Source organism: Saprospiraceae bacterium, assembly GCA_016713025.1.
Taxonomy (GTDB): domain Bacteria; phylum Bacteroidota; class Bacteroidia; order Chitinophagales; family Saprospiraceae; genus OLB9.
Genome location: JADJPZ010000004.1, coordinates 2,422,200 through 2,479,870 on the forward strand (window position 1 = coordinate 2,422,200; position 57,671 = coordinate 2,479,870).

Annotated in this window: 49 protein-coding genes and 1 pseudogene (2 of these 50 cut by a window edge); 15 read left to right on the forward strand and 35 right to left on the reverse strand. The window is 37.6% G+C overall.

Annotation, left to right across the window (positions count from 1 at the left end):
* A protein-coding gene (locus IPK35_16570) for a response regulator transcription factor (GenBank protein ID MBK8054831.1) crosses the window boundary here: on the forward strand, positions 1–326 show its 3' portion. 322 nt of this gene lie to the left of the window's left edge; the window shows 326 of its 648 coding nt (coding positions 323–648); its start codon lies off the left edge, out of view; the stop codon is at positions 324–326.
* A gap of 149 nt (positions 327–475) precedes the next feature.
* On the opposite strand, the gene IPK35_16575 is transcribed toward IPK35_16570, so the two are convergent.
* The 3 genes and pseudogenes from IPK35_16575 to IPK35_16585 all read right to left on the reverse strand — a co-directional run bounded on the left by IPK35_16575 (position 476) and on the right by IPK35_16585 (position 2,992).
* Entirely contained in the window at positions 476–736 is a 261-nt protein-coding gene (locus IPK35_16575; GenBank protein ID MBK8054832.1) for an SHOCT domain-containing protein, read from the reverse strand.
* 29 nt (positions 737–765) lie between these two features.
* Complete coding sequence (locus tag IPK35_16580; protein ID MBK8054833.1) at positions 766–1,083, reverse strand: hypothetical protein; 318 nt, start codon at positions 1,081–1,083, stop codon at positions 766–768.
* 388 nt (positions 1,084–1,471) lie between these two features.
* A pseudogene (locus tag IPK35_16585) lies at positions 1,472–2,992 on the reverse strand (arylsulfatase).
* A 610-nt stretch (positions 2,993–3,602) separates the two neighbouring features.
* On the opposite strand from IPK35_16585, the gene IPK35_16590 reads away from it, so the two are divergent.
* Both IPK35_16590 and IPK35_16595 read left to right on the forward strand, forming a co-directional pair.
* Positions 3,603–4,304, forward strand: a complete 702-nt coding sequence (locus IPK35_16590) for a transposase (protein MBK8054834.1) — start codon at positions 3,603–3,605, stop codon at positions 4,302–4,304.
* Positions 4,305–4,356: 52 nt separating this feature from the next.
* Positions 4,357–5,055 carry a hypothetical protein gene (locus tag IPK35_16595; protein ID MBK8054835.1) on the forward strand — a complete coding sequence of 233 codons (699 nt, stop codon included), beginning with the start codon at positions 4,357–4,359 and terminating at the stop codon, positions 5,053–5,055.
* Between the two features lie 423 nt (positions 5,056–5,478).
* Here the strand turns inward: IPK35_16595 and IPK35_16600 are convergent, their stop codons facing one another.
* Together IPK35_16600 and IPK35_16605 are read right to left on the reverse strand one after the other, a co-directional pair.
* Complete coding sequence (locus IPK35_16600) at positions 5,479–6,186, reverse strand: DUF4375 domain-containing protein (GenBank protein MBK8054836.1); 708 nt, start codon at positions 6,184–6,186, stop codon at positions 5,479–5,481.
* A gap of 116 nt (positions 6,187–6,302) precedes the next feature.
* A complete protein-coding gene (locus tag IPK35_16605) occupies positions 6,303–7,259 on the reverse strand; it encodes a peptidylprolyl isomerase (GenBank protein MBK8054837.1) in 957 nt (318 codons plus the stop codon).
* A 533-nt stretch (positions 7,260–7,792) separates the two neighbouring features.
* Between IPK35_16605 and IPK35_16610 the strand changes: the two genes are divergently transcribed.
* Both IPK35_16610 and IPK35_16615 read left to right on the forward strand, forming a co-directional pair.
* On the forward strand, positions 7,793–10,552 hold the full coding sequence (locus tag IPK35_16610; protein ID MBK8054838.1) for a TonB-dependent receptor: 2,760 nt from the start codon (positions 7,793–7,795) through the stop codon (positions 10,550–10,552).
* 88 nt (positions 10,553–10,640) lie between these two features.
* The gene (locus IPK35_16615) at positions 10,641–11,960 is read left to right on the forward strand and encodes a T9SS C-terminal target domain-containing protein (GenBank protein ID MBK8054839.1); all 1,320 of its coding nucleotides are present in this window, start codon (positions 10,641–10,643) and stop codon (positions 11,958–11,960) included.
* A gap of 122 nt (positions 11,961–12,082) precedes the next feature.
* On the opposite strand, the gene IPK35_16620 is transcribed toward IPK35_16615, so the two are convergent.
* From IPK35_16620 to leuC, 8 genes are all read right to left on the reverse strand, one after another.
* Entirely contained in the window at positions 12,083–13,396 is a 1,314-nt protein-coding gene (locus IPK35_16620; protein ID MBK8054840.1) for a Gfo/Idh/MocA family oxidoreductase, read from the reverse strand.
* 6 nt (positions 13,397–13,402) lie between these two features.
* Positions 13,403–14,332 carry an SUMF1/EgtB/PvdO family nonheme iron enzyme gene (locus IPK35_16625; protein ID MBK8054841.1) on the reverse strand — a complete coding sequence of 310 codons (930 nt, stop codon included), beginning with the start codon at positions 14,330–14,332 and terminating at the stop codon, positions 13,403–13,405.
* Between the two features lie 73 nt (positions 14,333–14,405).
* Positions 14,406–15,311, reverse strand: a complete 906-nt coding sequence (locus IPK35_16630; protein ID MBK8054842.1) for an FAD:protein FMN transferase — start codon at positions 15,309–15,311, stop codon at positions 14,406–14,408.
* A gap of 107 nt (positions 15,312–15,418) precedes the next feature.
* On the reverse strand, positions 15,419–15,883 hold the full coding sequence (locus IPK35_16635) for a hypothetical protein (protein ID MBK8054843.1): 465 nt from the start codon (positions 15,881–15,883) through the stop codon (positions 15,419–15,421).
* 323 nt (positions 15,884–16,206) lie between these two features.
* On the reverse strand, positions 16,207–17,280 hold the full coding sequence (leuB, locus tag IPK35_16640) for a 3-isopropylmalate dehydrogenase (protein MBK8054844.1): 1,074 nt from the start codon (positions 17,278–17,280) through the stop codon (positions 16,207–16,209).
* A gap of 96 nt (positions 17,281–17,376) precedes the next feature.
* A complete protein-coding gene (locus tag IPK35_16645; GenBank protein MBK8054845.1) occupies positions 17,377–18,870 on the reverse strand; it encodes a 2-isopropylmalate synthase in 1,494 nt (497 codons plus the stop codon).
* A gap of 57 nt (positions 18,871–18,927) precedes the next feature.
* The gene (gene leuD / locus IPK35_16650; protein MBK8054846.1) at positions 18,928–19,527 is read right to left on the reverse strand and encodes a 3-isopropylmalate dehydratase small subunit; all 600 of its coding nucleotides are present in this window, start codon (positions 19,525–19,527) and stop codon (positions 18,928–18,930) included.
* A 55-nt stretch (positions 19,528–19,582) separates the two neighbouring features.
* Positions 19,583–20,986 carry a 3-isopropylmalate dehydratase large subunit gene (gene leuC, locus IPK35_16655; protein ID MBK8054847.1) on the reverse strand — a complete coding sequence of 468 codons (1,404 nt, stop codon included), beginning with the start codon at positions 20,984–20,986 and terminating at the stop codon, positions 19,583–19,585.
* A gap of 699 nt (positions 20,987–21,685) precedes the next feature.
* Between leuC and IPK35_16660 the strand changes: the two genes are divergently transcribed.
* The 3 genes from IPK35_16660 (at position 21,686) to IPK35_16670 (ending at position 24,957) form a co-directional block, all read left to right on the forward strand.
* The gene (locus IPK35_16660; protein MBK8054848.1) at positions 21,686–22,135 is read left to right on the forward strand and encodes a MarR family transcriptional regulator; all 450 of its coding nucleotides are present in this window, start codon (positions 21,686–21,688) and stop codon (positions 22,133–22,135) included.
* Between the two features lie 528 nt (positions 22,136–22,663).
* Positions 22,664–23,677 carry a type I glyceraldehyde-3-phosphate dehydrogenase gene (gene gap / locus IPK35_16665; GenBank protein MBK8054849.1) on the forward strand — a complete coding sequence of 338 codons (1,014 nt, stop codon included), beginning with the start codon at positions 22,664–22,666 and terminating at the stop codon, positions 23,675–23,677.
* Between the two features lie 83 nt (positions 23,678–23,760).
* Complete coding sequence (locus IPK35_16670) at positions 23,761–24,957, forward strand: phosphoglycerate kinase (protein ID MBK8054850.1); 1,197 nt, start codon at positions 23,761–23,763, stop codon at positions 24,955–24,957.
* A gap of 838 nt (positions 24,958–25,795) precedes the next feature.
* On the opposite strand, the gene IPK35_16675 is transcribed toward IPK35_16670, so the two are convergent.
* From IPK35_16675 to IPK35_16755, 17 genes are all read right to left on the reverse strand, one after another.
* Positions 25,796–26,047, reverse strand: coding sequence for a hypothetical protein (locus IPK35_16675; GenBank protein ID MBK8054851.1), 252 nt, complete (start codon positions 26,045–26,047; stop codon positions 25,796–25,798).
* A gap of 6 nt (positions 26,048–26,053) precedes the next feature.
* On the reverse strand, positions 26,054–26,365 hold the full coding sequence (locus tag IPK35_16680; GenBank protein ID MBK8054852.1) for a hypothetical protein: 312 nt from the start codon (positions 26,363–26,365) through the stop codon (positions 26,054–26,056).
* A 33-nt stretch (positions 26,366–26,398) separates the two neighbouring features.
* On the reverse strand, positions 26,399–27,121 hold the full coding sequence (locus IPK35_16685; protein ID MBK8054853.1) for a transposase: 723 nt from the start codon (positions 27,119–27,121) through the stop codon (positions 26,399–26,401).
* 235 nt (positions 27,122–27,356) lie between these two features.
* On the reverse strand, positions 27,357–27,803 hold the full coding sequence (locus IPK35_16690) for a DUF1572 family protein (GenBank protein MBK8054854.1): 447 nt from the start codon (positions 27,801–27,803) through the stop codon (positions 27,357–27,359).
* Between the two features lie 3 nt (positions 27,804–27,806).
* Positions 27,807–28,253, reverse strand: coding sequence for a DinB family protein (locus tag IPK35_16695; GenBank protein ID MBK8054855.1), 447 nt, complete (start codon positions 28,251–28,253; stop codon positions 27,807–27,809).
* 8 nt (positions 28,254–28,261) lie between these two features.
* Positions 28,262–28,723, reverse strand: coding sequence for a hypothetical protein (locus IPK35_16700; protein ID MBK8054856.1), 462 nt, complete (start codon positions 28,721–28,723; stop codon positions 28,262–28,264).
* Positions 28,723–29,970, reverse strand: a complete 1,248-nt coding sequence (locus IPK35_16705) for a M20/M25/M40 family metallo-hydrolase (GenBank protein MBK8054857.1) — start codon at positions 29,968–29,970, stop codon at positions 28,723–28,725. Before IPK35_16705 ends, IPK35_16700 begins: the two co-directional genes overlap by 1 nt.
* A 343-nt stretch (positions 29,971–30,313) precedes the next feature.
* The gene (locus IPK35_16710; GenBank protein ID MBK8054858.1) at positions 30,314–30,652 is read right to left on the reverse strand and encodes a nucleotidyltransferase domain-containing protein; all 339 of its coding nucleotides are present in this window, start codon (positions 30,650–30,652) and stop codon (positions 30,314–30,316) included.
* Positions 30,631–31,020: a HEPN domain-containing protein gene (locus IPK35_16715; protein ID MBK8054859.1), complete on the reverse strand. Its 390-nt coding sequence runs from the start codon at positions 31,018–31,020 to the stop codon at positions 30,631–30,633. Before IPK35_16715 ends, IPK35_16710 begins: the two co-directional genes overlap by 22 nt.
* A gap of 117 nt (positions 31,021–31,137) precedes the next feature.
* Positions 31,138–32,370, reverse strand: coding sequence for a metal-dependent hydrolase (locus tag IPK35_16720; protein MBK8054860.1), 1,233 nt, complete (start codon positions 32,368–32,370; stop codon positions 31,138–31,140).
* Between the two features lie 127 nt (positions 32,371–32,497).
* A complete protein-coding gene (gene rnc / locus IPK35_16725; GenBank protein ID MBK8054861.1) occupies positions 32,498–33,223 on the reverse strand; it encodes a ribonuclease III in 726 nt (241 codons plus the stop codon).
* 5 nt (positions 33,224–33,228) lie between these two features.
* Positions 33,229–34,476: a beta-ketoacyl-ACP synthase II gene (gene fabF / locus IPK35_16730; protein ID MBK8054862.1), complete on the reverse strand. Its 1,248-nt coding sequence runs from the start codon at positions 34,474–34,476 to the stop codon at positions 33,229–33,231.
* A 124-nt stretch (positions 34,477–34,600) separates the two neighbouring features.
* Positions 34,601–34,837, reverse strand: a complete 237-nt coding sequence (locus IPK35_16735; GenBank protein MBK8054863.1) for an acyl carrier protein — start codon at positions 34,835–34,837, stop codon at positions 34,601–34,603.
* Between the two features lie 848 nt (positions 34,838–35,685).
* Positions 35,686–35,937, reverse strand: coding sequence for a hypothetical protein (locus IPK35_16740; GenBank protein MBK8054864.1), 252 nt, complete (start codon positions 35,935–35,937; stop codon positions 35,686–35,688).
* Between the two features lie 296 nt (positions 35,938–36,233).
* A complete protein-coding gene (locus IPK35_16745) occupies positions 36,234–36,368 on the reverse strand; it encodes a four helix bundle protein (protein ID MBK8054865.1) in 135 nt (44 codons plus the stop codon).
* Between the two features lie 77 nt (positions 36,369–36,445).
* Positions 36,446–41,095 carry a hypothetical protein gene (locus IPK35_16750; protein MBK8054866.1) on the reverse strand — a complete coding sequence of 1,550 codons (4,650 nt, stop codon included), beginning with the start codon at positions 41,093–41,095 and terminating at the stop codon, positions 36,446–36,448.
* Between the two features lie 762 nt (positions 41,096–41,857).
* Positions 41,858–42,067 (reverse strand): hypothetical protein, encoded by a 210-nt coding sequence (locus IPK35_16755; protein ID MBK8054867.1) that lies wholly within the window; start codon positions 42,065–42,067, stop codon positions 41,858–41,860.
* Positions 42,068–43,196: 1,129 nt separating this feature from the next.
* On the opposite strand from IPK35_16755, the gene IPK35_16760 reads away from it, so the two are divergent.
* Together IPK35_16760 and IPK35_16765 are read left to right on the forward strand one after the other, a co-directional pair.
* Entirely contained in the window at positions 43,197–43,430 is a 234-nt protein-coding gene (locus IPK35_16760; GenBank protein ID MBK8054868.1) for a DUF433 domain-containing protein, read from the forward strand.
* The gene (locus IPK35_16765) at positions 43,427–43,768 is read left to right on the forward strand and encodes a DUF5615 family PIN-like protein (protein ID MBK8054869.1); all 342 of its coding nucleotides are present in this window, start codon (positions 43,427–43,429) and stop codon (positions 43,766–43,768) included. Before IPK35_16760 ends, IPK35_16765 begins: the two co-directional genes overlap by 4 nt.
* Positions 43,769–44,031: 263 nt before the next feature.
* Here the strand turns inward: IPK35_16765 and IPK35_16770 are convergent, their stop codons facing one another.
* The 5 genes from IPK35_16770 to IPK35_16790 all read right to left on the reverse strand — a co-directional run bounded on the left by IPK35_16770 (position 44,032) and on the right by IPK35_16790 (position 54,442).
* Positions 44,032–44,166: a four helix bundle protein gene (locus tag IPK35_16770; GenBank protein ID MBK8054870.1), complete on the reverse strand. Its 135-nt coding sequence runs from the start codon at positions 44,164–44,166 to the stop codon at positions 44,032–44,034.
* 77 nt (positions 44,167–44,243) lie between these two features.
* Complete coding sequence (locus tag IPK35_16775) at positions 44,244–48,686, reverse strand: hypothetical protein (protein MBK8054871.1); 4,443 nt, start codon at positions 48,684–48,686, stop codon at positions 44,244–44,246.
* Positions 48,687–49,207: 521 nt separating this feature from the next.
* Positions 49,208–50,749, reverse strand: a complete 1,542-nt coding sequence (locus tag IPK35_16780; protein MBK8054872.1) for an ATP-binding protein — start codon at positions 50,747–50,749, stop codon at positions 49,208–49,210.
* Positions 50,750–50,992: 243 nt separating this feature from the next.
* The gene (locus IPK35_16785) at positions 50,993–51,883 is read right to left on the reverse strand and encodes a M50 family metallopeptidase (GenBank protein ID MBK8054873.1); all 891 of its coding nucleotides are present in this window, start codon (positions 51,881–51,883) and stop codon (positions 50,993–50,995) included.
* Positions 51,884–51,997: 114 nt separating this feature from the next.
* Positions 51,998–54,442, reverse strand: a complete 2,445-nt coding sequence (locus tag IPK35_16790) for a TonB-dependent receptor family protein (protein MBK8054874.1) — start codon at positions 54,440–54,442, stop codon at positions 51,998–52,000.
* A 592-nt stretch (positions 54,443–55,034) separates the two neighbouring features.
* On the opposite strand from IPK35_16790, the gene IPK35_16795 reads away from it, so the two are divergent.
* The 5 genes from IPK35_16795 to IPK35_16815 all read left to right on the forward strand — a co-directional run.
* Complete coding sequence (locus IPK35_16795; protein ID MBK8054875.1) at positions 55,035–55,418, forward strand: hypothetical protein; 384 nt, start codon at positions 55,035–55,037, stop codon at positions 55,416–55,418.
* 269 nt (positions 55,419–55,687) lie between these two features.
* Positions 55,688–55,846, forward strand: coding sequence for a hypothetical protein (locus IPK35_16800; protein MBK8054876.1), 159 nt, complete (start codon positions 55,688–55,690; stop codon positions 55,844–55,846).
* A gap of 27 nt (positions 55,847–55,873) precedes the next feature.
* Entirely contained in the window at positions 55,874–56,263 is a 390-nt protein-coding gene (locus IPK35_16805; protein ID MBK8054877.1) for a hypothetical protein, read from the forward strand.
* Between the two features lie 86 nt (positions 56,264–56,349).
* Positions 56,350–57,081 carry a PepSY domain-containing protein gene (locus tag IPK35_16810; protein MBK8054878.1) on the forward strand — a complete coding sequence of 244 codons (732 nt, stop codon included), beginning with the start codon at positions 56,350–56,352 and terminating at the stop codon, positions 57,079–57,081.
* Positions 57,078–57,671, forward strand: the 5' portion of a protein-coding gene (locus tag IPK35_16815) for a DJ-1/PfpI family protein (protein ID MBK8054879.1). It continues 288 nt past the right edge of the window; 594 of the gene's 882 nt are visible here — the first part of the coding sequence; the start codon lies at positions 57,078–57,080; the stop codon falls past the right edge of the window. Before IPK35_16810 ends, IPK35_16815 begins: the two co-directional genes overlap by 4 nt.

Below are 57,671 nucleotides of genomic sequence, written 5' to 3' on the forward strand. Positions count from 1 at the left end.
GAGAAGAATTACTAAAAGCAATCAGGACGGTATCCAAAGGAGAATCTTACTTTTCCAATGAAGTGACTGAAACCATCATGAAAGGCCTCATGAATCAGAGAAAGGCTTCATCAAAAAATAATGTTTTTTTCCCTAAACTATCCCGAAGAGAAAAAGAAGTACTTAAACTTATTGCACAGGAATTTACGACACAGGAAATAGCTGACAATTTATACATCAGTCTGAAGACCGTAGAATCACATCGCAGCTCACTACTTTCTAAACTTAATGCAAGAAATAGTGTGGGATTAGTCCGAATTGCTATGGAAAATAGCTTGCTGGATTGATTACTAAAATAGAGAGCGTCGCTGACCTTCGTCGACTTATTAGTTTTCGCATGAATTTACTAGCAAAACTGAAGCATTAAGAACAATACTTACGACTTTTTATTCTGCAGACAATGGATAGTGAGTAGTCTGATGCTTAAGACTCTAGATTATCTTTCCATTGAAAGAATTTTTTTCTTTTCATTTTCAAATTCGTCTTTAGTCAAAATACCTTTTTCAAATAATTCACTAAATTTTTCAAGTTCCTCAATTCTACTTAAGGGATTCATCACTTCTGTTTGGTTTGTCAGTATTTTGTAACCATTATCTACAAAATGTTTAAAAACAGTTGTGTTTCTTAAATATGAGAGCTCGCTGTCGTGGTTAATTATATCAAACTTTTTATATCCTTGTTGTATTGCTTTGGCCAAATGCTTTAAAGATTTATTAGCTTCCTTCTTTAAGGAAAAAAGTTTTGCAAGTTTAAAGTGAGTAATGGGGCTCTGTCTGTATAAGTCAAAGCAGTATTATACTTTTCAATGGCTTCTTCGAGTTTTTGAGACTTTACTAGTTTATCCCCTTCTGCTATTAATTTTAACATAACTGGACTTGCCCTAATAACGACAACTTTTTTATCAGAATTGTAAGCTATGATGAGTCCAACCAATGGGGATAAAAATAATGAAAGAAAAAAGGCTCCTCCAAAACCAATTTTTCTATCATCACCAACAGCACCTACAACGAAGCAGGAGATTATCCAAATTATTAATATTACCATAATATTAAAGTCTAAATAGCTTTATTTGATGCATATTCATTTCGGCTTTCAGTTTCACTATTTTTGGGTGGATGTTAAGTCAAATACGTCGGTTGGTCCAATATATTAAATTGAATTTCTAAACTTCCAGCCAACGCACACGAAAATCTACATCCTGACGTACAAAAGTAAAACAAAAATTTGACATTTTAATATGGCTTGTAGATAATTTAGCTGAACGAACCGCATAAATGGGGTTTGCTTTGAGGTAGAAACATCTACCCAAAGTAAGCTCGAAAACGAAAAAAGAGAAATGGTACTTGTGATGACAATCAATGACCTTAAACACTCACCGACCATGTAGACTTATCTGATTTTATGGCAGTATAAAAACCATCTAAATTCAGATTCAGTTTGACCGCTTTACAGAATAACTTTTAGTACGATATTCCTGAAGCAAACTATCCATTTCTAAATTTTTATCCGGATACTTTTCATATAGATTGACACGTTGTTCAGAATCATCTACCATGTTAAAAAGAAGACCTTTTGTATCAAAATCTTTGTATCCGGTTAGTTCTTTGAAAGATATTGGTAATTCTCTGTGCCCTCCGGTTGAATGGTTAATGTATAGCCAATCTCCTTTCCTTATAGCCCATATAGAGCTATAAGTGTTATGGATAGTTGCTTCACGAAGAGGAGACTTATAGTTCATTCCTTTTATAACAGGTGTAAGATCATAGCTATCCGGAGCTGCATCTTCTGACAATTTTATTCCTGTTATGCTTGCCAATGTTGCCATGATATCAACTTGAGAAATCACCTCATTAGTAGTAGAGTTTGCTTTAACATAATCAGGCCATTTGATAATAAAAGGCACTCGGTGGCCTCCTTCCCAGACATCGCGCTTTAAACCTCTGAAATTACCCATACTGTAATGTCCATGCTTTTGAGCACGCTCCCAGGCATAAGATTCTGTTCCGTTGTCTGAACTAAAAATGACAATGGTATTATCTTCAAATCCCTTTTCTTTCAGAGTGTTTAATACCTGCCCTACTACCCAATCGGTCTGAAAAACAAAATCGCCATAGCCACCAGCCTGTGACTTTCCATCGAATTCATCATTAGGTATGATAGGTGCATGCGGTGAAGGAAGTGCCAGATATAGAAAAAAGGGCTTTTCTTTTTTTTGTTTATTTATCCATTGTAAGGTTTTCCGGGTAATCGTGGGTAAAACTTCATACGGATTCCAGTTTTTTACTTTTGGACCCGGACGAAACTCCCAATCTCCCTCTTTAGTCTTATAACCAATATTATTCATATCCATCTCCTCTGTTGGAGCTTCCAGTATCCGGTCATTTTCAATCCATGCATAAGGAGGAAAATTGATAGTTCCGTCTCCAAAATAATAATCAAATCCACGTGCCAACGGACCTCCTTTTATTGGTTTCTACCAATCAATATCGGTATGAAGATATCTTTTCGCGGTGCTGCCCTTTTGATTTTCTGCTTCTGAAAGAAACTCCCAATCCCATCCTAAATGCCACTTGCCAATACAAGCTGTAGTATATCCTTTGGTTTTTAATACCTGAGGTAGGGTGATATCAGTATCCTTGAAAAAAGGGGGACCAAAGGACTCTACGATTTCATGTTGTCTTCGCCAGTGATAGGTTCCGGTAAGCAATGCATACCTACTCGGAGAACAAATCCCAGACGAACTGTGAGCATCGGTAAATCGCATCCCTTGAGAAGCTAATTTGTCGAGATTTGGGGTAGGGATTTTCGAGTTTGGATTCTGACAGTTTAGATCACCATATCCCATATCATCTGCATAAATGATTATAATATTGGGCTGAGTGGATTTTTCCTTGGTCCAGCATACAAATATAAAAACTAATAATAAAAAAAGTAAAGTTATTAAATGCCGCATACTTCTTTTTATAAATCTAAATCAATGTCGTTTGGTTAAGGAAAAACAACTTTATTACCATATTTATCATGGAGTATTTCCTAACAAAAGTACAACATTTTTTTTACTCTTATTCAAATCGGCAGCCTGTCTACATTTTTTGGGTGTATTTCATTTTTTCGCTTCACATTAAAAATCATCATTTTTTTTTGCGATTCAGGCAAGATGCCCTAATATATTGCATTGAAGCTAAAAGCTACAACGAACAAAGGATGCTTTAGAGACATGATCCTGAAGATAAATTACTCCCGCCTATCGGGGCAGGAGCGTAGCCCTGTCATCTTTGTAGAAAACATTAGCATCTGAAACATAAGGGGCGTAGACCTGATATCTTATATTTACCACATCTTTTAAGATCACAGGGCTACGCCCCTACGTGATGGTGTGAGGATATTTATGCTACAAAGATCTCAGGACTACGTCCCTATATTTATCTCGGACATAAAGATTAGAGATAATAGAAGGGTGTATTTTATTTTTTCGCATCACATTAATTCTACTTTGTTAAATTTAATGTACAGATAACCAACATATTGTAAAAATTTCGTATATTTGTACTGTCGTTTTTTGAGTGCAAAAACTTCTTACCTTTAGGAACAGCAGTAACAAAAACGACTTTTTTAAGAACACAAAACAAAGCCTTTATGAAATTTTTCAGGTCGTCAAGGATGGCGACCTTTGCTCAAATGTCATTGATTATCAATCAGTTTTAAAATTAAAGACATCAGACCTTTGCGAAAATGCTATTAAATATATCGAAGGTTTGTTCTGCGCCGAACGCTCCAAGCGCAATATAGAACGAATGGTAGAAAAGTCAAAAGCCGATTATCAATCTCAACAGCACTTCATTTCAGATTCACCCTGGAGTGCTTCGGATCTCATGATGGAAGTGGCTAAAAAAGTCAATAAAGATTTAGGGGATCGAAAGCTACAAGCGCTCAATATTGATGAAAATAGTAACAAAAAATCAGGTAAGCACTCCGTTGGAGTCTCCAGACAATATAATGGCAATGAAGGAAAGATCGAAAATTCACAAACAGGCGTATTTGCGTCGTTAGGAAGTGGTGAGAAAGTGTGTTTGGTTAACGCACGTTTATATCTTCCAAAGGAGTGGACAGATGATGAAAAGAGATGTATTAAAGCAGGTATCCCAAAGAAAGCTATTAAATACGCTACTAAAATGCAACTTGCCATGGAGATGATAGATGAGCTAGACAAACAAGGGATAGAATATGGATGGATAGGCGGATTCACTGTATGGACAAGGATATGAATTTGCAAACGCTCTAGATAAAAAGGGTAAAAAGTTTGTACTGGATATAAAGGTGAATCAACATATTTATCTTACAGAACTAGAAGTATTGGTTGAAAATCGAGTGACAAAAAAGGGGAAAGAGATCATTAAGTTAACGAATGAATTAAAATCAGTAAAAGTAGAGGATTACTACAAAACGTTGACTAAGAATGATTTCAGCAAAATAGAATGGCATAAAGGGTCAAAAGGATGGCTCAAAGCCCTATTTCACATCCAAACAGTTTGGGTCTGGGACCCTAAGACACAAAAAGCTCAAAAAAGAACACTGATCATAAGAAAGGATCAAAATAAAATAAAATATTCGTTGAGCAACTTTACAGTAGAAGAAGAGAGCATTGAAGAATTTGCTTATATGCAAGGCCAAAGATATTGGATAGAACGATCGTTTCAAGACAATATAGGAGAGCTTGGAATGGCCGACTACCAAGTAAGAAAATACAATGCATGGTACCACCACATGGCATTAGTAATGATGGCAATGCATTATATACTCAAGAAGCGGCAAGAAAAGAAAGAACAAATCCCACTTTTATCAGCTAGAGATGTTAGACTACAAACTATTGCCATCCTATTATCACAAGGTGTGAATATTGAAGAAGAAATAAAGCAGATGCTTTATAGGCACATACTGCGAGAAAAAGACATAAATCGCCGAATCAAAAACGATAAACCTGACAACCTATTTGAGACTTTTGATGATAATTCCTAATTTAACAAAGTAGAATTAATTGCCTCATTCGAATAAGAATTATAATGTGTTTGTGCTGTGAAGCTAGGTGATATATTTGTAATGTAAAGTATCTGAGCGCATAGCCATGTCAATATTGAGATGGTCCAGCAACTATTCAAGAATGTTCCGTTACTTTTCATTGTATTAATGTTGTCAAAACTATAGTATCGGCGCGGCTCATAAATACTGTTTGTGTTTACCACTAGTATAAGAAAAAAGATAGAAATCAGTGATATAATTGTCATCAAAATATAGATATTGGCTAAGGTATGGGAATATATGATTTTACTTGTAGCCAAACCCAATAGCCAGTGAATACCAAATATAATTGAAAACAAAAACGAAAAATGCCAAAGTGACAGTACGAAGTATGTATCATGAAGTTGTATATCTATGGCTTTATCAAAAAACATAAAAATGATACTGGCCAAAATAAATAACAAGGCCACCCAAAGAAATAATTTGTTGGTGGTATTGATTTTTGAGAAAGACATTTCTCTGAAGGTCATTGGAGGCTGTAAAATCAGTAAGGTTTTGCCTTACAAATTTAGTTAATAATTCCAATAAATTTTCCTTTTCATAAAGTTTATAAAACTCAGTATCTAATTCATTTAGCGGATTATCTTCGTATGATTTACAAAACCCTTCGACTGTACCATCCTGATACTTAAAAATTTCTTTATAGTTTTCTTCAAGTGTTTTGTTAGCTTTGTGAACCAGTTCAGACATTCTTTGGGCACCAATGTGATTCAATAGGTTGGGTAATAGATCCATAAACTGCATTCGACTATTTGTGTAATACTGATTAAAACCTCCATTGTGTACTTCTCCATCCAAGTTATTTATCAGAAAAACCGCTTGTTGAGATTTATTTGCTGATAACACTTTATCCAATTTCAGATTGCCATTTACTAAAAATTTATTAAACAGATTCATACTGATATCAAAAACTAGGACATTATCATTTTTATTCTCTAATTCATTCAGAGAAAAGGGAGTATATTCTTTTTTGGCTTTGTTGTTACTCACAAGTAAATCATACTTTCTAATTTTTTCATTCAGTGATTTTTCGGATTGGCCATATTTAATGATAAATGTAATTATCACCATCAAAATTATTGATATCGCCAAGAAAGAAAAAAACACAAGATAAGTTGTTTATACTAAAAAGCTCTTTTCCAATATTAAATCAGAAAAGAGCTTTTCACAAATTTATAGATTAAATTTTACTGATTTATTTTGATCAGCTCTACTTCAAATATAAGATCGGCTTTAGCAGGAATTGCTCCAGCGTATCCTCTTTCTCCATAAGCGAGTTGGTAAGGAATGTAAAATTTATATTTTCCACCTTCTCTCATGAGTTGAACACCTTCTGTCCATCCGGGTATCACCTGATTCAGACCAAAGTCTATCGGCTGACCGCGCTGGACGCTGCTGTCAAATACTTTTCCATCCAGAAATGCTCCGGTGTAGTGCACCTTTACGTTGCTGGTAGCTACCGGTTTTTGCCCTGTACCTTCCTGGATGACAATATATCTCAGTCCGCTTGCTGTGACATTAGGGTATTCTGCTTTGATTTTTTCAGCTGCTGCGGCTCTTTCAGCATCAAGCGCTTTTTGCTTGGCTTCCATGTTGACTTTTTCAGCTTCAAATACTTTAGCACCATCAAATGCCATCGCTTCAGCACCTTTTCTGAAGATAGTCAGGCTCAATAGGGTATCATTCTGAGCGATGGTGTCCACTATATTTTGTCCTTTGATGACATGTCCGAAAACCGTGTGTTTACCATCCAACCATGGTGTAGCCACATGAGTGATAAAAAACTGTGATCCGTTTGTCGCCGGACCAGAATTGGCCATACTCAGGATACCTGGTCCTTCGTGCTTAAGCGTGGCATCAAATTCATCAGCAAACTTGTATCCAGGATCTCCCGTACCAGTACCAAAAGGGCAGCCACCCTGAATCATAAAATCCTTGATGACTCTGTGAAACTTAAGACCATTGTAATATGGTGTACCCTCTGATTTTGAGTTATTTTTGATTTTGCCTTCTGCCAAACCAACGAAGTTGGCAACTGTAAGTGGCGTTTTTTTATGTTCGAGGATAGCATAGATTACGCCTTTGTTGGTTTCAAATTTAGCATATACGCCATCTCCCTGAGAATTTAAAAAATCTTCGTTCATTGTTTTAGTTTGAGTATTTTGTTTAATATTTGTTGGGGCAGTCCTTTGAGTAGTTGGTTTTTTTACAGTTGTTGAAGTAGCAGGTTTTCCGGTAGATTTGGTGGATTTTTTCTGCTGACCAAAAGCAGCTACACACAAAAGGGCAAAACAAAAAGATAAAATTAACTTATTCATTTTTAGATATTAATTTTTGAAGGCACAAAAGTATTAAAATATTTTATTATACATAACCAATGTAAACAATTTTAAATTTCCCTTAACTAAGAATTATTGCTAAACGCCAAAAAACAGTTTCTGTTATCGCAATCAGGCATGAATCTGTTATTAATTGAAATATTATTTAATAATTGATCAAATTACAGAATAATATTTTGAAATGAATCATTATTTTTATCCTTTTCAAAATAAAATAAAAGTTTGCAAGCATTGTCATATGTAAGTTTATATAAACTTAACCATGGCTTAATATTGGCTTAACATTGGCCCTTTACCTTTGCAGCATCTAATTCATACAAACATAAAAATTCAAAATTATGAACCTAAGAAAAGTATTTTTACTGCTGTGTATTTCAGCATTGACATTTACGGTTTACTCACAAACAGGCACCATCAAAGGAAATGTCAAAGATGGTAAAACCAATGACTATATGATCGGAGCTACCGTAATGATTCAGGGCACATCCAAAGGAACTACGACAGATCTGGATGGTAATTTTGAAATTCCAGAAGTTCAGGCAGGGATCTACAATTTAATGATTACCAGTGTGGGATATACTGATCTCATCATTGAAAAAGTAAGAGTTGAAACGGGCAAAGAATCCATCGTAAACACTTCCATGACCGAACAATCTCTGGTATTGGATGCAGTGGAAGTCAAAGCCAAAAGAAAGACAGATACTGAAGTCTCAGTGGTGTCAGAAATCAGACAGCTTGCCAATATCGCTGTAGGTGTATCATCACAACAAATCACTAAAACTCAGGATAGAGATGCATCTCAAGTTGTAAGGAGAGTGCCTGGTGTTTCGATTTTTGACGACAGATTTATTGTAGTCAGAGGGCTAAACGAAAGATACAACACTGTCTTACTTAATGATATCATCACGCCATCCACAGAGGTAGATGTTAAGTCATTTTCATTTGATCTCATTCCGAGCTCTGCTATTGACAGGATGATGGTATTTAAGTCACCATCTGCTGACCTTCCCGGTGATATTGCTGGTGGTGCTATCAAGATATATACCAAAACAGTACCGGATGCTGACAATGTATCAATAGGTTTTACTGTTGGCTACAGAGGCAATGCTACAGGTGCCAATGTACTGGATTATCAGGGAAGTAATTTGGATGCATTTGGATTTGGTGGAGCATACAGAAGCTTGCCTTCAAACTTTCCAAGTACAAGAAAGGTCATCACTGAAGCAAGCACTGAGGCTGTTATTGATAAATTCCGAAATCTCAATCCATACTACAGTGCTACAAATAAAACGGTGATTCCTGATTTTAGGGGCAACATCAACCTCAGCAAGAGATTTTTTATCGGAAATAAAGAGTTGACTACGATCTCTTATATCAACTATTCCAATACAAATACCTATCAACAAATGTTACAAAACAGGTTTTTGTTTGATGAATCATTGCAGAGTACATTTAACGACGACAACTATACCAACAATGTCCGTTTGGGAGCTATGTCCAACTGGGCCTTGATCCTCAATCCGAGAAATAAAATTGAATTCAGAAGCATTTTCAATCAGCTCTCATCCAAAGAAACGGTCATCAGAAAAGGCACATTGTTTGAAAATAACCTTGAGACTTCCAACCAGTCTTTCAGATATGAGCAAAGAAGTATCTTGTCCAGTCAACTGAACGGTACACACGAACTGAGTGATAAAACAAGGTTCAAATGGATAGGTGGTTTCGGATATACACAAAGGACAGAGCCTGACTTCAGAAGATACACTTCATCCAGAGAATTGGGATCAGAAGGAGCTTATAAGATAGACTTACAACAGTTTGAATCCCCGACACTGCAACAAGCTGCAAGATTCTGGTCCAACATGGATGAATTTGTGGTCACAAGTACAGCCACTCTGGATAAAGTACTGGGAACAAAACATAGTGATAATGAAAAAAATAAGGTTCTCAAGATGGGTGTGTACTCAGAGTATAAGGACCGATATTTCAAGGCAAGATGGTTTGGTGTAGTCAATCCCAACAGAGTTGATGCATCGATCACGACACAAAAGCCTGAAGACTTCTTCAGCAATGATAACTTGAGAGCGTCAAGAGTATTCTACTCTGAAGGCACCAACTTTGATGACAAATATACAGCCCAGAATATGCTCAATGCCGGATATGTAAGTTTTTACATGCCTTTGACGAGCAAATTGAATGCAACTATAGGTTTCAGAGGAGAATACAATCAGCAGTCTCTTCAGAGCCGTGAAAGGGGTGGTGGACAAAAAGTAGATGTAGATAACAGGATTTTTAGCCCTATGCCATCACTCAACGCCAACTACAAACTCAATGACAAACATATGCTCAGATTGGGTTATGGTTCTACAGTCAACAGACCTGAATTCAGAGAATTGGCGCCATTTACATACTATGACTTTATATTTGATGTCTCAAGAAGAGGCAATAAAGATATCAAAGTCGCCAATATCCACAATTTTGACCTGAGATACGACTTTTATCCATCTCCGGGTGAGTTGATCACCATAGGGGCTTTCTACAAAAAATTTATCAATCCTATAGAAGCGGCTATATTCTACAATGGTAGTACCGTTGCTTTCACAGTTGCAAATTCAGAATCTGCCACGTCATCCGGTATTGAGCTTGAAGTAAGAAAAAATCTTACCAAAAACTTCATGGTACTTTTTAATGCCTCAGTCATCAATAGCAACGTGGTAGTGAGCGGACTGAGTGACTTTAACAGATACCTTCAAGGTCAATCTCCATATTTGATCAATGCAGGTTTATTTTACAATCTTCCAGAAACTGGTATTCAGGCGAATATACTTTACAATATCATCGGACCCAGAATATATGTGATTGGGGACAATGTATTGAGCTCCAATGTATTTGAGATGCCGAGAAATGTGCTTGATTTCAATTTATCGAAGACTTTTGGAAAAATAGAATTGAAAGCCGGAGTTCAGGACTTACTCAATCAACCATTCCAACTCAGACAGGATACCAACAGAGATAACAAGATTACTGATTCGGATGGTGTATTCCAGGAATTCAAACGAGGTTCTACCTATTACTTTAGTGTAAATTTCAAATTTTAAGTTTTTCAGCTTTATCAGTCCTTGCGATTTAATAGAAGTCAATTTTTTAAATAAATATAATTCATAAACATTTAAAACATTTTGTAACATGAAATTCAGTTTAAAATTATTCGTATTTCTTTTAGTTGCATCGGGACTGATGCTGGCTTCTTGTGGTCGTGAGGATGATGAAGATGATATAGTAGATGTGGGCGCAAATTTTACAATCAAGGGATCTATTACTTCCAATACCGTTTGGGCTGCAAAAAACAAGTATCTCTTGGAAGGATTTGTGTATGTAGAGTCAGGTGCAACATTGACCATTGAGCCAGGTACCATCATCAAAGGTGACAAATCCACTAAAGCTACTTTGATCATCAAACCAGGAGCAAAAATCATCGCTGAAGGTACTAAAACTAAACCTATCGTATTTACATCCAATCAACCAAAAGGTAGCAGAAATCTGGGTGATTGGGGAGGACTGATCATACTTGGTAAGGCAAAAGTGAACAAAACACCTGCTACCATAGAAGGAGAAAATATCAGCACCTTTGGTGGAACCGACGATAATGACAATTCCGGTATTCTAAAGTACGTAAGATTGGAATTTGGTGGTATAGCTTTTGAGACTGACAAAGAAATCAATGGTTTGACACTCGGTGGCGTTGGGAAAGGTACTGTGCTGGAGTATATTCAGGTTTCACACAATGGTGATGATGCATATGAATGGTTTGGTGGCAATGTAAATGCTAAATATCTGGTATCTTACAAAAATCTGGACGACGATTTTGATACAGACTGGGGATATTCCGGCAATGTACAATATGGATTTGTTTACAGAGATCCAAAAATTGCAGATCAGTGTACCTGCTCTGATTCCAATGGATTTGAATCTGACAATGATGCATCCGGTTCTGAAGCTGCACCACAAACTAATGCTAAATTTGCCAATATTTCACTGATCATTGCTGATGGCACACCTGATGCCAAGTATCGCGCTACCTTCAGACTGAGAAGGAATACAGCGGTATCTATTTACAATACGCTTGCAGTCGGTGGTTGGAGTAAAGGTGGTCTTGAATTGGAAGGTACAGCTACACAGAAAAATTTTGTCGACAACAAGTGTGATTTCAGAGGTTTGGTTTTAGCTGGTATGACCAAAGGATTGGTGACAGGAGATGAGACAAAGCTCAAGGAAGCTATAAGAAAAAACATCTTTGGTGCTGATATTGCTACTTTAGGTTTGAGTGACAACTACAAAGTTGCAACTGGTAAGCCAGGCTTACTTCCAAAAGTTGGCTCAAGCCTCCTTACCGGTGGTGTGACTTTGCCATCAGGTTTTGATCCAACTTCATTTGTTGGTGCTTTCGGAACTACAGACTGGACAGATGGATGGACCAACTGGGATCCTCAAAATACAGACTATTAATAGATTAACAAGGCTTGAAAGAAACTCTTTAAAAGGTTTTATTTTGTATAATTAGATAGGAGAGCCGGTGGAAACATCGGCTCTCTTTTTTTTTCTGAGTTTATTTACTTCTAAACAATTGATCAAACATACTTGGTTTTACCCGGAATAGCTGCAGCATATTCTCCATTGACATCTGGTTTAACGGGCATATCGGCATCCCATGACAGTGTAGAAGGCATGATGTTCAGATTACTGGCAAGTGCCTGATCCACGGTGATGATCTGACCGCTATATGTAGCCATCCTGCCCAGGATAGATATCATCGTCGAGTGCGCACCATTGGTGGCATCTTCAAACCTGTACACGCCTTTGCTTACAGCATCAAAAAGTTCATCATGCTCTACCTGATATGGATTGGGATCATTTTCGCTATTATGTTGATACAGTACTTTTCCTTTGTGATCTGAGATAATACCTTGACCGAACTTTATACTACCTTTAGTACCGATCGCAAGCTCATCCACTTTTGCCCACGTACCTGGTATATGTCTGCATTGGGAATTCATAATGGTGCCATCTGCGTATTCAAATTCCACAATATGATGGTCAAAGATCTCACCATTATCTTTCCCTTTCCTGACCTCACGTCCACCGGTACCTCTGGCTTTGACCGGATAAGCATTTTTTGCCCAGTTGATGACATCTATATTATGAATATGCTGCTCACAGATGTGATCACCGCACAGCCAGTTGAAATAGTACCAGTTGCGCATCTGGTATTCCATTTCAGTCATTCCCGGCTTTCGGGGATTGACCCAGACACCATCGTTGTTCCACCATGCAGAAGCTGAAACGATCTCACCGATGATTCCATCCTGATGTCGCTTCATCAATTCTCTGTACACCGTTTGGTAATGCCTTTGAAGGCCCACTACCACATTGAGTTTTTTTGCTTTAGCTTTTTCTGCAGCCGCAAGGACGATTTTAATACCTGCAGGATCTACTGCTACCGGTTTTTCCATAAATACATGCTTACCGGCATTGACAGCTTCTTCAAAATGCGCTGGTCGAAATCCAGTTGGTGTAGCCAAAATGACAACATCGCACAGCGCAATGGCTTTTTTGTAAGCATCAAAACCCACAAATCGTCTTTCTGCAGGTACATCTACTTTATCACGAATATGTCCGTTGTCAGTGGCATCATCAGATGTAATGTGCTTATAACTATCATCGATCCTGTTTTGAAAGGCATCAGCCATAGCTACAAGCTTAACATTTTTACCGCTGGATAAAGCCTGTATAGCAGCACCGGTACCTCTACCGCCGCAGCCTACTACAGCCACTTTGATAGTGTCATTGACGCTGCTGTGAAAAAAATAATCAGGGCTGATGGCCAATCCACTACCTAAAAGTGTAGATTTTTTTATAAAGTCGCGTCTGTCTGTTGTATTCATGATCTTTTATTTTAATACTGATTCAAAAAATGATTCTACTTCTTCCGCTGTTTTGGATTTGCGAGGTCTTACTAACCTGAATCCAATAAATGGAGCATCGGCGTTCCACCATTTTGATTTTGGTATTTGAGGGTCTCGTCTGTTCCAAATGGATTCGGATTTGGTTCTGTTTGCAGGTCTTAAATCGGTGATAGGTGATTTATAGTTTCCTCCTCTGACGGTCACAGGATATCTTTTAGTTTTGGATGAGACAGGGTCTTTGCTTCCTTGGCTGATTGTTGTATAAATGCTCGCATCATATTCGTCGATGGTCCACTCTGCTACATTGCCGAGCAAGTCATAAAATCCCAACTTATTGGGTTTTTTACTTGCCACTTTGTGGTATTTATTCTCAGAATTTTCGGCAAACCATTCAAATTCTGAAAGTGATTGAGCATTATTTAAAGTTTTGTTTTCATAGCTTTTTTTGGCAACATATTCCCATTCAGCTTCTGTGGGTAACCTATAAAACACACCTGTTTTTTTGTACAACCACTTACAAAACATCAATGCTGAGTACTGTTGCATACTATTGGCAGGAAAATTTCCCACCTTACCCATTCCAAGGGTAAAATCGATATACGGTTTGCTGGGACGCGTGATGCCATCGACTTCTGGCGCAGGATCTTTTGTCTCATCAAGGAATAATTGGAAAAGATCGTAGGTGACTTCTGTCTCACCCATCCAAAAATCAGAAATTTCAACAGTCTTTTCCGGAGTTTCGTCAATATCTGCCTCCTTATCAGAAGCAGCACTTCCTAATGTATATTTTCCTCCGGGTACTGAAATCATCCTGAAAGCAATATCACTACCTTTTATCTTTTGGTTAAAAGAAGTAAACTTATCCTGAGAAATAAGGGTGAAAGGTAGTACTAATGACAAAATCCATTTACACATTTTCTAAACTGACTTTAAATGAAAGCCAAATGTAGTGATTGTTTAAATGAAATAGAAAAAAACAATCTGGTTTCTATTCATGAAATTTGATTTTTTTACCTGCTATTCTATGATTCATCTTTTTAGCCTTTGTCAAAGTTACAATCAATGTGGATGAGGGAGATTGTTTTATGAGTTTTTTTGATTTTTGCCATGATAGCACAGAACAAGCTGTTGCCAACCAATCAGCATCAGTTCCGGATGGTGCTATCACTGTAACATTGTCAGAATTTGAAATACCTAATCCGCTTTTGGGCTGAATGATGTGCGAATAGGCTTCATTGTTTGCAATATAATACTGATATGTAGACCCAGAAGTGGCAACTGCCTGATTTTTGATACATAATATTCTTTGTAAAACTTCATTTTTATTTGGCAACTCCAATGCAATTTTCCAGCCACAACTTCCCATAGGTGGATCTCCTGCCACTATGTCTCCGCCAGCATCAACAAGGTGACTTTTCCATCCGGTAGAGATTAAAAACTTACTCACTTTATCAGCTATATATCCTTTGGCGATACCACCCAAATCAAAATCAAATTGATTGTTTATTTTTATTAAAGTATTATCAGCAGGATGTATATTAAATTGATGACATCCTGTATGCAATTTGTACCACGATATCGAATCAGGATGGATATTGATTCCTGATGTTTTAGTATTTCGCCATGCTTTGGTCAGTTTGCCCAAAGTAATATCAAAGGCACCATCGGATTTGCGAAAAGCATCTTTTGATGTAGATAATAAGATCATCATCTCACTACTTATTTTTATGGGTTTGTATGCAGGAGCCAGATTTATTTTATTTAGCTCTGAATCAGGGTCGTAGTCCGAAAATATTTTCACTAGGTCATCGGTCAATTGATATGCTTCAAAGATACTTTTTGAAAGACCGGTTGTATCACTTGCATCAATAGTAATAATCATCTCTGATCCCATTTTAGCTTTTGAAAAGCTATATTTTTGGGCATGAACTTGAACACAGATAATCATAAACACACTGATGAGCAGAAAAGAATGGTGAGGGCCAATTTCCAAAGCATTCTTTATTTTAGTGTTTTACCAAACCAGTAATCAATGGAATGTTCTCCTCCTGAAACATTGGCAAAGAGGGAATCTCCTTTCATTTGGTACAAAATTTTTTTGGGGAATTCATTGAACATATTTTCACAAATAAATGAGGCATCTGACATTTGAGTTATAACAAAAGAAACCCCTTCATCGGCATCTGACAACAATACATTGTATGACCATTGGTTTCCTGTCCTCACAAGCTGTACATTTTCTTTAAAGACTGTATCGGCTCCCTGCAGTGTGTAACTCATTCCGATGTACAACGAATCATTGGTTTTGTCCCAATTTTCGAAGGTGGCTTGTCCTGCTTTGTCATTGGATCGCTGCCATTGGTTTAGCAGCCAATCAAAGTTGGTTACATTTTCAAAATTAGATAGGTTTTGTTTTTTGTTGCATGAGAAAATCAGGCAAAGGCTTAAAATAATTAATACTCTCATGGTTAAATCCTTTTATAAATTGTTGGATCGACAAGATAACCACAATGTACCATAAAGCCAAACAACTGATTAAATATAATGTACTGCTTACATTCCAATATTGAAATATTAAGAGTATGTTTAAATATTTATTGCCTTAAAATCAATATATTTTGAACCTGACTTCAAAATAATCGCCTTATTTAGTTCACTAAATGCGTTGATTATTTTATCGCCAGAACCATAATCTATTGATTTACAACTAAGAAAAATTTTAAACATACTCTAAACATAAACACAACGAAAAAATCCCGATAGGACTAATTGTAGAAAAATGAAGCTATTTAAATAAATTTTAAAACTTCATTTCCCATAGCTTCTGTACCCAGTATCATAGCGGCAGGTGTATTTGCATCAGCAATATCTCTGGTTCGATATCCTTGCTTCAGCACCTGATCTACTGCGTGGATGACAAGTTCGGATTCTTCCTTCATGCCAAACGATATGTCAAGTAATAGTGCTGCTGATAGCACAGATGCCAATGGATTGGCTACTCCTTTGCCTGTGATGTCATGGGCTGATCCATGGATTGGTTCATATACACCTGTACCATCGCCTATAGAAGCTGATGCGAGCATTCCCATCGATCCTGCAATCTGTGATGCCTCATCCGTCAGTATGTCTCCAAAAAGATTGGCTGTCACCACTACATCAAATCTTTTGGGATCTTTGATCAACATCATGGCGAGAGCATCCACAAACTGGTGTTCTACCTGGACATCCGGATATTCTTTCTCCAATTTTTGGATTTCTTCCCTCCATAAGCGACTCGTTTCCAGTACATTGGCTTTGTCTACAGAACAAAGTTTTTTCTTTCTTGTACGGGCAGCTTCAAATGCTTTGCGACCGATACGTTCTACCTCATGCCTGCTATATTCGGCCACGTCATAGGCTGTATCACCATCATTTTTTCTCCCTTTATCTCCAAAATATATGTCTCCGGTAAGCTCTCTGAAAAATAGGATGTCAGCACCTTTTAGTATTTCAGGTTTTATGCTCGATGCGCTAAGCAATTCATCAAATAGTTTTATAGGGCGAAGATTAGCATAGAGACCCAACTCCTTTCTCATTCTTAACAGACCTTGTTCAGGTCGCACTTTGGCAGATGGGTCATTGTCATATTTGGGGTGACCTACTGCTCCAAATAGAATAGCATCCGAATTTTTCATCTTTTGCAATGTTGCTTCCGGTAGTGGGTTTCCGGTAGCTTCGATGGCTACATGACCGATTAATGCTTCATCATAAGTAAACTCATGCCCGAATTTGGCAGCTATCGCATCGAGTACTCTTTTTCCTACTTCAGTAACTTCCTGTCCGATACCATCTCCGGGTACGATCAATATTTTTTTTTGTGCCATCTCATTTGTTTTTATAAATGTTGTAAAAGTAAAACGCTACTTCTTTCAAATTGATCATCATAGAACCATTTGAAAATGTTAAAAAATCAAAATTTATCAGATCATATTCAGCATCTTTTCTGTAGCTTTGATTGCAGCCACGGTTTGATCGCTGTCAAGTCCACGGGTTTTGAATTCCCGTTCCTGATACAGCCAGGTGATCGTAGTCTCACACAGGGCATCTGACTTACCACCCGGAGGAATATGCACTGAATAGTCCACTAATTCAGGTAATTCCATTTTTTTTTGTTTGTACACTTTTTGCAATGCATTGACAAATGCGTCATACTGACCGTCACCCTGAGCATGCTCTTCAAACCATTCTTCCAGTATAGTGATTTGGAGTGTGACCGAAGGTTTTAAGTCTTTGGAGTGGGTGAGGACATAATTTTTTATCTCTACCTTTTTATCGATTTTTTCACTATCCAGTATGTCATTTATGATAAAAGGAAGATCAGCTTGTGTGACAAGTTGTTTTTTATCACCCAGCTCAATCACTCGCTGGGTAATTTTCTTCAGGTCTGCATCGGACATTTTGATACCCAACTGTAGCAGGTTATTTTCAATATTGGCTTTTCCACTGGTTTTTCCCAGAGCATATTTCCTTTTTCTGCCAAATCTTTCAGGTATCAGATCGTTATAATACAGATTATTTTTTTTGTCTCCATCAGCATGAATACCGGCTGTTTGTGTAAATACATTTTCACCTACCACGGGTTTATTGGCAGAAATCCGGAATCCTGAGAAAGTTTCCACAAGCTTACTGACTTTGTAAAGTGATTTTTCGCTGACTGAAGTCCAAACTTCCGGCATAAAATCATTCAAGACAGCAATAGTGCTGGCCAATGGTGCATTGCCTGCCCGTTCGCCCATGCCATTGACTGTGACATGTAACCCTTTAGCTCCGGCTTTTATCGCCTCAAGTGCATTGGCCACACTGAGGTCATAGTCATTGTGCGCATGAAAGTCAAAATGAAGATCAGGATAGCTCAGGACCAGCTCAGAAATGTACCTATATGTCTCCTCAGGGGTCAAAACTCCAAGGGTATCAGGAAGCAAGATTCTATCTACTGGCTGGTCTTTGATAAAATCAAGATATTGGATCACATAATCTTTAGAATTGCGCATACCGTTGCTCCAGTCTTCCAGATAAACATTGCACCTGAGTCCTTTATCCTTAGCCAGGTTCAATACATAGGCAATCTCAGTAAAATGTTCATCGGGAGTTTTTTTGAGCTGATAAGTCAAATGATTCAGAGAGCCTTTGGTCAGTAGATTCATTACTTTGGCTCCGGCATCCAGCATCCAATCGACAGAAATATCCCCATCTACAAAGGTTAGAACTTCAACTTTATCCAATAAATCATGGTCGCGAGCCCAGTCTGTTATTTTTTTTACTGCACGAAATTCACCTTCAGATACTCTGGCAGAAGCTATTTCTATTCGATCCACTTTGAGTTCTGTAAGTAGCAATTGGGCTATTGTCAGTTTTTCTGATGAAGAAAAGGATACACCATTAGTTTGCTCTCCATCGCGGAGAGTAGTGTCCATAATCTCTATATGTCTGGTTTTGGTTTTCAACTGGTATTTTAATAATTGTGCATGATCTTAATATATGGATTTTGATGCAGCAAAAGTATTGATATCATCTTTGATAGCCTGAAGATAGTCAATATCATCATAACCATTGATAAGGTTATTTTTTTTGTAACCATTGATTTCAAATTGTTCTACATCACCTGTTGCCACAATAGTAATAGTCTGATCGGGTAAGCTGACAATAAACTCTGTATTCGGATTGATTTCAATATTTGAAAAAATCTTGTCAAGAAATCCCGGACTTACCTGCACAGGGAGTATGCCCATATTGATTGCGTTGTTTTTAAATATATCCGCAAAAAAGCTTGACACAACGCATCTGAAACCATAATCATAAATGGCCCAAGCAGCATGCTCCCTGCTGCTGCCACTACCAAAGTTTTTGCCTCCCGCAAGTATCTTTCCTTTATAAACAGGGTTGTTTAGTACAAAATCTGATTTGGGAGTACTATCCGGATTGTATCTCCAATCTCTAAATAAATTGTCTCCAAACCCTTCTCTTGTTGTCGCTTTAAGAAATCTTGCAGGTATGATCTGGTCTGTGTCCACATTTTCAATCGGTAGCGGGACTGCAGAACTCTGTAAAATTGTAAATTTATCGTATGCCATTTTTAGGTGTTAGGTTTTAGCTATTGTGTGTCTGGTTTTAGACTACCTTTGGGTATTACATCAATTCTCTTGGGTCTGTTACTACACCGGTGACAGCAGCAGCGGCAGCCAATAGCGGACTGGCAAGCATCGTTCTGCTACCGGGACCCTGACGACCTTCAAAATTTCTGTTACTCGTGCTTACAGCATATTTTCCGGCCGGAATTTTGTCATCATTCATAGCAAGACACGCTGAACATCCAGGTTGTCGTAATTCAAAACCTGCTTCCACAAGGATGTCATAGATACCTTCTTCTCTGATCTGTTGCTCAACTATATGTGATCCGGGGACAATCCATGCTGTAACATGGTCCGCTTTTTTTCTTCCTTTGATGATAGATGCAAAAGCTCTGAAATCTTCAATACGCCCATTGGTACAGCTGCCAATAAACACATAATCCACTTTTTTGCCTATCATATTCTGATCTTCATCAAATCCCATATATGCAAGTGATTTTTCATAAGTGGCCGCTCCACCTTCCACTTCTGACGACTGTGGTATCTTCTTTGATATACCTATACCCATGCCTGGATTAGTACCATAAGTGATCATTGGTTCTATATCAGCTGCGTCATATATATATTCTTTATCAAAAACAGCTCCGGGTTCCGTCTTTAAACTTCTCCAATAGGCGAGATATGTATCCCATTTATCTCCGGAAGGTGCCATCTCACGACCTTTGATATAGGCAAAAGTTCTTTCGTCAGGTGCAATCATACCACCACGAGCTCCCATCTCTATGCTCATATTGCACACAGTCATGCGACCTTCCATGCTCATCTTTTCAAAAACATCACCGGCATACTCAACAAAATATCCTGTGGCTCCGGCGGTAGTCAGCCTTGAAATGATATATAGTATAACATCTTTTGGGGTCACAGCTTTTTGTAAATTGCCGTTGACGGTGATGCGCATTTTTTTAGGTTTCGGCTGCATGATACACTGTGATGACAGTACCATCTCCACTTCCGATGTTCCGATACCAAAAGCAATAGCTCCAAAGGCCCCATGAGTGGAAGTATGCGAATCTCCGCAAACTATAGTCATTCCCGGCAATGTAATGCCATTTTCAGGGCCCACTACGTGTACTATACCATTTTTAGGATTTCCGAGTCCCCAATGTGAGATACCATACTTAGCTGAGTTTTGCTCCAAAGCTTTCAACTGATTGGCAGATAATGGGTCTTGTACAGGAAGATGCTGATTGATCGTGGGTGTATTATGATCGGCAGTAGCAAATGTTCTTTCAGGAAATAAAACACCTATGCCTCTGGTCTCGAGTCCCAAAAACGCTACAGGACTGGTGACTTCGTGTATAAAATGCCTGTCAATAAAAAAAACATCAGGTCCATCTTCAATATTTCTCACAACATGTGCATCCCAAACTTTATCAAACAAAGTCATTGGTTGATCTACCATAGGTTATTACTATTTTTTAAAAATTGCTGCAAATATCAGATGTATATGCCAAAATATGCTACTTAATAGTCTATTTATTATCATTACTTCATAACTAGTTACAACGTTCAAAGTTATTTTTATTTTATAGAATTGATTATATATATTTAAATATCAAATGTTTATAACATTATTTCAGGATTCAAATGTTACAGACTTAAAACTGAATCTGATGTCATATAGCATTCCAATATAAAAATCAATGTCGTTCAGATGAGGAATATTTCTTTGCTTTTACCCTATCTAAATCTTTCCCTTACAAGGGAAAGACTTCATAAAGATGTCTTAACTAAACGACATTGATATAAAAATGGAAGCAAACCAGCATTAATGGTATGGAATCTTACCATGTCCTTTTTTTAAAATTACTATTGTCTCTTGCTGAGCGCCGAATAAGGAAGCACGATGGGTTGTTAGAGTTGAGTTTAGACTCAAAACATAATATTTTATCACTATATTGTTGCAACAAGTATTTCATTTTTGTGTTTATACTTTCAGTAAAGATGTAAAATAAGAGAAGTTTTTAAAGTGCAAATTTGAATGAAAAAATTGGATTTTATGTATTATAACTTTACAATAAAATTTAATGAAATAGAATCATTTCCTATATTGTGGTTAAAAACTTATTTCTGTTGACAATCGTAAATCCTAATGAGTATCATGGAAATTGATAGAGTAATTAAACAACAGCATTTCAAAAATGAGTTTCAGAAAGCTATTATCAATTTGTTTTACACGTCCAATCATTTTCGGGATATGCACACAACTGTGTTTAAGAGATTTGATATTCAGGGTCAGCATTATAATGTCTTAAGAATTCTAAACGGAAAACATCCCGAACCAGTATCACCGGGATACATCAAAGAAGTCATACTTGATAAAGGCGCAGACCTTACAAGATTGGTGGACAAACTCGTCAAAATGGGCATGGTCTATCGCAACATATGTCCTGATAATAAACGGAAAATCCATTTAAACCTCACAAGCGAAGGAATAGAAAAGCTCACAGAAATATCCGATTCTTTGGATTACCATTACGATAAATATCATAAACTCAGTAATGAAGAATACTCTACTTTGAGTCACCTTTTAGATAAGATGCGAGGCTGATTGAATTAAAAAAATGAGGTGTATCCCATTTTTACACTAAAATTGTTTATACTGCCCACAACCATCAATCCCTAAAGAGCCTGTCAAGCTACGCTTGAGACGTCCCACCCTTAAACTGCTAACTATTAGGATAACCCACTAAATTCGAAACTTAAAAATTAAATAATACAGTGCAATTTTGGGATACACCCAAAAAATGTCTTAATATGATTCGCCCATGATTTGAATTATTTGTTTATCTGACCAATATCATATTTTTTTACGTCGATTTTATAGCCTGCATTTTACTATGTAAAAATATATTTATCGTATCTTTGCATCACAGAATTAAGTTTTGAAATTTTAAGAACTTTCTTTGATTTTCAAAATTGTAGTGATCATTAAAGTTTTTTACAGAATTTTGTTTTACTTTGAGTATAAATTTTAAATAATAGGAAGGTGGTAAATTCGCTCCGGCTCAAATGAATCAAAAAACATACTCTAATATAAATTGTAACAAAGTTAAATTAAAATAAATAAATAGAAATTATGAAAACACAAAGAATAGCCATCAACGGTTTCGGCAGAATAGGTCGATTGGTGTACAGACAGATATTCAATATGAAGGGTATTGATATTGTAGCGATCAATGATCTCACGAGTCCGAAAGTATTGGCTCACCTGTTGAAATATGATACTGCACAAGGTCGATTCAATGAAGATGTAAAGGCGGGCGAAGATTGTATCTTTGTCAATGGTGATGAAATCAAAATCTATGCTCAGAAAGATCCTTCACAGATTCCATGGGGAAAACATGATGTGGATGTGGTACTGGAGTGTACGGGATTTTTTGCGGACAAAGATAAGTCAATGGCGCATATCACCGCAGGAGCTAAAAAAGTAGTTATCTCAGCTCCGGCAACCGGCGATTTGAAAACTGTAGTTTTTAATGTCAACCATGAAATATTGGATGGTACTGAAGATGTCATCAGTTGTGCAAGTTGTACGACCAACTGTCTCGCTCCTATGGCGCAGGTATTGGAAAATCAGTATGGAATAGTGACAGGTATCATGACCACCATACATGCATACACCAACGATCAGAATACGCAAGATGCACCCCATGCTAAAGGTGACCTGAGAAGAGCAAGAGCAGCCGCTCAAAACATAGTTCCAAATAGCACAGGTGCTGCAAAAGCTATTGGCCTGGTTCTCCCATCACTGAAAGGAAAACTCGATGGTAGTGCTCAAAGAGTTCCAACTCTTACAGGTTCGTTGACAGAGTTGGTATCGATACTGAATAAGAAAGTGACCAAAGAAGAAATCAATGCAGCTATGAAAGCAGCTGCAAATGAGAGTTTCGGATACACTGAAGACGAAATCGTATCCAGTGATATTATCGGCACAGAATACGGAAGTCTGTTTGATGCGACACAAACAAAAGTAATCAACAATGGTGATGCTCAGCTTGTAAAAACTGTCAGCTGGTATGACAATGAAGCAAGCTATGTAGCACAGTTAGTGAGAACATTGCAATTTTTTGCTGGCTTGATTAAAGCATAATTAAATAAAAAAAGGGTGATCTGTAAGGTTGCCCTTTTTTGTTTTATATTTCTACTTTCATAACAGACAAAAAAAAATATATCATGATAAATTTTAAAGAAACAAGTTTTTCCGGGAAACGTGTGGTCATGCGAGTGGATTTTAATGTGCCGCTCAATGCAGAACTTCAGGTGACCGATGATACCCGTATCGAAGGTGCAAAAGCTACGATTGCCAAAGTCCTGAACGATGGTGGATCGGTAGTATTGATGAGCCATTTGGGCAGACCGAAAGGATGTCCTGAAAACAAATACAGCATGAAGCACGTCATACCGGCATTGCAGGTGTACTTTCCTGATGTTAAAATCAATTTTGCTGATGATTGTATTTCGGAAGATGCTTTCAGAATGTCATCTTCTTTGGCAAATGGTGAGATACTGTTGCTTGAAAACCTGAGATTTTATCCTGAGGAAGAAAAGGGAAATCCGGATTTTGCTAAAAAACTGAGTCAGCATGGTGACATCTATATTAATGATGCCTTCGGGACTGCCCACAGAGAGCATGCTTCAACTGCTACCATTGCAAAATATTTTGATAAAGACCATAAAGGTTTTGGATACCTCATGGCTGCAGAGGTCGAAAATGCTACAAAGGTGTTGCATGATTCTGTCAGCCCTGTGACTGCTATAGTAGGTGGTGCCAAAGTTTCGGATAAAATTCAGCTCCTTGAAAGACTCATCGATAGCATGGACAATATCCTCATTGGTGGAGGTATGGCTTATACTTTTATAGCAGCTAAAGGCGGCAAAATAGGTAAATCTCTTGTTGAACCTGACTTTACAGACTTAGCCTTGAAGATTATAGCTAAAGCTAAAGCCAACAATACTACTATTTATTTGCCGGGAGACAGTATCATTGCAGATGCATTTAGTGCTGATGCTGCTTCAAATGTTGTGGCCAGTGACAATATACCTGACGGATGGATGGGACTGGATATTGGACCTGTGGCTACGGATGTTTACTCCAATGTCATCATAGCTTCAAAAACCATCTTGTGGAATGGACCTATGGGCGTATTTGAGTTTGAAAAGTTTGCCAATGGTACATTTTCTGTAGCAAAAGCAGTAGCAGAAGCTACGGATGAAGGAGCTTTCTCATTGATAGGAGGCGGAGACAGTGTATCAGCCATCAACAAATCAGGTCTTGAATCCAGGGTGAGTTATGTATCTACAGGTGGAGGCGCTATGCTTGAGTTTCTGGAAGGCAAAGAACTTCCCGGCATCAAAGCGGTCAAGGAGTAATACGAACAACAGGTGACTTGACTTAATACCTAAAAATCTAAAATGATAATCTATTACGACCTCCAAATACTTCAAAATCAGTCTCCGCAGCGGCGGATCACTTTTAGCATCGCACCATGGTGGTGACTACAGCATAGCTGCACACAGTATGATTTGTCGCTAAAAGTGCTGATTTTATTGTATTTGAAGCTCTCACTACGAATCTCATTTTAGATATTTAGGTAATAAAAAAAAGAGCAGTATAAATTACTGCTCTTTTTTGTTTGTGGTTTATGTTAAACAATAAGGCCTTTGGCAAAAAAAAATATTTTAAATGTTATACTGAAAAAATGAGGTGCATTTCATTTTTTCGCACTGTGCTTGATTTCTTATCAAGTTTTGTTTGTTCGTCGTAGCTTCTAACTTCGATGCAGTGTAATAAGGCATCTTGCCTGAATCGCAAAAAGAAATGATGATTTTTAATGTGATGCAAAAAAGTAAAATACACCCTTCTATTATCTCTAATCTTTATGTCCGAGATAAATATAGGGACGTAGTCCTGAGATCTTTGTAGCATAAATATCCTCACACCATCACGTAGGGGCGTAGCCCTGTGATCTTAAAAGATGTGGTAAATATAAGATATCAGGTCTACGCCCCTTATGTTTCAGATGCTAATGTTTTCTACAAAGATGACAGGGCTACGCTCCTGCCCCGATAGGCGGGAGTAATTTATCTTCAGGATCATGTCTCTAAAGCATCGTTTGTTCGTTGTAGCTTCTAACTTCGATCCAGTGTAATAAAGCATCTTGGCTGAATCGCGAAAAGAAATGATGATTTTTAATTCTACTTTGTTAAATTAGGAATTATCATCAAAAGTCTCAAATAGGTTGTCAGGTTTATCGTTTTTGATTCGGCGATTTATGTCTTTTTCTCGCTGTATGTGCCTATAAAGCATCTGCTTTATTTCTTCTTCAATATTCACACCTTGTGATAATAGGATGGCAATAGTTTGTAGTCTAACATCTCTAGCTGATAAAAGTGGGATTTGTTCTTTCTTTTCTTGCCGCTTCTTGAGTATATAATGCATTGCCATCATTACTAATGCCATGTGGTGTTACCATGCATTGTATTTTCTTACTTGGTAGTCGGCCATTCCAAGCTCTCCTATATTGTCTTGAAACGATCGTTCTATCCAATATCTTTGGCCTTGCATATAAGCAAATTCTTCAATGCTCTCTTCTTCTACTGTAAAGTTGCTCAACGAATATTTTATTTTATTTTGATCCTTTCTTATGATCAGTGTTCTTTTTTGAGCTTTTTGTGTCTTAGGGTCCCAGACCCAAACTGTTTGGATGTGAAATAGGGCTTTGAGCCATCCTTTTGACCCTTTATGCCATTCTATTTTGCTGAAATCATTCTTAGTCAACGTTTTGTAGTAATCCTCTACTTTTACTGATTTTTATTCATTCGTTAACTTAATGATCTCTTTCCCCTTTTTTGTCACTCGATTTTCAACCAATACTTCTGGTTCTGTAAGATAAATATGTTGATTCACCTTTATATCCAGTACAAACTTTTTACCCTTTTTATCTAGAGCGTTTGCAAATTCATATCCTTGTCCATACAGTGAATCCGCGCCTATCCATCCATATTCTATCCCTTGTTTGTCTAGCTCATCTATCATCTCCATGGCAAGTTGCACTTTAGTAGCGTATTTAATAGCTTTCTTTGGGATACCTGCTTTAATACATCTCTTTTCATCATCTGTCCACTCCTTTGGAAGATATAAACGTGCGTTAACCAAACACACTTTCTCACCACTTCCTAACGACGCAAATACGCCTGTTTGTGAATTTTCGATCTTTCCTTCAATGCCATTATATATTGTCTGGAGACCAACGGAGTGCTTACCTGATTTTTTGTTACTATTTTCATCAATATTGAGCGCTTGTAGCTTTCGATCCCCTAAATCTTTATTGACTTTTTTAGCCACTTCCATCATGAGATCCGAAGCACTCCAGAGTGAATCTGAAATGAAGTGCTGTTGAGATTGATAATCAATGACATGTGAGCAAAGGTCGCCATCCTTGACGACCTGAAAAATTTCATAAAGGCTTTGTTTTGTGTTCTTAAAAAAGTCGTTTTTGTTACTGCTGTTCCTAAAGGTAAGAAGTTTTTGCACTCAAAAAAACGACAGTACAAATATACGAAATTTTTACAATATGTTGGTTATCTGTACATTAAATTTAACAAAGTAGAATTAATTACTTTAAGTTCCTGAGCTCTGTTTCTTACGGTCTTATTATACTCTTTTTATTAGCACAGCTAATCTTTGTCCTTAACCTGCTGCTTGGAATCATTAAATATTTGATTTCAAAAGAGAAATAACGCTTATCACCCCATTTTCAAGTTTATGATCAACAATCAAGCAATCTTCTGTGGTAGTTGATTTGCCCCAAATGGTAGTTCAAATGGGTGGCAAGATGGATCAGAAAAAATTCATAAGATGTCTTTGTATCAAAAACGAGCAAAGGATATTCTGTCTGAAGTAATGCTGGATTGAAATTTAAGAGGGATTCCTTTACAGTGATCATGGTTCCTGATACCATTTGTACTAAAACTGACCGCTCTACTCCTTTTGATGAAAATTCAGCATCTCTATTTCTGATGTACCCAGTTTTTCCGATTTCTGCTCCAATATAGGTATTCAGGTTGCCCACAAGATGCAGGCAAAGGTTTCCTGCCGAATTGGAAATATTTTTTTCATAATGCCAAATGACACTTTCATTTTTGTACAGTTCAATTTCTCGGGAGAGCTTGAGAAGGTCTCTGGAAAATATGGATTCAAGACTTTGTATCATCATGTGTCACTGATTAAGTGCGGCTAAAATTTGATTTAAATGGGATTTATTGTGCAAAACAACTTTATCAAATTCATCTTTTAGGGTACGAAGACCTGCTTCACTGTGGACAAACGTTGAATCCCCCTTCGAATGATAATAGCTTTGTGCCAGATAAATGATAGAATTTCTGTTGGCTTCAAACATTTGTCTACCGATATCTATTGGGAAATCGACATAATTTAGATTTTCAGACCATTTGTCTTGATCAAATGCCCATACAACAACTTTGGGTTCGGAGATGACTCTTTTGATTCTTTCGTGAAGTACAGACTCAGCGTCAGCGAGATGTACAAGAATTTTTTTGATGGACCACTTGCCGGCTTGATATGTTTTTTCAAGATCTTTTATTCCAAGTTGGAAGTATGGTAAAGTTTCATCCTTACATTTTGTGAGTTGTTGTACAATGTCCATCATTATGGTTATTTTACTGAAACTACTGATCTGATCTTGTCCTGTTGATTCGTCCCTATCAGTATCCTCTCTCCATTTTGAAGTGTCAGTTGCAATCCATCATTTCCTGCTATAATATATGCTTTTCCAGATTTTCCATTGCGTATGCCGTATCCGCCATATTCTGACCAGGGGCTAAATTTTCTGATGGTGTGTTCTTTTATATCCTTATGTCTGATGGTGTGCCATTTGAATTGAAAAGGAAAAAATCTGTAATGCACACCATTTTCATCGATCGAGGTGTACAGTCTCATGCTTAGTAAGAATGAACACATCAAAATAGCAGTCGCCATACTACAATAAAATACAATGAGATCATCGTACCTTAGATAAAAATACAAAACCCAGTTGGTCGCTAAAGTAACCGCCATAACCAACAACGGCCAAAGGCTATCCAATTTTTGGACTTCATTATATTGGTTATTGGTCATCAGAATGTCACTTGTTTTTTCATTTCTTTGCCGTCGCGCATCAATACAATCTCTACTGTCTGACCTGGTTTAAAGACAGAAAGACATTTCATATATGCCTGCATGTCTGCCACTTCATGTTCTCCCATCCTGACGATAATGTCGCCTTTCATCAATCCTGCCTGCTGACCCGGTTTTCCATCTTTCAGGCCATCCAGTTTCATGCCTTTTCCGTCATACATATAATCAGGCATGACTCCTAATGTCACTGTAAAAGCCACTCTTCCTTGAGTTTCGTCTTTGGTTTTTGTAAAAGTAACTTTTGGCTTTTTGTCCAATGTACTGACAATAGTATAAATATACTCCAGTACATCTGTTGCTCCTGTATAGTTGATGAGGTGAGCGTCATCTGTGGGTTTGTGATAGTCAGCATGTTGGCCTGTAAAAAATCCAAGTACGGGAATACCAGCATTGTAAAAAGATGCCTGATCGGAAGGTGCCATACCGGAAAGTTCTTTTTTGACATTGACTTTATCCGTTTTGATGGCATCTATGATGGGTTCGAAATCAGGTGCTGTTCCCACACCACTGACGGCAAGCTTTTTTTCTGCATTGAGCCTGCCGATCATATCCATATTGACCATGTAGTTGAATTTTGTTTTGTCCATAGACGTGTTATTGACAAAATAATTGGAGCCCCAAAGTCCTTTTTCTTCTCCTGAAAAACAAATAAAGAGATAGTTGTGATTTTTTAATCCTGACTTTTTGATGCTCTCTGCAAGGTACAAAACGCCTGCTACACCACTTGCATTATCATCAGCACCATTGTGTACAGCACGTTCACCTGCGTGGAGTGATCCTTCCTGCCCATACCCAAGGTGATCATAGTGTGCTCCGATGATAACAGTACTTGACATATTATTGTCGATATATCCCAGAATGTTGCGGCCCGTTACAGAAGCACCTGCGGAAGAAGCATCATCACCATGAGGATTACTGCTTTTTTTTCTGGAAAATGTTTGATAATAAGTTTTGTCATTTCCAGCAGGAGTAAGACCAATGCCTTTAAATCTGTTGACTATATATTCACCTGCTTTTTTTTCACCTTCTGTACCAATTTCTCTGCCCTCCATTTCATCTGAAGATAATGTAATGATGTCAGTGGAAATATTTTGTTTTGGCTGACTGATTGGCAATGAAGTTTTTTTGGAGCATGATATTACCAAAAAGCTCAGTGCTAAAATGACAATGGATAATTTTGAATACATTTTCATGGAATACAGGTCTGTGTTGAGTTTAAAATGTAAAATTACAAAAGAATTTTTATTGTCGCCAACATTTAATAGAAATGTGTGTGTAACAATTTGCACTTTTGTTGAAAAAAATTGCTTGATAGCATTTGCCTCTACTTACCCCTGCCTGACAACAGTCGGCAGGCAGGCCCAACCCCTCAAGGGGAGAGCAGTGCTAATATTGAAAGCATTGGCGTGGGTCGTCCCTTCAGAGCCTGCCAAGCTATGCTTGGGAATGAGGGTAGCGAGGGAATTTTAGTTTTTGTGCAATGTGTTATACACACAATAGAAATGCTCGGAATTCTTTTATTGGACAAAATTAACAAAATATAGATTTTTCAGGAAGATTGAGTTTTCTTCCTGTGTCCTCGATGACTCTTATAAATGGATCGAAATTTTCAGCATTGGCGCCGGCAGGATACATTTTGATATCTAAATTTCTATATTTTCGCATCAAGGGTCTGATCAATTCCAAATCGATTAAACCTTCTCCAACGAATTTATGACTCCAGATAGCCAAGTCAATGTCGCTATAGGTATGCACGCCACCTTTTGAATATGACCCGAAAAGTATGACTTTTTCAGGGTCAAGCCCTGTTTTAAACAGATCATGAAGTAAATCTTCAAGTAATTTTTCTAAAGCCCTTCTAGTAAGCATGACTTTAAGGTATTTAACTTTTGGAACTGCTTTTTTGTATATTCTACTGTAGCTAATTTATATAAACTAAACTTGAAATCAGGGTACCTGCCTTCTATATTCCATCTGTTGATGGTATCCAAAAAATCGACCAAATCAGGTTCAAAATCTAAATCCGTTTGGGAATAGATGGATTGTAAGTCATGAATTCTTGGAGGTATGTTATCTATGTTGTCATTGACCCAATTAGCTTTTATATATTTTTCAACTGCCAGACAAAACATAAACAGAGCTTCGACATTCTTTCCACCTTGCATCAGCAAAGTGGCAGCATCCCAATTTTCGTTTCCTGATCTTAACCAAAAACTTATATGATCCTGCTTATTCATTTTACAAATATATGACATTTTTTCATAGAAGATATCAAAAACATAATATGAGTATAAAAATCATGATGATTACCCTGATCTGACATTCTGTACTAAACCTACTACCTTTTGATGTGATTAATTTTTATCGGTCTCGGATTTTCCAGCAAAACTATTTCCCAGTATCCTGTCCCATAAAGCACTAAAAGCTTCTCTAAAGTTAGCATCCCGGGGCCTTTCACCCTGATCTTTAAGGATATATTCACCCTGATCATTTTTTGTGAGATTAAATTTGAATACAAACTGATCCGGGTCAGAAGTTTTCATCCTGAAAGTGCCAAATCGCAGGTCATAATATTGAATGGAGTCACTTTTATTTTCTACGATGTTAAAATAATCATCACTGAACCATCTAAGGATTTTTAAAGTATGGTCGCTTTGAAATGCATCAGGATTTTCCGGTCTGCTTTTAGGTAATTTATTGAGTTTAAAAAATTTTTCTTCGTCAAAAAACGAATAAGAACCATAATAATACGCAGAGTCTGTTTCAGCAACTCCACTCCACAAAATATTATTGAGTATGGTAGGTGATGTAGTATATCTGTTTGCTTCAATACCTGCACGACTTATTGAGTTTTCAAAAATTGTATTGATTCTAGTTTTATTAAAAATGGTAAGAGCCATGTATAAACAACTGATGATAAGCCCTCTGCGATTCCAAACCGCTCTTTGGCGGTCATGCTTAGGATAATATATTACGATGATCAAACAAATCAAAAATGGTACGGTGTACAATGGGTCTGCCACTGCTATGTTGTTGAAAGCAACTCTCTGATTGGAAAATGGAAGTAATATTTGTGTGCCATATGTCGTAAAACAATCCAATATAGGATGTGTAATCAGCACCCAAAGAAACATGATAATCCAATCTTTCAGGTCTGCCGTTGGTCGTGAGTAGGAAGGTCTTGAATATCGTTTATAAATAATCCATGCTGATAAAAGAATGACAGCCAGGCCAGTGACCAATTTCCCGAGTGAAAATGTCCCTAATAAAACAATAATCAAACCAATTGCTGATGTCAAAATACCCCACCCTACAATGCCAAACCATCTTTGAAAAGGCAATTGATACATCCTGAACACTACCCATCCTAAAATAAATGAAGTTATGAATAAATATAATGCCGAATGTGTTGGACCGCGATGAAATGCCAACGCATCAACAGGTGACATGATTCCATTGGCAATGACATCCATATCCGGCAATGTGCCGGCTATAGCACCCCAAACCATAGCCCTGTTACCTATCTTTTTGCCAAGACTGGCTTCAGCCACTGCTGCTCCGAGGACAATTTGTGTGAGTGAATCCATTTTTTACATTACGAATTTGAATGTCTATAGAGTTTGGGATGTTCAAATTTTATCAAGATTTCCGACTTTTATAAATTTTCCATGTCTTGTCACCTACCTTTTTTTAAAAGCACCAAATCTTCGATGATCAGGCAGTGACAGGTATTTTTAATAATTCAATGGCTTTGCTGGCGGCAGTTTGTTCAGCTGATTTTTTATTAAAATCTTCTGCAGTGGAAATTTCCTGACCATCTATCACTACTGCCACTTTGAAGCAATCCCTTTTATCCAATTTAAATTTTGCAATGGTTGTAAAATTGATCTCCTTCCCATTTTTTTGACACCATTCGAGTAGGATTGATTTATGATTATCGTCCTTTGTTTCGAGCTCTATGATATCAATGTATTTCATCAGGATATTTCTTATGACATAGTTTTTGGTTTTTTCGTAACCAAACTCAATATAGATAGCTCCTATCAATGCTTCAAAGGCATTGCCCAGCATAGCGCTGCTCATTTTACCCATACTGTATTCCGAAAGTATGACATCAAGACCCATCCTGTCGGCAATCTCATTGAGTGTCTGACGTTTTACGATTTTTGATCTCATTTTAGTCAAAAAACCTTCGTCTTTGTTGGGGTATTTTTTGAAAAGGTATTCTGCAACTATAGTGGAGAGAATAGCGTCACCCAGATATTCCAATCTTTCATTGGTAGGTTTTCCGGGGGTTTCATTGGTCATAGACTTATGATAAAAAGCTGTCTTAAACAAACTAATTCTGGCAGGAGTAAAGCCCAAAATCGGTTTAAGTTTTTCGGTAAGCTCTTTATCTTCCGAAAGGTAAAGATTATAAATTCTGCGTATTACGTCCAAAATCTTTAATCCTTAAATCTTTTGATAATCAAAGAAGCATTGTGTCCGCCAAACCCGAATGTATTGCTCAGAGCGATATCTATTTTTCTCTCCTGTGCCACATTGAATGTAAAATTCAGTTTAGGGTCAAACTCAGGATCATCTGTAAAGTGGTTGATGGTAGGAGGTATAAAGCCCTCATTGATAGCTATGACACAAGCCAAAGCTTCAACAGCTCCTGCACCGCCCAATAAGTGCCCTGTCATTGACTTGGTACTGCTGATATTCAGATCATATGATGCATCACCAAAGACCCCTAGTATTGCTTTTGTTTCTGCTATATCCCCCAATGGTGTAGATGTACCATGCACATTGACATAATCTACATCAGATGGGTTGATACCTGCGTCTCTTATTGCGTGCCTCATTACATTGCGAGCCCCAATGCCTTCAGGGTGAGGGGCCGTCATATGGTAAGCATCTGCTGTCATGCCTCCACCCATCACTTCAGCATATATAGTAGCACCACGCTTTTTTGCATGTTCATACTCTTCAAATATAAAAGCTCCACCACCCTCTCCCAATACAAATCCATCTCTTTCTTTGTCAAATGGCCGACTTGCTGTTTCCGGGCTGTCATTTCTTTCTGACATCGCCTTCATAGCCGAAAATCCTCCCACGCTTGCTCTGGTGATAGCTGCTTCCGAACCACCGGTGATCATGATGTCCGCCCGACCAATCCGGATATAGTCAAACGAAGAGATGAGAGCATGAGTTGATGATGCACAGGCCGAAACGGTACCGTAATTGATGCCTCTGAATCCATATTTTATGGATATATGCCCGGGAGCAATATCCCCTATAAGTTTTGGGATAAGAAAGGGGCTATATCTTGGTTCTCCCGTCCAGTGTGCTGCTTCCGTGAGATCATGCTCTATAGTCTCAAATCCACCTATACCTGTCCCCCAAATTACCCCAGCACGATCCAGATCGATATTTTTGACATCTAGACCGGAAGAAAGCATCGCTTCATCTGCAGTCACCAAGGCGTACTGAGCAAAAGGATCGAGTCTTCGGGCTTCTTTTCTTTGAATAAACTGCTCAACGTCAAAGTCTTTTAATTCACAAGCAAATCTTACTTTGAACAGAGATGCATCAAATCTGGTAATAAGTCCCGCTCCACTGATACCTTTCTTAAGATTTTCGGCAAACGCTTTGTATGTATTACCGATGGGCGTAAGCGCCCCGACTCCTGTGATTACTACACGTCTCATATGTCATATTGAAGTTGATCGCAAAAATCTGTAATTTTATTGGATTTAAGAACCTTTAATGTATAAAAAAAAATCCACAAAAACTTATGCTTTTGTGGACTTCCTGTTTTTTGTGAAATAATCCTTAAGATTTAGCGGCTTCCAAAAACTCTATAGCCTGACCAACAGTCTGGATTTTTTCAGCTTGATCATCAGGTATTGATACATCAAATTCTTTTTCAAACTCCATTATAAGTTCTACTGTATCCAATGAATCTGCTCCAAGATCGTTTGTGAAGCTTGCTTCGTTAGTTACTTCAGACTCATCAACACCTAACTTGTCAATGATAATTTTTTTTACTTTTTCTGCGATTTGTGACATTTTAAATAATGTTTTCTGATTATGCCGCAAAGTAAGTTATTAATGCATACATATACAAATAATTTATGTTTATTTTGATATAATAATTTATTATAATATGTTTTAATATGTTGTAAATCTGTGTTTTATATTATTTCTAAAATAATTAGACCATGTTTTCATACATGTCCATAATTAATTGGTAAAAATATGGGCAACAATAAGCAATTCTAAGTGAGTTAGTAATTAATCCATTAACTTTGTGTAAAAGTGATCAGAGAACACCTATTTTATTCCTGGAAGGTTGTTCCCCAACAGAGTCACTTCCGCTTCAATTGGTCACTTTAAAAACACAAATAATCATAAGGGGATTATATTCCTGCTTCCAATCTCAATATCGTCATCTGCTAAAACTTCCAGGAAGTCCCGAGATCAGTTTATCAGTTTTTAAAGCACCACCAACTTCCAATATGTAAGTAGAATCTAAAATAAAATCACATCTGCCGGAGGTATTGACTAAATGTAATGGAGATATAGAATTTACAAAAAATGTCTCGCGGATGCAGCCTGAATTTAAATTATTTGGCTAAAGGCATGCCATTAGTGCGCAGTCCAGATAATAAGTTAACCTCGTAGGAGTTAATGAATGTATAGAAAACATAGCCTTATTTCTAGAATTCGAACTCCAACGTGGTAAAATTAAAATGGGAGTGATTTTTTTGAAGATCAAGAAGAAGAGCGTAAAGAAATCGTCGCAAACGATTTTAGCTCTGAACTGTGGGCTCCGTACCACAGCTAAGAATGCATAATATAAATGTTCTACGGACCGCGAGTATTTTTAACGAAGATATTCGGAAAAAGAACCACATTTAATTAAGTTCTTTATCTGGACAGAGCACTAGGTTTGGATTGTGTAAAAGTACTTTTTCAGGCTTTCTATGAAGCTGTATGTACTTCCGCTTTCTGGTAATTTCTATGCTTCCGGCTAGTTTACTTACATTGGATTGAAAAGGAACAGAGTTGGCCAATTTGTTGATCAACTTCCTAATTTTAGGAATACCAACCGTGCAATAATTGGCAGTTTTAAAGTTTCGCAATCCTACTGCGTCACAATGCTTCAATGAAGCAGTTATGTATTTTTTTTTTGCTTAAGGGTCACTTCGTGCTCCTCAGTCAAAAAAAAAGAACCCTCACTCTTTTGTGAAGGCCCCTCTTTATGAAAGCGTTATTCTTTGTTTAATGTGCTGATGTGGCAATGTGTTAATGTGGCAATGTGTTAATGTGGCAATGTGTCAATGTGGCAATGTGTCAATGTGCTAATTCGCTAATTTGACAATGCGGTAATGTGAAAATGGAGTAATTAACTAACTAGCACAATCAGTTAATTAGCACATTAACTAATTATCGCATTAGCACATTAGCCAGATGTCCCAGAGCGAAACAATTGATTTGACAAGTTATATTTCTTTATAGACTCAAGATTTTCAGTAAACTTGATAATCTCCATAGCAAACTCAAAACTCAAATCCAATATTGCATTTTCCTTATCCATATACGAAAAATTAAACATTAAAAAATTTAAACATCATTCAATCAGCACATTAACTCATTAGCACATCAGCACATTATCTAATTGTTATTAATCTGTATCGTCGCCGTACCACATTTTGGTGTCGGACATTCAACTGGTGGGTTTCCCGGAGTACAATTGCCTGGATCTCCTATCTGGAAAGTCCTCGTACATCCAGGTGTGGCACTATCTGTCACTGTCACAGTAAATGTCGATCCTCCACCTGCTGTACCTGTACCAAGTATGAACTGTGTTACTCCATATGGTACATTGGTGTTTGGTGTGATGGTCGTGCCGCCATTGATGGTCACATTATATCCAGTTAACGAAGTATTGCTATTTGTTATTTGTGCATTAAATCTGATTCTGTTGTCTGTGATCAATGCTGGTGTTCCATTGTCCAGACATTCTAAATTTTGGGGTACGATGGCTTGGATATTACAACAATTAGTCGGCGTATCTAATGTCACATTGCAAACTCCAGTACAGTTGGTTGTCGTATTGGTCACTGTTACTGTATAGGTACCTCCGGTCAGCCCTGTACGGTTTGCTGTCGCAGCTCCATTGTCGCTCCATGCGTAGGTATATGTACCCGCTGGGCTTGGTACGACAGTGATGTCACCACCTGTCAGGTTAGGGCAGCTCGGGTGGGTATTGGCTGTGATATTGCAAGTAGGATTTACTGTAGCATTTACTACCACTGCTGAACATGTTGCCGTACAGCCTGTGGTCGTATTTGTTACCGTCACAGTATATGTATTTGCCGATAAGCCTGTGATACTAGCCGTCGTAGCGTTATTGCTCCAAAGATAAGTCACTCCTGTCGCCGTCGCTGTTGCTGTACCATTAGGTGTAGCACAATTTGAATTATCTGTTTTACCACAGGTCACACTTGGATTTGTAGTTGTACTGGTTATCACCGCTTGACATGTCTTGCTGCAATTAGGCAGGAAGTCATCAGTCACTGTTACCGTATAAGTACCAGCCGCTTTACCAGAGATCGATGATATAGTCTCACCACTACTCCACAGATATGTGATTGTTCCTTGACCTCCCATGACATTGACACTGGCTGATCCATTTACTGGAGTACACGTAGTCTGTGGTAAAGGCGCACAAGTAACGGTTAGGTTACACACATTGCACGTTGGGGCATTGTACATACCTGAATCATTACATGATGTTGTAGTCTGAAATGATGCGGTCACAGTATTATTCATTGATCCATTAGCTGGCAACGTAAATACTGCACAAACAGGTGGTAAAATTCCTCCGGATACATTGATCGTCTGAGTCTGACCGCCGGCAGTGACAATGATATTTTCTCCAGCAGGCGGTACGGACCAATTAACTTCTACGTCCAAAACAAAATTTGTACCATCACATGATCCAGCATATACATTTGTTATATCAAGATAACACTGATTGGGATTACATGGTAATTTTGGTTTTAAACTTCTTTGATCGCAGCAATTACTTCCACCAGTAAAACAGGCGTTTATAGTAAAAACTGTATTGTTTGCCGGAATCGTAAAGGTCACAAAAGCCATTTGCTGTGCTCCTCCTACCACATCGATCACTTGTGTCACACCATTCAGAGTTACATTTATATTTTGTCCTGCAGGTGCATTTGCCCACGTGACATACGCATTGACCACCACTTCAGAGCTGGTACCATTCCAGTGACATGGACTTACAGATACATAACTTATGTTAACATCGCAATCCGGAGACAGATATAAACCCAAGTCCCAGGTCCTATCATCTTCTGCAGCATCAATTCTAGTAACTGGCATAATGATTCCGTCAGAATCTTTAGTATCATCTCCTCCTTGATCAGTCGAAGTAACTACATAGCCGGCAGGTGGATAAAATACAGCATAATAATCTGATGGTATCAGATTAGGGAATAAATATCTTCCATTCAGATCTGTCACTGTGAAGCCTACTAAAACATCAGTCAAAGGGTTGGAAATTCCATCACCGTTATCTCTGTATAGTTCCACCACTACACCTGATACACCTGTCCCAATTTCATCTTGTATTCCATTTTTATTGGTGTCTATCCATACATAATCTCCATATATACCAGGAATAGCTGGTGTTACCTGAATACCTACCTTGATCGGTTCTGCTGGTAATAGTGACTGATTGTTGTCTGTTCGTGTCGCTCTGAAGCCAAATGAATTCCATGCGATCTCTCCATTGGAAGGTGCATCTACTGGTGCTCTCATGGGCCAGTTTAGGATGAATGAATCCAACGGATTGATGATAATATTTCCAAAATCAAATTTTAGTGATTGCACACTGGTGATATCTGGCAGTGGAGCCAAGGTCCAGTTGGCTGGGGTACAGCCTGTAGGAAATGGTGATGGATCCGCAGGTGCCTTCATCTCGTCTCTGCATGGATTTTGGGCTGTAGAGTAATATACGGTTACTCCTGCCGGAGCTATGATTGGATTGGCAAGATTAGGACGCCATGCGGTATTCCTCGGGCTTGGGTCAATAACCCCCATATCCCCTACAAATGGAAGGATGTCTACTATCTCAATGTCCTTCATTGGCACGTTACCCGTATTTTTTACCACCAATCTATAATCAGCCATACCTCCATGTACAGTCTGTCCAAAAGCTGGATAACGAGAATACCCAGCGTCCAACTGACCTCTCACCCACTTGATAGACTCCATGGATGCTGAAGCCGGAATAATAATGCTATAACAAGAATAATTTGAACCGTAAGTTGTGACCGATTCTGTAGTATTTCCGTTTTGATTCCAGTCATTGGTATCTGTGAAACCAAAATTATTTGGCGAGGACACTAGGGAAACATTAGAGCCAAAAGCAGTAAATATGCCAACATACCCCGTATTTGGCAGTAAAGCAGGCCCTACCGTTGTGGCAATACTCACTTCAAACTTCTTACCAAACGGCAATACACTTCCAGTAGGAAATTTCCACCGATATAAATCATAGGATTTCCCTGAAATGGTTTGGTAATTAGGCAGAATCTCAAAAGTAGGTGTGGGCAGCCCAGAAGTCAAAGGATTAAACGTTTGTGAACCCGGTGTATATATGAACCCTGAAGGAACAAAATATCCTGCCACAGGATTGGTAACATCAGCATAACCAGCATTTGCAGTTACTTCACCTTTGAATACAATGGGTGTCCCTACAGGTTTTAAAACGTCGTTACAAGGTGTGGTTGATGCAACAATATCCAGTGCTCCTGTAGTAGGTCGTGGCTTTAATATATAATTGTTATTGCACGTAGTTCTAGCAGCTAAGGCCGGGATACCAGGGGTAGTACTTTCCCATACCAAACAATTGGATACGGTTTCATCAGCCATTACATCATTTCTGGGCACAAAATACATCAGATGGTACAGGCCTAAACTGGTATTCGCAGGCCATGGGGTTTTCATCACAAATTTTATTTTGGTGAAGTATTCTCCTGAAGGTAAGAAAGGTACTACTTGTCCTCCAGTTATTGGATAGGAGGTCCAGCTTGCATTTAAATTGGTCTGATATTCCACATGGTCCAACATTCCTTGATTATCAAATCGAACACCTCTATATGGTGCAGTTTGATCGATATACACATTACCAGGAATCGTCTCGATGATTTCGAGGTTCTCCAATGGAACATTTCCTGTATTATTAAAACCAAAGTCATAACCAAACGACTGACCCGGGAATACATTTCCACCACCGGATCTAGCCAAAGTTGCGGATATAGTAGGACTCGTAAGAGTGGTAGTCTCAATCAGGTCGGTTACACAGGTACCCCCCACATTATCTCCATTGCTCAGCGTAGACGGAGTACCACCAAACGGCGTATAGGCTACGGTAGCCGTGTTCGTTACTGAGTTGCCAGCCGAGAAAGGTGGATTATCGAACTTAACCGTGATATCCACATGATAGGTATTAGCCTGCCAGTTAAACCCAAAGTTATAGAAAGATAAATCAGGCACATTGGCGGTTACTGTTCCTCCACTTTCTGTCCCTGTACCGACTTGCGTGGCGCCATTAAAGACGACAGCGCTGACAAAAGTAGCACCAGCCGGCAAGACATCTGTTAAGACTATATTTTCTGCTTCCAAAGTACCAAATGGAATAGTACCGTAAATACCTTCATAAAAGATCCGTATTCTATAGGTTGTATTATACCCAATTGCACCGCCGTTCAGTAAGGTTTTTTCTGCACAGATCCGCGGTACCGCAGTAGAATTAATACAAAAGTTTTTCACACCAGAAGTGTTTCCGCTGCCATCAGTAATTTCAGCCGTAGAACATACATTGGTGTTATTAGGAGTGGTCAAGTTATTAACTCTTGCGCAAAACTCCAAAACTCCTGTAGAACCGGATGACAAAGGACTGACAAAATTAATGGTCAATTTTTTACTGCCTGGGGTATTGGAAAATACAAAATTACCAACAGGAGCATGTACCGTACCTACAAAATCGGACACTGAATGTATCCAATCCGGTAGATTTATGACTGCCTTCACACCTGTGGCACTTCCTGTAGTACTGGATATGGCATAGTCCACCTGCATACAGTATTTAGCCCCTGATTGAATGGTTGTTAAGTTGTTCTTTTCAGAATATACCAAATTTATAGTCACCTGACTATACGCTTGATTTCCTATGCCTAAAACAATCAAACATAAGAATAAAAATAATGTTAGAAATGATTTTGCTTTCATAAAAATGTAATATTTAGATAAATAAATAATTGACACCACTTAATTTGGTGTTTAAATTATTGTTCTATTACATTCTCACTACATGTATAAAGATACAAGTACATCTTTAGGTTGGCACAAAGATATTACATATTATTATAATATAAAACATTTTTTATACTTTTTTTTAAAAACTAATGCATAAATGTTTTCTTTGATTACATTTATAAATTTATAATTGTTTTTATTCGCAAAAGATGTCTTGAAGAATCGATTTCAGCATCAGTCAAAAGTCAAATTCGATTCATTTAATGGTATTGCAAAACTTGTCAAGCTTTAGCATGATTCAATGGCAAGTGGTGTAATCTTGTTGATATTGAAAATGGCAACACATTTAACTGATGTGGAAGTGTAAAAAATCTGAGTGTGATGCTTAGAAAATAACACCACTGATCGGCGCAGTGTCTAACTCTGGTAAAGCAGATAGGCTCATAGACCGTAAGACAGACTTCGACAAAGTCAAATATTACCGTTGCCAAAAGTCTTACATGTTTATTCTTTTGGCAAAGAATAAACATGTAAGACTTTGGGGATAATATATATCGGTCTCGTGAACATTTATCTACCCGCTATGGGGTAGACAAGTCATACCCAATTTCGGGCAGAAACTTGCGCTAGCAGGAGGGCAATACCATTTTTTTAGAAATTGTAGTTTGCGCATTAAAAATGCTTAAAATATTGCATCGCAGTTACAAACTGCGACGATCGAGGTTACAGTATAACTCATAATTGACCAAACAATTCTTTCTTATACTCTTCATCCAATACTCTTCGTTGATTTGATTTACTCGCTTCCAATACCATTTTCACAAACTCCGGATCGTAGGGTTTTTCCTTTTTAGTTTTTGTTTTAAAACTAATATTCATTTCTTTCAAAAATGCTTTGATGACTTCTAAGGTTTTGCCTTCTGTTTCTATGATTATCGTTTCCATGGTGATAAAAATTTTCTATTTAAAAATATTTACAAAATTACCATTTTTTTTAAAAAAACATACCCAAAAGTTAGTATTTCTCCACCGATCGGTTTTTAATGGGCTTCCAAATTTATTTGGATGTATAGTGAAAAATTGCATTCAGTGGGTATTAGTCATTAAACCCAAATTGTCCATTAGACTTTGAGTGAGAGAAAACGACACAAAATAGTTGTGAAGCACGGTATTTTTGACCCGCAGATGTAGCCTTAGCTACATTGAGGACGCAAAACTGAGTACTAAAACAAATATGAAGTGTAATTTTTTCGTAATAAATTTCTAATGGACATTTTGGGTTAAAGCACAAGTTACATTTATCTGCCCAATTTCGGGCAGAAACTTGCGCTAGCAGGGGGGCAATACCATTTTTTTAGAAATTGTAGTTTGCGCATTAAAAATGCTTAAAATATTGCATCGCAGTTACAAACTGCGACGATCGAGGTATGTGTGTTACCGGTCAGAGACCGTAGGATACTTTCCGTCAAAGTCAAATAAGACTTTGACAAACGGGGAGTCATTTCCCTTGCAGTCGGTCGACTTTCCAGCGTCCCATTGCTTACATCATTCTAAAAAAGCGATTTGATTTAAGCACAATTCAATAAATTGGCAGTTTTAATGTTTCGAAAACTGACTGTGTCATCATTCTGCAATTAAGCAATTCTGTGATATATTAAGCAGTTTTTTTTTTTTGCTTAAGGGTCACTTCGTGCTCCTCAGTCAAAAAAAAAGAACCCTCACTCTTTTGTGAAGGCCCCTCTTTATGAAAGCGTTATTCTTTGTTTAATGTGCTGATGTGGCGATGTGATAATGTGGCGATGTGCTGATGTGGCAATGTGCTGATGTGGCGATGTGATAATGTGACAATTTGCTAATGTGATAATGTGCTGATGTTCCAATGTACAAATGCGATGAACTGAACTTGCCGAAGTGTGTCAAATTGATGATGTGACAAATTGTTACGATTTTGAAGACTTGAAGAAACTATTTGACTATAACAGGCGTTTAATTTTGTGTTAAAAAAATATCTTTTAATTCAATGGTATAAGTAGCCAGAAATTCAAAAATTAAATTGAACACCTAAAACTTAAATATGGAAAACATATTAGATAGAATCACGATCAATGATAAAATTTGTAATGGTAAACCTACTATTAGAGGTAAACGCATCACAGTGCAAACGATATTAGAGTTTTTGCAAGCTGGTGAATCAAAAGAGGAAATATTACGCCAATTCCCAACTCTAGAATTACAAGATTTAGATGCATGTTTAAAATTTGCAATTGATCTTATGAATCGACGGTATGTGATTAAAGCTAATGTATGAAGAAATTTTTCATTGATGCAAATTTACCTTATTACTTTTCTATTTGGAATAGTGAGGAATACATTCATGTTATTGACATCAATGACGAATGGGAAGATGATAGAATTTGGGAATATGCAAAGAAAAATTCTTTGACTATTGTAACAAAAGATAGTGATTTTTCTGAAAGAATAATATTAAACATTCCGCCACCACGAGTTATTCATATTAAATTTGGAAACGTAAAAATGAAACAATTTTATCTATTGATTGTAAGTCGATGGGATGAAATTTGTAAGCTTAGTATAGATTACAAACTAGTTAATGTTTTTCATGATAGAATTGAAGGAATAGATTAATGATTGACAAAATAAGCATACATTCTGTTTTGTCCGATCGGTCGGGTATGCACAAAAAAAAAGAACCCTCACTCTTTTGTGAAGGTCCCTCTTTATGAAAGCGTTATTCTTTGTTTAATGTGCTGATGTGGCAATGTGCTGATGTGGCGATGTGTCAATGTGCTAATTCGCTAATTTGACAATGCGGTAATGTGAAAATGGTTTAATTAACTAACTAGCACAATCAGTTAATTAGCACATTAACTAATTATCGCATTAGCACATTAGCCAGATGTCCCAGAGCGAAACAATTGATTTGACAAGTTATATTTCTTTATAGACTCAAGATTTTCAGTAAACTTGATAATCTCCATAGCAAACTCAAAACTCAAATCCAATATTGCATTTTCCTTATCCATATACGATAAATTAAACATTAAAAAATTTAAACATCATTCAATTATCTCATTACCCCATAAGCACATCAGCACATTATCTAATTGTTATTAATCTGTATCGTCGCCGTACCACATTTTGGTGTCGGACATTCAACTGGTGGGTTTCCCGGAGTACAATTGCCTGGATCTACTATCTGGAAAGTCCTCGTACATCCAGGTGTGGCACTATCTGTCACTGTGATGGTAAATGTTGCTCCACCTCCCGCTGTACCTGCACCAAGTGTGAACTGAGTAATTCCATAAGGTACATTTGCATTCGGTGTGATCGTCGTACCACCATTGATGGTAACGTTATATCCTGTGAGTGATAGATTGGTGTTTGTCACTTGAGCACTGAATCTGATTCTATTATCTGTGATTAATGCCGGAGTACCATTATCAAGACATTCTAGATTTTGGGGTACGATCGCATTGATGTTACAACAGTTCATTGGGGTATCCAATGTAATGTTGCAGACTCCTGCACAACCTGTCGTCGTATTGGTCACCGTTACAGTATAGGTACCTCCTGTCAATCCTGTGCGATTTGCAGTTGCAGGTCCGCTATCGCTCCATGCATAACTGTAGGTGCCTGCAGGACTTGGTGTGACTGTCACGGATCCTCCTGTGAGATTGGCACAAGTAGGTTGGCTATTTGGAGCTATGGTACACGTTGGATTGACCGTATTATTGCCTACTATTGCCTGACATGTTGCTGTACACCCTGGAAGAAAATCATCAGTTACTGTCACCGTATATGTACCAGGTATTTTGCCAGAGATAGATGATGTAGTCTCACCGCTACTCCAAAGATAAGTGATGGCACCTTGACCGCCCGTGACATTGACACTTGCTGATCCGTTCAGTGGTGTACAGGTAGTCTGTGGAATAGGTGTGCAAGTAACGTTCAGATTACATGCATTGCACGTAGGTGCATCATACATATCTGAATCACTACACGATGTAGTAGTCTGAAATGATGCGGTCACAGTATTATTCATTGATCCATTAGCTGGCAACGTAAATACTGCACAAACAGGTGGTAAAATTCCTCCGGATACATTGATCGTCTGAGTCTGACCGCCGGCAGTGACAATGATATTTTCTCCAGCAGGCGGTACGGACCAATTAACTTCTACGTCCAAAACAAAATTTGTACCATCACATGATCCAGCATATACATTTGTTATATCAAGATAACACTGATTGGGATTACATGGTAATTTTGGTTTTAAACTTCTTTGATCGCAGCAATTACTTCCACCAGTAAAACAGGCGTTTATAGTAAAAACTGTATTGTTTGCCGGAATCGTAAAGGTCACAAAAGCCATTTGCTGTGCTCCGCCTACCACATTGATCACTTGTGTCACACCATTCAGTGTAACGTTTATATTTTGTCCCGCAGGTGCATGGGCCCATGTCACATAAGCATTGACCACTACTTCAGAGCTTGTACCATTCCAACTACAAGGACTTACAGATACAAAGCTGATCTTAACATCGCAGTCAGGAGATAAATACAATCCTAAGTCCCAGGTACGGTCATCCTCAGCAGCATCAATTCTGGTGACAGGCATGATGATCCCATCAGAATCCAACGCATCGTCTCCTCCTTGATCAGTAGATGTCACTACATATCCAGCTGGTGGATAAAACACTGCGTAATAATCAGATGGTATCAAATTGGGAAATAAATATCTTCCATTCAGGTCCGTCACCGTAAAGCCAACTAATACATCTGTCAAAGGATCAGAAATACCGTCTCCATTGTCTCTATACAATTCGACAACTACTCCAGAAACACCTGTACCTACTTCGTCCTGAATACCGTTTTGATTGGTATCAATCCATACATAGTCGCCATAAACCCCTGGTACAGCTGGAGTCACCTGTATCCCCACTTTGATGGGTTCAGCTGGTAACAATGACTGGTTATTATCCGTTCGCGTTGCTCTAAATCCAAATGAATTCCATGCGATCTCCCCATTGGAAGGCGCATCTACAGGTGCTCTCATCGGCCAATTCAGGATGAAGGAATCCAAGGGATTGATGATGATATTGCCAAAGTCAAATTTTAGTGATTGCACACTCGTGATATCTGGCAGTGGTGCCAGTGTCCAGTTAGCAGGTGTACATCCTGTAGGAAATGGTGATGGGTCTGTCGGTGCCTTCATCTCATCTCTACATGGGTTTTGTGCAGTGGAATAGTAAACCGTAACACCCGCTGGTGCTATGATCGGATTGGCCAAATTGGGACGCCAGGCTGTATTCCTTACACTAAGGTCTATGACACCCATATCTCCTACAAAGGGTAGTATATCTACTATCTCTATATCCTTCATGGGTACATTACCTGTGTTTTTAACCACCAACCTATAATCGGCCAAACCTCCGTGTACTGTCTGTCCAAAAGCCGGATATCGCGAATAACCTGCATCCAACTGCCCTCTCACCCACTTGATGGATTCCATGGAAGCAGATGTGGCTATAGTGAAATTACAACAACAAAACGATGTATTGGAACTTGTAAAAGATTCAGTTGTATTACCATCTCCATCCCAATCCTGTGTGTCAACAAATGTTCTTGGACTATTGCCAACAGGAGCATGAACTGAAGCATTAGAAGCGGTGGCATAAAACTGCCCGGCATAAGCTGTACCTGGTGTTAACTCAGAAGTAACTACAGTATTGACAGACACAGTGAATTGAGTACCATAAGCCAAGATACTACCCGAAGGAAACGTCCACTTGTACATATCATAAACAAGGCCGCTTATCGTGACATAATCGGGTAAGATGGATAAGGTGGGCGTTGGCAGTCCTGAAGTACCGACAGTAAACGTTTCTGAACCGGGCACATATTGAAAACCTGATGGCACCAACATTGCTGCGGTGGGTTGTATCGCATCCGCAAAACCTGGATTTGCAGCTGCTGTTCCAGTAAATCTTACGTTCGATCCAATCGGACGTGGCGTAGGACACTCTGGATCATGTCTTGAACTATAGTCCAAACCAGAAGTGGTTGGTCTTGGTTTAAGAGTAATATTGCTATTGCATGTGGTCCTATCTGCTACGGCAGGAATACCACTCGTCGTACTATTCCAAACCAAACAATTGGTTACCGTTTCATCAGCTGTCACTTCTGTTTTGGGCTCAAAGTATAATATTTGGTATCCACCCAGTGTTGTATTAGGAGGGAAAGGTGATTTCATTACAAATTTAATTACGGTAAAATATTGTCCCGCCGGTAAGAGTGGTACCACCTCCAGCCCAGTGATAGGGTAAGAAGTCCAAGCAGCATTAAGATTTGTTTGGTACTCTACATGATCTAACAGTGCTTTATCATCAAATCTGACGCCACGATATGGTGCACTTTGCTTTATAATTACATTGCTTGGTATCGTCTCTATGATATCGACATTCTCTAAGGGTACGTTGCCAGTATTTGCAAATCCAAAATTGTAGCTATACCCTTGTCCAGGATATACTGTGCCACCTCCAGTCTTTGCAATTGTGGCTGAGATAGAAGGAGCAGTCAAAGTCGTGGTCTCAATCAAATCAGTCACACACGTGCCACCGATGTTGTCTCCATTATTGAGTGTGGATGGGCTACCTCCAAAGGGGGTATAAGCAATGGTTGCTGTATTCGTCACAATGCTTCCCGCACTAAATGGTGGATTATCATATCGCACCGTAATGTTTACAGCAAAAGTTTTTGCCTCCCAGGTGGTTCCATTATTTCCATGTAATATCAAGTCGGGGACATTAGCGGTTACGACACCACCACTTTCTGTTCCTGTACCAACGATTGCGTTGGTCCTATCATGAACAGTTGCACTTATAAAAGTAGCTCCAGAAGGGAGTACATCTGTCAAAACAATATTTTCTGCCCTTAGTGTACCCAACGGTATTCCACTGTAGATTCCATCATAAAATACGCCAACCCTATAGGTAGTAGGATATCCTATTGCTCCACCATTGAGCAGTGTCTTCGTTGCACAGATCCGGGGTATAGCTGTGGAATTGATACAAAAGTTCTTCACTCCCGAAGTATTTCCGCTACCATCTGTGATTTCTGCAGTGGTACATACATTGGTATTATTGGGCGTGGTAAGGTTGTTGACAATAGCACAGAACTCCAAAACTCCCGCAGAACCCGAAGATAAAGGACTGATAAAGTTAATAGTCAGTTTTTTACTACCTGGTGTGTTCGAAAAAATGAAATTGCTAACGGGAGCATGTCCCGTACCTACAAAATCTCTAACTCCTACTATCCAGTCAGGAAGATTGATCTCTGCCTTTACACCAGTAGCATTTCCTGTGGTACTGGATATGGCATAATCCAATTGCATACAAAATTTATCACCTGATTGGATGGTAGTAAGATTGTTTTTCTCGGAGTACACCAAATTGATAGTGACTTGACTATACGCTTGATTTCCTATGCCTAAGACAATCAAACAAGAGAATAAAAATAATTTTAAAAATGATTTTGCTTTCATAAAAATGTAATATTTAAATAAATAAATAAATAAATGACACCACCTAAATGTGTGCTTTTATTGTCGTTCTATTACATTCTTATATTATGTACAAATGCGCTATGTACATCTTAGGTTGGCACAAAGATATTACATATTATTATAATATAAAACATTTTTTATACTTTTTTTTAAAAACTAATGCATAAATGTTTTCTTTGATTACATTTATAATTGTTTTTATTCGCAAAGGATGTCTTGAAGAATCGATTTCAGCATCAGTCAAAAGTCAAATTCGATTCATTTAATGGTATTGCAAAACTTGTCAAGCTTTAGCATGATTCAATGGCAAGTGGTGTAATCTTGTTGATATTGAAAATGGCAACACCTTTAACTGATGTGGTAGTGATGTTATGCTAAACGGCGATGTTATGTCTGAGTACGTAGTTACGCATAAGGTGAGATCGCTTTCAGGCATCTCACCGATTTCTTAGTATGTGAATTTCAAAAACCGTTGTAAAACCCGATGTGATGCCTTGAAGTCATCCTATCAGACCAGAGTCATGCTCCCAGATGATGTCATCCACCTTTCTTTGTGTACTACTGAAGTTGATGCCGGTGTGATGCATTGGTTTGCCAGTGTCTCTAAACCTTTCTGTGTAGCCTCTGCTTTTGATTTGGTCTATCGCATCTTGTGCTGACTGATCGAGTTTGAACTCCATGCAGTAGATTTGATCTTCGTAGATCACTATGGCATCTGCCCTACCCTGTTGGGTATGTACTTCGCTAAAGATATAGACATTCAACAGAGAAAATAACAGATGTACGATGGCATGATAATATTGTTCGTTTTCTCGCTGCCATAGATCATAAGGTATCTGGGCAAAGGCCTGATTGATACTCATCTTTAGCAATTCAGCATCCTGATTAATCAAAGACTCTAAAAGTGATTCCAAAATATTGCTGGATGAATAACTATTGGAACCAATGTATTGATCAGCAAGGTTTCTCAGATATGATTCTCTCACTTCTTGATTGGGAAAAGTCAATTTGTAGTTTCTTAAAATTGGATTTTCGCTTTTGATGGTTAAGTAACCCGTTTGAAACAAGATGGGTATGATTTTTAGATTTTCTATATCAAAATTACCAAGATCGTCTTGGTTGATGCTTATCTCCTCAAATTTGTACAGATGTTGCTCCCGACACATCTTCATCAGGAAGGTAGGTGTGCCGGTAGTGTACCAAAAATTTTGATATTTACCATGATTTACAAAAAAACTAAGTAAAGAAAATGGGTTATAAACCGTAGCACCGCCCACATCCCATTTGTATCCGTTGTACCAAGATCTGATCTTTTCCCTGTCGTACATTTCAAGTTCATCATTAAAGTTTTCTTCTAATTCCTTTTGGCTTATCCCACAGATTTCATTGTATGCAGTGGCCAAAGATAAGTCTGTCAGATTGTTTAAATCTGAAAAAATGCTCACTTTGCTAAACTTACTCACGCCTGTGATAAACACCAACTTGAGATATGGGTCTGCATCTTTCAGTACACTATAAAAACTCTTCAGGATGTCTCTGTTCTCCAGTGCTTTGTGCAGATTATCTTTATCCAGGTAGTCTATCAATGGTTTGTCATATTCGTCTATAAGGATGACGACGTTTTTATTGTATTTATTTTGGAGCTCTTTGATGAGCTCTTCAAACTTTTCTTTTGTCTTCTCTGTCTTAAGCTCGATATCATAATATGCCGCTATGTAGTGCAACCTCTTTTTGATTGATTCATTCAATTGATTGTTTTCGTAAGCTAAAGTATTAAAAGAAAAACTTATAATAGGATATACCTCAAATGACCATTTGTCATAAATATACATACCTTTGAACAACTCCTGCTTACCTAAAAATATAGTCTCCAACATGCTGACAAATAAAGATTTGCCAAATCTTCGTGGACGAGACAGAAAATAATATTTATTGGTCGTGATAAGTCTATGGGCATGCATGGTCTTGTCTACATACACCCTACCCTCATTTATAATACCTTGAAAATCTTGTTGACCGAGTGGATAAAGTCGTTGTTGCATGTGACAAAAATTTGTGCAAAGATAGATTATAATTTAATTATTGTGAAAATGTGAGGATGTGTTGATGTGAAATGTTTTGATGTGCGGATTTGGTGATTTGATGATTTGTGGCAAATTTTGACATTCTTAAATTAGCGTATCAATGAAGGGCATGCTTGATATTGGAGTATCAATATGTGAACTTAAAATTTATTTTATATGAGCCAATAATATTTAGATAACCACATAATTGGTTTTCTGGTTCTATATAAGCAACTTCTTCTTCCATTCCTGAATAATTTTTTCGAACACTATGACTGTGGATTTATCCATAGATTTTGAAAGATCTTCATAATTTTTAACTGTCAGATGTTCATTTTTTTTATACATTTCCAATTCGTAACAAATCAGATTCAGGTAGCCATAATATTTTGTAATCATTTCATCAGAGTGTATTAATGTCTGTATGTCCTGGATATTCACATTTTTGTAAGAAAGGTCTTTATTAAAATTTCCCAAAAGATGGAGAGATGCTATCTCTTCATTTTGTGCAGGTCCGGGTATAGTGAGTCTTTCATATTTCTTCCTATCTGTGTAGTACATTCCGGTCTTATCCGGCAAGGTTGTGGCTAAAAAGTAAGCAATTGAAAACAATCCTGCCATAAAAAATCCCGCGCCCCATAATCCACTCATCATGTATGAAGCGACAAAACAAGCAACGCCAAAACCAAATGAAACAACAGGTCCGGCTATAGCTATATGTGCCATTTTTACTCCATTTTCAGGATCTGAATCGACTGGTGACGACGCAGTTGCTCCACCGAAAAGTCCTATATTTTTATTTAAACCCACTTTTATTTTCCCATCTATCCGCTTAATCTCAAGAAAACCAATGACAAACATCTCAAACCTAAATCCATGATAGGTAGCCACTATTAAATGCCCTAATTCATGAACAGCAAGAGAAACAAAAGCACTGATAAATAACAGAATGATTAAGTGAATCAGTGAATAATTATTTTCTTTAAGAATGTCTAAACTGCTTAATTTTTCTTTAAGGACATCTAAGCTTCCCAGCTTTGTACCAAGAAAAAAAATGCCGATACCAATTGATATAGCAAATAATACTTTAAATATTTTTATAATATGTTTCATTTATTTACTTAATAAAATTAATTTCTCAACAAGTCTATTTTTTCGATATCCTGATGCAGATTTTTAGTATTCAGATTTTGAATTTATCAATTAATATGTAGTTCATATCATTGATCAACTCTTCACCCTTTTCTGTTCTGCTTCTGTGCCGCCGGTCTGTCTCAATCGCACAGTCTGTCCTTTGGAAAACCTCCATGAAAAGGACAAAGTAGCGACCCGACTATCAAGATAGCTAAACCAGTTGGCGTTGGCATTGGCAATATTTCTGATGTCACCTTCGATCTGATTGGTATAAAATATATCGCTCACATTGAATTTAAGGCTTCCCTTTTCTTTAAGAATTTTGGTGGATAGTCCAGCTCTGACACTATAAATAGGCTGGATGATAAACTGTCCCATCAACACGGTAGATTGATAGTTTCCTGCCAACTCAGCACTCCATCTCTTGTTGATGATAAATTGATTGACAGGGCTTATGACTGTATACCACCTGGAATCATCCAGAAATTCTGTATAGACCTGGCTGACAAATTCATTTTTAAGTCGGGCAGCATACAACTGCAGCGTCCACCATTTGGTAAGTTTTTGACTTCCATTTATAGAAATACCAAAAGCGATTTGTTTGGCGAAGTTCCCGGGTCTGCTGTAATAAATGGTGCCACGTTGTTCATTGGTCTCAAAGATGACATCATCGGCTCTGCTGTATGTCAGGGTAGTTGTTAAAAAATTCTTGTAAGTGTATGTCATATCTACATTGTAAGCAAAGGTAGGCACTAAAAAAGGATTGCCACCATAATAGGTAAATCTGTCCATAGGGTATGAAAATGGATTTAAATCTTTATAAGCAGGCCGATCCACTCTCCTTCCGAGAGACAAACCAAAGACATGATTACTCAGGGAGTCCATCCTGTATTGCAGAAAAAAAGTTGGAAACAGGCTGGTATAACTATTTTTAAAACTAGAGTCCTTTACTACTTCATTGCCCAATTGATTACCATCAATATTGGTATTTTCGGCCCTTAATCCCAACTGAAAAGAAATCTTACTAAAATCTGCTGAATAATTGATATATGCTGCATTGATATTTTCATCATATAAAAATTGATTTGAAAACTCGTTATTGATCCTTCGCTGACCACTCACAACATCATAAAATTGAGCTTTATTATCAGCAGAAACAATACTCGATTTCAATCCGGCTTCAGCTCTTCCATTTTTTAAAGTTTTAAGGTAATCTAATTTTATACTCTTAATTTTCAGGTCGGTAGGTAAGTCAGATGCCAATATCGAAACGGATTGAAGCATTTTTTGCGGGTTCAATATCTTATTGGTCAGGACTTGATCAATCTTGTTGTCATACTCTATATAATCGAGATTTAAAGTCAATTCTGATTTATCTTTGAATTTTATACCTGCATTTCCATTGATAAAATAATTATTGAATTGGATACTGGTAGGATTGTCAGCATCTACATATGAAGTCACGTTTTGTTTACCATCAGTGACTGTGGCAGCATTGGTTAGATTTCTTTCAGAATCTGTGAGAAGTCCACCAGTTGAAAATCCCAAAGTCAATTTATCATTGACATAAAAATCCAGGCCAATTTTTGCATTAGCATTCTTCCCAATCGGAGTAATCAAAGTCTTTTGGATAAATGAAGACGTTGCTTTCTTCTCGCCATCAAAATAATTGCGTTCAATAGTCAGATCCTGATAGGACTTATTGTAGTTGGCACTCACATTGCTAAAAAAATTGAACTTACCTACTCTGTAGTTGAGATTTGCGCTGTTATTGGAACGGGAATGACGGCCTTGCCCAAAAGATAGATTTACACCACCATTCCACCCAGTAGCTACATTTTTCTTGAGACGTATATTGATGACTCCTGCATTTCCTGCGGCATCATATTTGGCTGGAGGATTGGTCATAATTTCAATACTTGCTATGGATGAAGAGGGAATTGACCTCAGATAATTGGCCAAATCTGCACCGGTAAGGTAGCTTGGCTTATCATCTATAAACACCATAACACCGCTTTTGCCACGAATTGAAATATTTCCGTTCATATCCACTGACACTCCGGGAGACCTCTCCATGAGCTCCAGTCCTGTGATACCAGCATTGCTGATCAACGCCTCAGGGTTTATTACTACACGGTCTATTTTTTGTATTGCAAATGTTTTTGATGCACTAACCGTGATTTCATTCACTTTTACGGAAGATATCTCAAGGATGATCTCTCCTATGTCATAATGAGAATTATTTCCAAAAACTATTTCTTTCGAGACGTCTTCATATCCCAGATAACTTACTGCCATCACAATGGTATCAGATGATGAAAACATCATCTCAAAGCTACCATTTTGTTCAGAAAAATCACCTTTGATGAGGTCATTATTTTTATTATTTTTCACGGAAATACTGGCCCCAACCAATGCCTGATCATTTCCTCTTACGTATCCCTTGAGTGTGCGGATGCTTTGCCCTTGGACATTTTGGAAAACCAATAAACAAGTGATTAAACCTAAAATAATTTTCAGTAATGATGCTTTAAACATAAGAATAGGAAATAATGGTGACGGATTAATTGACCAAAGTCTGGAGATATTGTCCTGTGAGATAGCCTGCTTTAACTATCATAATAAGTAAATAAACAATGAAAAGACCCAAACTGAACTTTACAAATGGGTGACTACTTTTTAAAAATTCTTTAGCATCAATCATTTAATTTGCTTTTAAAAGTGATGACACAAAGATACTTCGTTAATAAAATATTGATTTGTCAATTCTTGCTTATGTGTTTATAAAAAACTGCACAAATTCATATTTTCTTCCTCTCTACCCTCATTCTGAATAGCCTGTCAAGCTACTCTTGAGACGACCCACCCAAATTCAACCATGTTTTTATCAGTTATTTAAAAGAACACTGAAAACGTGCAGTTTGTTATATACACCTTGCTTATTGAGCCCCATAAATTATGTTAGGCATATAATAGGTCGGATCTTGATTGTGTATTGTGAATACCATTTTTTAAATTTTTGTTTTACCATTTTACGCAACAACGTGTATTTATGCTGTTTGTGATTATATTTGCAACTTTGTTATCAATATCTTAAAACAATAATATATTTGCACTTCAATTTAGAAATTTGAGAGCATTTGTACTCATTTCGATAGCCTTAATCTTCTTGCTTCAGCCAGCAAGCAAAATGATTATTGCTATTCAATTTTACATCAATCAAGAGCAAATAGCACAGATCATGTGTGTCAACAGAAACAAACCAGAAGTGCTCTGTAATGGTAAATGTGTACTTACTTCGTTGCTTAAAAAATCTGATCAATCAGAAAAACAACAGATTCCGTCTTCTCAAAAAGACAAATTCGATCATTGGATAGTGAGTTTTCCTTCTGTCCAAGTACTAGAAAATAGAGTACACGTTTTTAAAAAAGAGAATACTTTAAAATTTAACTACTCACATATCATTGGCTCAGCCCATCTTAAAGAAGTCGTCCATCCTCCGGAACAGGCTTAAAACATTATTTCAACACATATTAAGTGATGATGTGCATTTCAGGTAGATGATCTATTTGGAAGATGACAAATTTCAATTACATGTATTTGCAACTAGTCATCTAGTAGTTAGCAGAAAATATTCTGCAAAAATGTTTAAATCATAATGTTTTGTAAATTAAATAATTATGATATTAAATTTGGCATTCAATTTTCTGTTTTGTATATTTTACTTCTTGGATGATATTTCATTTTAATTTTGAAAATACGGAGAGCCAAAAAGCTTATGGCATGGCTAATCTCCGTGTTGGGATTACAAGCGATCATTTTGATATTTCGGTATGGGCACGAAATATAAATGATGTAAGATATATGGCATGGGGTACATTTGGGAGTTATATGTTGGGTAGTCCCAGGATGTTGGGAGTGAGTTTGGCTTTTAAATTGTGATTTTTTAACTTTTTAAACATTAATATAATGAGATCTAAATTTTTTCTTTTGGCGATTTTGAGTCTTTTTGCGGTTGCCTCTTGTCACGATCATGGTGATGAAAATGATAAAAATGCACCAGTTTTGACCATCGAAAAGCCTGCTGAGAATACAGTAGTAACAGGCGAAGTGCATATCCATGGTAAAGTGACTGATCAAAGTCTCCATGAGCTGGAGATCAAAGTCACAAAGGATAGCGACGGCTCTCAACTTTTTAAAGCTACACCTACTGTTCATGACAAAACTGAGTATTCTTTTGATGAACATTTTACCCCATCAGGATTGACAGGTGAGACTGCCGTCACATTGACCATCAAAGTAGAAGATCATAGTGACAATGTGACAACAAAAACAGTTAAATTTAAAGCAAAATCTTAAATAATCTATCCTGAGGGTAAAGCGAAGTATTTATCATCAGGATTTTTCTTTTAAGCGCATTACATTTTTATAAATTCTATTTAATAATGACCAAATTTCAATTTCAAAAACAAGCCAGAAAATGGCATCGGTATCTTGGCCTGATCCTAGGAATTCAATTCCTGTTCTGGACCATAGGTGGATTGTATTTCAGCTGGACAAGTATCGAGACCATTCGGGGAGAAGACATCAAAAATGAAAAGCCTTCATTGATTATCCCAACAGGTGGTCGTAGCTTGTCAACACTGACAGATAGTCTTCAGTCTGTCAAACAGGGATTAATGATAGATCAAATTCAACTTGTTGACATCCTGGGCGAAGCCCATTATCAGGTGCATATTAAAAAACCTGAACTCAAGGTATTGCTTTTTAATGCCCATTCATTAGCTCCGCGCAAGGAAATCAATGAAAAAGAAGCCATTGAACTGGCGCAAAAAAGTTTAAAAAACCCTTCCAAACTTTTGAAAACCGAATATCTTACAACTACACACGGACACCATGAATATCGTGAAAAACCACTTCCTGCTTACGCAATTACCTTTGATAAACCCAATAATACAACCGTTTACGTATCTCCAAATTTGGGTTCAGTACAGTCATTTAGAAACGATAAATGGCGAATCTTTGACTTCTTATGGATGATGCATACTATGGATTATCAGGAACGCGATGACTTTAACAATTGGCTTTTAAGACTTTTTTCCATATTCGGACTTGTGACATTGCTCTCAGGTTTTACACTTTTTTTCTTAACAACTAAATTTCAGACGAAAAAATGAAAAACATCATTTCTTTATTATTAGTAAGTGTTTTTATCTTTTCATGTAGCGACAAAAAAGATGACAAAAATCCTTTACCAAAGATAGAAGAACTATCAGCCCAGGATTCACTATTGAAAACACAACTGCCCGATTCGATCACAAACGAAGACCACTCCATGATTATGGATTTGATATTGGGAAAACCAAAAACCCAAATAAAATCCATCGGTATTCTGGTCTATGAGGGAGTCAATGATCTTGATTTTATGGGACCCAAATATGTGCTTAGTCAGACAGGTGTAAGGGCACAGCTGATAGGTATTAGGCCAGGGCCATTTAAAACGGTGATGGGTACTCAGATCATTCCTGATGTTGTGATGGATTCAGTACATCAATTGGATATTTTGGTTATACCAGGAGGTTTCAAAGGAACCATCGAAGCTGCTTACGACACCAAAATATTGGATTGGATCAAAAAAATAGACCAAAACTCTATATACACATCTTCCGTGTGTACCGGTGGATGGATTCTCGGGGCAACAGGACTTTTGAAAGGGAAAAAAGCATCGACCAATTGGTATCGAGAAGAAGAATTTTTGAAAAAATAT

Bases quoted from the DNA above. Each gene is read 5' to 3' on its own strand.
- IPK35_16660 (MBK8054848.1), top strand. From the start codon at position 21,686: ATGGAAATTGATAGAGTAATTAAACAACAGCATTTCAAAAATGAGTTT.
- IPK35_16580 (MBK8054833.1), bottom strand. From the start codon at position 1,083: ATGGTAATATTAATAATTTGGATAATCTCCTGCTTCGTTGTAGGTGCT.
- IPK35_16735 (MBK8054863.1), bottom strand. From the start codon at position 34,837: ATGTCACAAATCGCAGAAAAAGTAAAAAAAATTATCATTGACAAGTTA.
- IPK35_16745 (MBK8054865.1), bottom strand. From the start codon at position 36,368: ATGGATAAGGAAAATGCAATATTGGATTTGAGTTTTGAGTTTGCTATG.
- IPK35_16645 (MBK8054845.1), bottom strand. From the start codon at position 18,870: ATGGACACTACTCTCCGCGATGGAGAGCAAACTAATGGTGTATCCTTT.
- leuD (MBK8054846.1), bottom strand. From the start codon at position 19,527: ATGGCATACGATAAATTTACAATTTTACAGAGTTCTGCAGTCCCGCTA.
- IPK35_16700 (MBK8054856.1), bottom strand. From the start codon at position 28,723: ATGACCAATAACCAATATAATGAAGTCCAAAAATTGGATAGCCTTTGG.
- IPK35_16710 (MBK8054858.1), bottom strand. From the start codon at position 30,652: ATGCTTACTAGAAGGGCTTTAGAAAAATTACTTGAAGATTTACTTCAT.
- IPK35_16635 (MBK8054843.1), bottom strand. From the start codon at position 15,883: ATGAGAGTATTAATTATTTTAAGCCTTTGCCTGATTTTCTCATGCAAC.
- IPK35_16760 (MBK8054868.1), top strand. From the start codon at position 43,197: ATGGAAAACATATTAGATAGAATCACGATCAATGATAAAATTTGTAAT.
- IPK35_16750 (MBK8054866.1), bottom strand. From the start codon at position 41,095: ATGAAAGCAAAATCATTTCTAACATTATTTTTATTCTTATGTTTGATT.
- leuB (MBK8054844.1), bottom strand. From the start codon at position 17,280: ATGGCACAAAAAAAAATATTGATCGTACCCGGAGATGGTATCGGACAG.
- IPK35_16630 (MBK8054842.1), bottom strand. From the start codon at position 15,311: ATGGGATCAGAGATGATTATTACTATTGATGCAAGTGATACAACCGGT.
- IPK35_16690 (MBK8054854.1), bottom strand. From the start codon at position 27,803: ATGATGATACAAAGTCTTGAATCCATATTTTCCAGAGACCTTCTCAAG.
- IPK35_16705 (MBK8054857.1), bottom strand. From the start codon at position 29,970: ATGTATTCAAAATTATCCATTGTCATTTTAGCACTGAGCTTTTTGGTA.
- IPK35_16600 (MBK8054836.1), bottom strand. From the start codon at position 6,186: ATGGTGATAATTACATTTATCATTAAATATGGCCAATCCGAAAAATCA.
- IPK35_16675 (MBK8054851.1), bottom strand. From the start codon at position 26,047: ATGGCATTAGTAATGATGGCAATGCATTATATACTCAAGAAGCGGCAA.
- IPK35_16720 (MBK8054860.1), bottom strand. From the start codon at position 32,370: ATGGATTCACTCACACAAATTGTCCTCGGAGCAGCAGTGGCTGAAGCC.
- IPK35_16800 (MBK8054876.1), top strand. From the start codon at position 55,688: ATGGCTAATCTCCGTGTTGGGATTACAAGCGATCATTTTGATATTTCG.
- leuC (MBK8054847.1), bottom strand. From the start codon at position 20,986: ATGGTAGATCAACCAATGACTTTGTTTGATAAAGTTTGGGATGCACAT.
- IPK35_16775 (MBK8054871.1), bottom strand. From the start codon at position 48,686: ATGAAAGCAAAATCATTTTTAAAATTATTTTTATTCTCTTGTTTGATT.
- IPK35_16615 (MBK8054839.1), top strand. From the start codon at position 10,641: ATGAAATTCAGTTTAAAATTATTCGTATTTCTTTTAGTTGCATCGGGA.
- IPK35_16620 (MBK8054840.1), bottom strand. From the start codon at position 13,396: ATGAATACAACAGACAGACGCGACTTTATAAAAAAATCTACACTTTTA.
- gap (MBK8054849.1), top strand. From the start codon at position 22,664: ATGAAAACACAAAGAATAGCCATCAACGGTTTCGGCAGAATAGGTCGA.
- IPK35_16605 (MBK8054837.1), bottom strand. From the start codon at position 7,259: ATGAACGAAGATTTTTTAAATTCTCAGGGAGATGGCGTATATGCTAAA.
- IPK35_16610 (MBK8054838.1), top strand. From the start codon at position 7,793: ATGAACCTAAGAAAAGTATTTTTACTGCTGTGTATTTCAGCATTGACA.
- IPK35_16715 (MBK8054859.1), bottom strand. From the start codon at position 31,020: ATGAATAAGCAGGATCATATAAGTTTTTGGTTAAGATCAGGAAACGAA.
- IPK35_16785 (MBK8054873.1), bottom strand. From the start codon at position 51,883: ATGAAACATATTATAAAAATATTTAAAGTATTATTTGCTATATCAATT.
- IPK35_16625 (MBK8054841.1), bottom strand. From the start codon at position 14,332: ATGTGTAAATGGATTTTGTCATTAGTACTACCTTTCACCCTTATTTCT.
- IPK35_16695 (MBK8054855.1), bottom strand. From the start codon at position 28,253: ATGGACATTGTACAACAACTCACAAAATGTAAGGATGAAACTTTACCA.
- IPK35_16765 (MBK8054869.1), top strand. From the start codon at position 43,427: ATGAAGAAATTTTTCATTGATGCAAATTTACCTTATTACTTTTCTATT.
- fabF (MBK8054862.1), bottom strand. From the start codon at position 34,476: ATGAGACGTGTAGTAATCACAGGAGTCGGGGCGCTTACGCCCATCGGT.
- IPK35_16670 (MBK8054850.1), top strand. From the start codon at position 23,761: ATGATAAATTTTAAAGAAACAAGTTTTTCCGGGAAACGTGTGGTCATG.
- IPK35_16790 (MBK8054874.1), bottom strand. From the start codon at position 54,442: ATGTTTAAAGCATCATTACTGAAAATTATTTTAGGTTTAATCACTTGT.
- IPK35_16780 (MBK8054872.1), bottom strand. From the start codon at position 50,749: ATGCAACAACGACTTTATCCACTCGGTCAACAAGATTTTCAAGGTATT.
- IPK35_16755 (MBK8054867.1), bottom strand. From the start codon at position 42,067: ATGGAAACGATAATCATAGAAACAGAAGGCAAAACCTTAGAAGTCATC.
- IPK35_16805 (MBK8054877.1), top strand. From the start codon at position 55,874: ATGAGATCTAAATTTTTTCTTTTGGCGATTTTGAGTCTTTTTGCGGTT.
- IPK35_16810 (MBK8054878.1), top strand. From the start codon at position 56,350: ATGACCAAATTTCAATTTCAAAAACAAGCCAGAAAATGGCATCGGTAT.
- IPK35_16770 (MBK8054870.1), bottom strand. From the start codon at position 44,166: ATGGATAAGGAAAATGCAATATTGGATTTGAGTTTTGAGTTTGCTATG.